This window comes from Acinetobacter sp. NRRL B-65365, from assembly GCF_001605865.1.
Taxonomy (GTDB): domain Bacteria; phylum Pseudomonadota; class Gammaproteobacteria; order Pseudomonadales; family Moraxellaceae; genus Acinetobacter; species Acinetobacter vivianii.
Genome location: NZ_LRPD01000078.1, coordinates 113,649 through 165,560, shown reverse-complemented (window position 1 = coordinate 165,560; position 51,912 = coordinate 113,649). Strand labels below are relative to the sequence as shown.

General features: G+C 41.1%; 45 protein-coding genes and 1 tRNA gene (1 of these 46 cut by a window edge). 28 read left to right on the top strand and 18 right to left on the bottom strand.

Translation table 11 applies throughout. The features are described from left to right. Positions 1–19: 19 nt before the first annotated feature. A complete protein-coding gene (gene map, locus AWW72_RS18645; protein ID WP_004773623.1) occupies positions 20–844 on the bottom strand; it encodes a type I methionyl aminopeptidase in 825 nt (274 codons plus the stop codon). Between the two features lie 215 nt (positions 845–1,059). Between map and rpsB the strand changes: the two genes are divergently transcribed. Next, positions 1,060–1,812 (top strand): 30S ribosomal protein S2, encoded by a 753-nt coding sequence (gene rpsB / locus AWW72_RS18640; protein WP_004652723.1) that lies wholly within the window; start codon positions 1,060–1,062, stop codon positions 1,810–1,812. A 138-nt stretch (positions 1,813–1,950) separates the two neighbouring features. After that, a complete protein-coding gene (gene tsf / locus AWW72_RS18635; protein ID WP_004773622.1) occupies positions 1,951–2,826 on the top strand; it encodes a translation elongation factor Ts in 876 nt (291 codons plus the stop codon). A gap of 97 nt (positions 2,827–2,923) precedes the next feature. Here the strand turns inward: tsf and AWW72_RS18630 are convergent, their stop codons facing one another. From AWW72_RS18630 to AWW72_RS18615, 5 genes are all read right to left on the bottom strand, one after another. After that, on the bottom strand, positions 2,924–3,400 hold the full coding sequence (locus tag AWW72_RS18630) for a copper resistance protein NlpE (RefSeq protein ID WP_062848313.1): 477 nt from the start codon (positions 3,398–3,400) through the stop codon (positions 2,924–2,926). Positions 3,401–3,511: 111 nt separating this feature from the next. Then, complete coding sequence (gene ykgO / locus AWW72_RS19265) at positions 3,512–3,637, bottom strand: type B 50S ribosomal protein L36 (RefSeq protein WP_005231541.1); 126 nt, start codon at positions 3,635–3,637, stop codon at positions 3,512–3,514. Between the two features lie 152 nt (positions 3,638–3,789). Further along, positions 3,790–3,865: transfer RNA gene (locus AWW72_RS18625), tRNA-Gly, on the bottom strand. Between the two features lie 62 nt (positions 3,866–3,927). Beyond that, positions 3,928–5,349, bottom strand: coding sequence for a cysteine--tRNA ligase (gene cysS, locus AWW72_RS18620; protein ID WP_062848312.1), 1,422 nt, complete (start codon positions 5,347–5,349; stop codon positions 3,928–3,930). Between the two features lie 109 nt (positions 5,350–5,458). After that, on the bottom strand, positions 5,459–6,865 hold the full coding sequence (locus AWW72_RS18615) for a purine-cytosine permease family protein (protein WP_062848311.1): 1,407 nt from the start codon (positions 6,863–6,865) through the stop codon (positions 5,459–5,461). A gap of 375 nt (positions 6,866–7,240) precedes the next feature. Between AWW72_RS18615 and AWW72_RS18605 the strand changes: the two genes are divergently transcribed. The 11 genes from AWW72_RS18605 (at position 7,241) to AWW72_RS18555 (ending at position 18,400) form a co-directional block, all read left to right on the top strand. Continuing rightward, positions 7,241–8,218, top strand: a complete 978-nt coding sequence (locus AWW72_RS18605) for a KpsF/GutQ family sugar-phosphate isomerase (RefSeq protein WP_004773618.1) — start codon at positions 7,241–7,243, stop codon at positions 8,216–8,218. Positions 8,219–8,221: 3 nt separating this feature from the next. Continuing rightward, the gene (locus AWW72_RS18600; RefSeq protein WP_004773617.1) at positions 8,222–8,761 is read left to right on the top strand and encodes a KdsC family phosphatase; all 540 of its coding nucleotides are present in this window, start codon (positions 8,222–8,224) and stop codon (positions 8,759–8,761) included. Positions 8,762–8,800: 39 nt separating this feature from the next. Continuing rightward, a complete protein-coding gene (lptC, locus tag AWW72_RS18595) occupies positions 8,801–9,349 on the top strand; it encodes an LPS export ABC transporter periplasmic protein LptC (protein WP_004773616.1) in 549 nt (182 codons plus the stop codon). After that, positions 9,333–9,881: a lipopolysaccharide transport periplasmic protein LptA gene (gene lptA / locus AWW72_RS18590; protein WP_005258742.1), complete on the top strand. Its 549-nt coding sequence runs from the start codon at positions 9,333–9,335 to the stop codon at positions 9,879–9,881. Before lptC ends, lptA begins: the two co-directional genes overlap by 17 nt. Further along, positions 9,881–10,627: an LPS export ABC transporter ATP-binding protein gene (gene lptB, locus AWW72_RS18585; protein ID WP_004773613.1), complete on the top strand. Its 747-nt coding sequence runs from the start codon at positions 9,881–9,883 to the stop codon at positions 10,625–10,627. Before lptA ends, lptB begins: the two co-directional genes overlap by 1 nt. Positions 10,628–10,974: 347 nt before the next feature. Then, positions 10,975–12,465, top strand: a complete 1,491-nt coding sequence (locus AWW72_RS18580; RefSeq protein WP_081410403.1) for a TolC family protein — start codon at positions 10,975–10,977, stop codon at positions 12,463–12,465. After that, the gene (locus tag AWW72_RS18575; protein ID WP_032810841.1) at positions 12,465–14,588 is read left to right on the top strand and encodes a type I secretion system permease/ATPase; all 2,124 of its coding nucleotides are present in this window, start codon (positions 12,465–12,467) and stop codon (positions 14,586–14,588) included. Before AWW72_RS18580 ends, AWW72_RS18575 begins: the two co-directional genes overlap by 1 nt. Positions 14,589–14,612: 24 nt before the next feature. Further along, positions 14,613–15,803, top strand: a complete 1,191-nt coding sequence (locus tag AWW72_RS18570) for an HlyD family type I secretion periplasmic adaptor subunit (protein WP_004773607.1) — start codon at positions 14,613–14,615, stop codon at positions 15,801–15,803. A 94-nt stretch (positions 15,804–15,897) separates the two neighbouring features. Continuing rightward, a complete protein-coding gene (locus AWW72_RS18565; protein ID WP_047428975.1) occupies positions 15,898–16,485 on the top strand; it encodes an IMPACT family protein in 588 nt (195 codons plus the stop codon). Positions 16,486–16,559: 74 nt separating this feature from the next. Next, positions 16,560–17,174, top strand: a complete 615-nt coding sequence (locus AWW72_RS18560) for an acyltransferase (protein WP_062848308.1) — start codon at positions 16,560–16,562, stop codon at positions 17,172–17,174. A gap of 383 nt (positions 17,175–17,557) precedes the next feature. Continuing rightward, positions 17,558–18,400, top strand: coding sequence for a universal stress protein (locus AWW72_RS18555; protein WP_004773602.1), 843 nt, complete (start codon positions 17,558–17,560; stop codon positions 18,398–18,400). 119 nt (positions 18,401–18,519) lie between these two features. On the opposite strand, the gene AWW72_RS18550 is transcribed toward AWW72_RS18555, so the two are convergent. The 12 genes from AWW72_RS18550 to AWW72_RS18500 all read right to left on the bottom strand — a co-directional run bounded on the left by AWW72_RS18550 (position 18,520) and on the right by AWW72_RS18500 (position 32,512). Next, positions 18,520–19,188, bottom strand: coding sequence for an O-methyltransferase (locus tag AWW72_RS18550; RefSeq protein WP_004773601.1), 669 nt, complete (start codon positions 19,186–19,188; stop codon positions 18,520–18,522). A gap of 137 nt (positions 19,189–19,325) precedes the next feature. Next, a complete protein-coding gene (locus AWW72_RS18545; RefSeq protein WP_032874297.1) occupies positions 19,326–20,039 on the bottom strand; it encodes a D-Ala-D-Ala carboxypeptidase family metallohydrolase in 714 nt (237 codons plus the stop codon). 126 nt (positions 20,040–20,165) lie between these two features. Then, positions 20,166–20,495, bottom strand: coding sequence for a ferredoxin FdxA (fdxA, locus tag AWW72_RS18540; protein ID WP_004652744.1), 330 nt, complete (start codon positions 20,493–20,495; stop codon positions 20,166–20,168). Positions 20,496–20,663: 168 nt separating this feature from the next. Then, positions 20,664–20,831 (bottom strand): hypothetical protein, encoded by a 168-nt coding sequence (locus tag AWW72_RS19535; RefSeq protein WP_171254749.1) that lies wholly within the window; start codon positions 20,829–20,831, stop codon positions 20,664–20,666. Between the two features lie 138 nt (positions 20,832–20,969). Continuing rightward, a complete protein-coding gene (gene mutS / locus AWW72_RS18535; RefSeq protein WP_062848307.1) occupies positions 20,970–23,627 on the bottom strand; it encodes a DNA mismatch repair protein MutS in 2,658 nt (885 codons plus the stop codon). A gap of 372 nt (positions 23,628–23,999) precedes the next feature. Beyond that, positions 24,000–24,869: a metal-dependent hydrolase gene (locus tag AWW72_RS18530; RefSeq protein ID WP_062848306.1), complete on the bottom strand. Its 870-nt coding sequence runs from the start codon at positions 24,867–24,869 to the stop codon at positions 24,000–24,002. Between the two features lie 551 nt (positions 24,870–25,420). Next, positions 25,421–26,554 carry a tricarballylate utilization 4Fe-4S protein TcuB gene (gene tcuB, locus AWW72_RS18525; RefSeq protein WP_062848305.1) on the bottom strand — a complete coding sequence of 378 codons (1,134 nt, stop codon included), beginning with the start codon at positions 26,552–26,554 and terminating at the stop codon, positions 25,421–25,423. After that, positions 26,544–27,950 (bottom strand): FAD-dependent tricarballylate dehydrogenase TcuA, encoded by a 1,407-nt coding sequence (gene tcuA / locus AWW72_RS18520; RefSeq protein ID WP_062848304.1) that lies wholly within the window; start codon positions 27,948–27,950, stop codon positions 26,544–26,546. Before tcuA ends, tcuB begins: the two co-directional genes overlap by 11 nt. A gap of 103 nt (positions 27,951–28,053) precedes the next feature. Further along, positions 28,054–28,983 (bottom strand): LysR family transcriptional regulator, encoded by a 930-nt coding sequence (locus AWW72_RS18515; RefSeq protein ID WP_062848303.1) that lies wholly within the window; start codon positions 28,981–28,983, stop codon positions 28,054–28,056. A 132-nt stretch (positions 28,984–29,115) separates the two neighbouring features. Beyond that, positions 29,116–29,910 carry a substrate-binding domain-containing protein gene (locus AWW72_RS18510; protein ID WP_062848302.1) on the bottom strand — a complete coding sequence of 265 codons (795 nt, stop codon included), beginning with the start codon at positions 29,908–29,910 and terminating at the stop codon, positions 29,116–29,118. Positions 29,911–29,995: 85 nt separating this feature from the next. After that, a complete protein-coding gene (locus AWW72_RS18505) occupies positions 29,996–31,306 on the bottom strand; it encodes an MFS transporter (RefSeq protein ID WP_062848301.1) in 1,311 nt (436 codons plus the stop codon). Between the two features lie 276 nt (positions 31,307–31,582). Beyond that, positions 31,583–32,512: a LysR family transcriptional regulator gene (locus AWW72_RS18500; RefSeq protein WP_062848300.1), complete on the bottom strand. Its 930-nt coding sequence runs from the start codon at positions 32,510–32,512 to the stop codon at positions 31,583–31,585. Between the two features lie 304 nt (positions 32,513–32,816). Here AWW72_RS18500 and kdpA point away from each other — a divergent pair, with 304 nt between their 5' ends. The 15 genes from kdpA to AWW72_RS18430 form a co-directional block, all read left to right on the top strand. Beyond that, positions 32,817–34,514 (top strand): potassium-transporting ATPase subunit KdpA, encoded by a 1,698-nt coding sequence (kdpA, locus tag AWW72_RS18495; protein WP_062848299.1) that lies wholly within the window; start codon positions 32,817–32,819, stop codon positions 34,512–34,514. A gap of 16 nt (positions 34,515–34,530) precedes the next feature. After that, positions 34,531–36,543, top strand: coding sequence for a potassium-transporting ATPase subunit KdpB (gene kdpB / locus AWW72_RS18490; protein WP_062848298.1), 2,013 nt, complete (start codon positions 34,531–34,533; stop codon positions 36,541–36,543). A gap of 9 nt (positions 36,544–36,552) precedes the next feature. Continuing rightward, on the top strand, positions 36,553–37,164 hold the full coding sequence (gene kdpC, locus AWW72_RS18485; RefSeq protein WP_062848297.1) for a potassium-transporting ATPase subunit KdpC: 612 nt from the start codon (positions 36,553–36,555) through the stop codon (positions 37,162–37,164). Between the two features lie 12 nt (positions 37,165–37,176). Continuing rightward, entirely contained in the window at positions 37,177–39,825 is a 2,649-nt protein-coding gene (locus AWW72_RS18480; RefSeq protein WP_062848296.1) for an ATP-binding protein, read from the top strand. A gap of 11 nt (positions 39,826–39,836) precedes the next feature. After that, complete coding sequence (locus tag AWW72_RS18475) at positions 39,837–40,535, top strand: response regulator (RefSeq protein ID WP_062848295.1); 699 nt, start codon at positions 39,837–39,839, stop codon at positions 40,533–40,535. A gap of 173 nt (positions 40,536–40,708) precedes the next feature. Continuing rightward, positions 40,709–40,921 carry a hypothetical protein gene (locus AWW72_RS18470; RefSeq protein ID WP_032810794.1) on the top strand — a complete coding sequence of 71 codons (213 nt, stop codon included), beginning with the start codon at positions 40,709–40,711 and terminating at the stop codon, positions 40,919–40,921. Between the two features lie 91 nt (positions 40,922–41,012). Beyond that, entirely contained in the window at positions 41,013–42,890 is a 1,878-nt protein-coding gene (locus AWW72_RS18465; protein WP_062848294.1) for a potassium transporter Kup, read from the top strand. Positions 42,891–43,094: 204 nt separating this feature from the next. Then, a complete protein-coding gene (locus AWW72_RS18460) occupies positions 43,095–43,280 on the top strand; it encodes a hypothetical protein (protein ID WP_004773573.1) in 186 nt (61 codons plus the stop codon). Positions 43,281–43,465: 185 nt separating this feature from the next. Next, positions 43,466–46,285 carry a type VI secretion system Vgr family protein gene (locus AWW72_RS18455; protein ID WP_062848293.1) on the top strand — a complete coding sequence of 940 codons (2,820 nt, stop codon included), beginning with the start codon at positions 43,466–43,468 and terminating at the stop codon, positions 46,283–46,285. 15 nt (positions 46,286–46,300) lie between these two features. Next, positions 46,301–47,893 (top strand): type VI secretion system effector DNase TafE, encoded by a 1,593-nt coding sequence (gene tafE, locus AWW72_RS18450; RefSeq protein WP_062848292.1) that lies wholly within the window; start codon positions 46,301–46,303, stop codon positions 47,891–47,893. Between the two features lie 14 nt (positions 47,894–47,907). Then, positions 47,908–48,759, top strand: coding sequence for a type VI secretion system immunity protein, TaeI family (locus AWW72_RS18445; protein WP_062848291.1), 852 nt, complete (start codon positions 47,908–47,910; stop codon positions 48,757–48,759). Positions 48,760–48,784: 25 nt separating this feature from the next. After that, positions 48,785–49,918 carry a hypothetical protein gene (locus tag AWW72_RS18440; RefSeq protein WP_062848290.1) on the top strand — a complete coding sequence of 378 codons (1,134 nt, stop codon included), beginning with the start codon at positions 48,785–48,787 and terminating at the stop codon, positions 49,916–49,918. 25 nt (positions 49,919–49,943) lie between these two features. Next, a complete protein-coding gene (locus AWW72_RS19760; protein WP_249409188.1) occupies positions 49,944–50,174 on the top strand; it encodes a hypothetical protein in 231 nt (76 codons plus the stop codon). Positions 50,175–50,186: 12 nt separating this feature from the next. Continuing rightward, entirely contained in the window at positions 50,187–51,083 is an 897-nt protein-coding gene (locus AWW72_RS18435; RefSeq protein ID WP_249409189.1) for a hypothetical protein, read from the top strand. An 80-nt stretch (positions 51,084–51,163) separates the two neighbouring features. Further along, positions 51,164–51,912: the 5' portion of a PoNe immunity protein domain-containing protein gene (locus AWW72_RS18430; protein WP_062848289.1), read on the top strand. The gene runs 148 nt beyond the window's last position; 749 of the gene's 897 nt are visible here — the first part of the coding sequence; its start codon is at positions 51,164–51,166; its stop codon lies off the right edge, out of view.

Below are 51,912 nucleotides of genomic sequence, written 5' to 3'. Positions count from 1 at the left end.
AAAAATTAAACAAAATAAATTACATAAAACGAGATAAGTCTTCTTCAGGACGTGCAGTTAAAACTTCGATGCCTGTTTTTGTTACCAAAATCGTATGTTCATATTGAGCAGATAATTTGTGATCTTTAGTGACAACTGTCCATTTATCGCCTAAAAGCTTGGTTTGCCAAACACCTGCGTTGACCATTGGTTCAATTGTAAAAGTCATGCCTGCTTCCAGACGCATACCCGTGCCTTTTTGCCCATAATGCAAAACTTGTGGTTCATCATGGAATACATTACCGATACCATGACCGCAATATTCTCGTACGACACTGAAACGCTCAGATTCAACATATTGTTGAATTGCATAACCGACATCACCCAAGTATGAGCCATCTTTTACAGTTGCCATACCGCGATACATCGCTTCTTGAGCGACTGAACACAAACGGTTTGCAAGAATAGAGGTTTCACCACCCACGATATACATCATGTTGGTATCACCGTGATAACCATCTTTAATGACTGTTACATCAATATTAAGAATATCGCCGTTCTTTAAGATTTTATTTTCAGAAGGAATACCGTGACAAACCACATGGTTGACCGAGGTACAAATAGAATGCTGGAAAGCAGGGCGACCTGGGGCTGCGCCGTAACCTACACAAGCAGGAATTGCCTGTTGAACATTTTCAATGTGATTGCGACAGATTGTATCGAGTTCTAGTGTGCTCACACCCGCTTTAATATGCGGTTTAATCATGTCTAGAACTTCAGCCGCCAATTTGCCAGCAACACGCATCTTTTCAATTTCTTCAGGTGTTTTGATTAATCGACGAGGGGCTGTATAAGTTGTATTCATGATCTCTAAAAACTTTTGGTAATTTGCAAGCGTCTATGGTATAAATAGCCGCCTATTTTATCAAATGCTTTTCGTGAATATATTTTACGAAATTATCTGATAATAATAGTCGTAAAAAAAATCCGCACATATATCGACACATTACTCTGGGTGCCTAGCAATAGGTGGAGAATGCGGATATATGGAGGCCTAACCCAAACTTTAAGGTAAAGAAAATGGCAGATTACAACGTAAGCATGCGCGACCTTCTTCAAGCAGGCGCACACTTTGGTCACCAAACTCGTTTCTGGAACCCAAAAATGCGTCAATACATTTTTGGCGCGCGTAACAAAATTCACATCATTAACCTTGAGCACACTGTTCCTGCGTTAAATGATGCTTTGAACTTCGTTAACAACCTAGCGAGCAAAAAGAACAAAGTATTATTCGTTGGTACAAAACGAGCTGCTTCTAACATCATCCGTGAACAAGCTCAACGCGCTGGTCAACCATATGTAGATCACCGTTGGTTAGGTGGTATGTTGACGAACTGGAAAACACTTCGCCAATCTATCAACCGTTTAAAAGATCTTCAAACTCAATCTCAAGACGGTACTTTTGCTAAGCTTACTAAACGTGAAGCTTTAGAGCGTACTCGTGAGATGGAAAAACTTGAACGTGCTTTAGGCGGCGTTAAAAACATGGGTGGTTTACCTGACGCATTATTTGTAATCGACGTTGATCACGAAGCGATTGCAATCAAAGAAGCGAAAAACTTAGGTATTCCTGTAATCGGTATCGTTGATACAAACTCTAACCCAGACAACGTTGATTACGTTATTCCGGGTAACGACGATGCGATCCGTGCAGTAACTTTGTATGCTTCTGCTATGGCTGATGCGATTCTTGCTGGTAAAGAATATGCTCAATCACAAGCAAATGCACAAGCAAAAGGCGACGACGCTGCTAAAGACGCTTCTGAGGCTTAATGCGTTTTGACGCAAGCTTGTCATTTTTGCGACATGTAATGGTGGCAGATTAAAGCGTCGAGATTGCAAACGGCCCAGAGATTCTTTGGGCCGTTTTTGTTGAACAGATTTATTTTCTACCGATTTTAGGAGATCAACATGACTGCAGTTACTGCGAGCATGGTAAAAGAATTACGTGACCGTACTGGTCTTGCAATGATGGAATGCAAAAAAGCATTAACAGAAGCAGACGGTGACATCGAACTTGCGATTGATAACCTTCGTAAATCAGGTCAAGCAAAAGCTGCTAAAAAAGCAGGTAACATTGCTGCTGATGGTGCGATCACTATCATCCAAAACGGTAACAAAGCAATCCTTGTTGAAGTTAACTGTCAAACTGACTTCGTTGCTAAAGACGAAAACTTCAAAAACTTCTCTGATAAAGTTGCTACTGCTGCACTTGCTGCAAATGAAACTGATGCTGCGAAAATTGCTGAACTTAAGCTTGAAGACGGTGCGACTGTAGAAGAAGCTCGTGTTGCGCTTGTTCAAAAAATCGGTGAAAACATTCAAGTTCGTCGCGCTCAAATCGTTGAAGGCGAAAACTTGGCTATTTACAAGCACGGTTTAAAAATCGGTGTTGTTGTATCTTACACAGGTGATGCTGATACTGGTAAAGGTATTGCAATGCACGTTGCTGCGTTCAACCCAGTTGCAGTAAATGCTGAAGCTGTTCCAGCTGACTTGATCGCTAAAGAGAAAGAAATTGCTGAAGCGAAAGCGTTAGAATCTGGTAAGCCAGCGAACATCGTTGAGAAAATGGTAACTGGTTCAGTTGAAAAATACTTGAACGAAGTTGCTCTTGATCGTCAAATGTATGTTATCGACAACGATAAGAAAGTTGCTGACGTATTGAAAGCGACTGGTACTGTTGTAGCTCAATTCGTTCGTTTCGAAGTGGGTGAAGGTATTGAGAAGAAAGCTGAAATGAGTTTCGCAGAAGAAGTTGCTGCTGCTCAAGCTGCTGCGAAGTAATTCGTATCTTCTAAAAAAACCCAGTCATTTTGACTGGGTTTTTTATTGCTTACTAAAAAGCCCACTTCGTAAATGGGCTTTTTTAATTATTTAAGGCTTAGTCAGCTTCTTTTTTAAGCTCGTATTTGCTTGCCAATTCACCTGTAATTTCTTTACCTTCTGTATCTAAAGCTTTTAGATAACCTTCAGCAACGAAATATTTACGGCCATCACCAGCTTTATCCAATGTAATCATTGATGTGTTTGTAGTATCAAAGGCGAAGCTACCTTTACTTTCGAATACTTTACCGTCGCCTTTACCTAAATATTTTTCTTTTAACTCAAAGGTCTTGTCTTGATTCAGTTCAAGTTCAGTTTCAATGCCTTCACAGTCAGCGCATGGAAGTACGCCTTTGTAAGTACCATTCCAGTCGAGAGAGTTTTCCGCTGTGTGCGCGCTATCAACAGCTTCATGCGTTGTTTCTGTTGTGGTCGCTGCTGGTGGAGTTTGCTCGTCAGTTTTTGGTGTTTCAGCCTTGTTACATGCCACAAGGAAAATAGACGCTAGAGAAATGGCAATAATTGATTTTTTCATCTTGGATATAACCTTATTCGAAAGTATTGATATCCAAGTTATTAGATTTTAAAAAGAAATGGAAGTAAGGGAATGTAAGGGTTGTTTAACCTTTGGTAAAGCAAGACAAGTTTAACCTTGTCTTGCCTTGAAGCGGGGATTTGATTTGCAGATGACAAATAGCTTGCCGCGACGTTTTACAATCTGACAATCAGCACTACGGCGTTTGGCACTTTTAAGGGATGAGCATACTTTCATTTTTGATTCTCTGTATTTAATGTAATGTTATAATATTACATTAAAGTGGGTGTGTAAAGTTTGTCATCCTTGATGTGTGGGAGGGGATTGTGAAAGATATAAGTATCAGAAATAAAAAAGCCCTTATCTTTCGATAAGGGCTTTTTTGAATTTGGAGCGGGAAACGAGACTCGAACTCGCGACCCCAACCTTGGCAAGGTTATGCTCTACCAACTGAGCTATTCCCGCAATAGGACGCATTATAGAGAGTTTCATTCAGCTGTCAACTCTCTAGTATGCTAAGTGTTGAATTAATCAGCACGTCGCCAGATTGTCCCTTGACGTGTATCTTCCAAAACTACACCCTGATCCAATAACGATTGGCGAATACCATCAGCTTTGGCAAAGTCTTTGGCTTTTTTTGCATCGACACGTTGCTGGATAAAATCTTCAATCTCAGCATCTGAAAGCGCTAGCGCTTCCTGACCAATATCTGATTTGAGGAAGTCATCAACATCATGCTGAACCAAGCCAAGAATGTCAGTTAAATGGCGTAGGGTAGAGTAAAGAAGCGTGGCTTGTTCAGCTTGTTCTTCTTTGACTGCACGGTTCAGTTCCTTATTGAGTTCAAACAGGACTGCCATTGCTTCAGCAGTATTAAAGTCGTCGCGCATCGCACTATTAAAACGCTCAACAAAGTGCTGTTCTAAAGTCTCAGTGGTTTTTTGACCATAAACTTGCTGATAGGCTTTAAAAGAGTGATAGAAACGGCTGAGTGCTGTTTTCGCTTCTTTTAAGGCAACATCAGAGAAGTTGACTGGACTACGGTAGTGCGATGACACGATGAAGTAGCGAATCACTTCTGGATGGAATTTTTCCATCACATCACGGATGGTGAAGAAGTTACCTAAAGATTTAGACATTTTCTCGCCATCAACGTTGATGAAGCCCACATGCATCCAGTAATTAACATATTGTTCGCCAGTCGATGCTTCACTTTGGGCGATTTCATTTTCATGGTGTGGGAACATCAGATCTGAACCACCACCATGAATATCGAAATGATTGCCCAAACAGCAAGTCGACATTGCAGAACATTCAATATGCCAGCCTGGACGGCCATTGCCCCAAGGTGAAGCCCAAGCCGGTTCATTTTCTTTGGCATGTTTCCAAAGCACAAAGTCAAATGGATGTTTCTTTTCAACTTCAACATCAACGCGCTCAGATGCACCCGCTTGCATGTCTTCCAGTTTACGACCAGATAGACGACCATATTTATCGAATTTACTGACTTCAAAATATACATCGCCATTGCTAGACGGATAAGCAGCACCTTTATCAACCAAGGTGTTGATCATGCTTTGCATCTGATCAATATATTCAGTTGCTTTTGGCGCTTCATCCGGTGCAGCACAGCCCAAGTTTGCTGCGTCTTCATTCATAGCATCAATAAAACGTGTGGTGAGTTGTTGAATGCTCTCACCATTTTCATTGGCACGTGCAATGATCTTGTCATCAATGTCGGTGATGTTACGGATATAGCGAACTTTCCAGCCCTGACTACGCAAGAAGCGAATGATGTAGTCAAATGCAACCATAACTCGAGCGTGCCCGATATGACAGTAATCATAAACAGTCATACCACACACATACATATCAATTTGACCTTCTTTGCGTGGGACAAATTCAACTTTTTTACGTTGCTCAGAATTATATAGAACAAAAGGTTGCATAAGGGTTTTCAAACACTCTACAAAAATCGTTATTCATCATAACGTATGCACCATATTTCATAAAGTTATCAGTAGTAAAAAAGATGGTTTTGGTTTGCAATATTTTTCCTTATTCAAAACGTAGTTTGCTGGTCGCTCGAACTTGAGCTTTTTTTGCAAAATAATAATAAATCACCGCTGTTGCTAAAAGTCCGACCAGCCAGGAAATATCAATACCACCTAATGCTGTGGCGATTGTACCTGTAAAAAACTTACTATGAATAAAAGGAAGTTGTAGTAAAACACCCATGACATAGCAGCCAATACCGATACTATTCCAGCGGCCATACTTTCCGTTCGGATCATATAATGCAGCCACATCGCACTCTTCTTTAGAAATGAAATAGTAATCGACTAAATTAATTGCACTCCACGGGATAAAAAAGGTGAGCAAGAACAGGATGAATGCTTTAAAGGTATTTAAGAATGTATGTTCACCCAAGATTGCGATCAAGGTCGAAATAGCCACCATACCCAGTACGATACTTAACCGCGTGAGTTTAGAAATTTGATATTTGGGTTTGAAGCTATTCCAAATGGTTGCAATACACATGAAGCAACCATAGGCATTGAGTGTCGATAAGGTGACTTTGCCAAAGGCGATGCTGAAATATAAAAAAGTAATCACCAGTGCAGCAGCATTCATACCCACCACATATTGCACCTCATTCCCGACAAAGCCACCTTGTGAAATTTGTGCAATGAATACACCCAAGGTCATGGAGATTTGCGAACTGAGCAGTGAACCTAAACCAACCGCCAGAAAAACACGGGTGGAGGAGGTGTTTGATGGTAAATATCTGGAATAATCCGCCACATAAGGGCCGAATGAAATTTGCCAAGAGGCTGAAAGCGAAATTGCCAATAAAAATGAAGGCCAGCTAAATTTTTGAACTGCGATTAATGCTGAGAAATTTGAATGAGTTAAAATCTGACTTAAAATAATCACAAATGCAATGATGCCAATCACGCTGGCAACTTTTCCAACCCAGTGGATTAAGCGGTAACCAATGGTCGCAAAGATCACAATAAAAGAGGCATAAATTAAAATACCTGTTGTACTACTGACATTGATCAATTGTGCGATAGCTTTACCTGCCAGTACCTCACCAGTGGCTGTAAATCCGATATACATCAGACAAACCAACACGATTGGAATACAAGCACCATATACCCCAAATTGAACGCGGCTTGAAATCATTTGTGGAAGACCAAGCTTTGGACCCTGTGCTGCGTGTAAAGCCATCACAACGGCTCCGAAACACTGTCCAATCAGTAAACCAATAATGGACCAAAACACATCTCCGCCAAGCACAACGGCCAAAGCACCAGTAACGATTGCAGTTATTTGTAAGTTGGCACCAAACCACAGGGTAAATTGACCAAATACACTGCCATGTCGTTCATGTTCTGGAATGAAGTCAATACTTCGGTTTTCAACAAACTGGTGTTTTTCTTTCTCATCCAATGAGCTCATCTTTTACTCCTGATCCATGAAGCATTGATTGTTATAGAAAATACATGATCTGGTTTTAGTATGCTTATGTACAATCTAGTGCATATATGTATATACAAGTTGTTTTAAATCTGGGCAAATTTATTTGTGTTAAGAAAGGTAAGTTTTCTGTCCCTGATGAAGCTGTAAATCCTATACGGAAGAGAATGACGAAAATTTTGTATTTCACACAAATTCGTGATCAACGATTACACGCCGAAAAGCTCTCCATTTTTCATGAAAACTTATACATTTAGAAACGTGCATAATTCACAGTTATGTTAGAATCGCCCTCATTCTTTTGATTAAAATCATCTGCCAATAGGTAGATAGAGTATTATTTTGAGTCAAGCTCATATGTCACAAGCCATAAATTTCCAGAAAAGCGCAATAGAAACTCTGCGTATTGAACAGCAAGCGATTGAAGTACTTGCAACACAAATTAATGAACATTTTGATCGTGCCTGTGAAATATTGCTGCAATGCCAAGGGCGTGTTGTGATTACCGGTATGGGGAAATCGGGTCATATCGGTCGTAAAATGGCGGCAACCTTCGCATCGACAGGTACACCTTCATTTTTTATGCATCCAGGTGAAGCGGGTCATGGGGATCTGGGCATGCTGGTGCGTGGCGATGTACTTATTGCGATTTCAAACTCGGGCAAGAGTGATGAAATCATGATGTTGATGCCACTGATCAAGCATTTAGGCGTGCCATTAATCACGATTAGCCGTGATGATAAAGGTCCAATGCCACAAAATGCAGATGTTGCATTAACACTGGGCGCAGCTGACGAAGCATGTCCTTTAGGCTTGGCACCAACATCAAGTACAACGGCGACACTGGTTCTCGGTGATGCTTTAGCCGTTGCGCTACTGGAAGCACGTGGCTTTACAGCAGATGACTTTGCGCGTTCACACCCAGCAGGTGCATTGGGTAAACGGTTACTGTTGCATGTGAAGCATCTCATGCATACAGGTTCAGAATTACCGAAAGTACGTCCAGATACACCAATGAATAAGGTGTTATATGAAATTTCTGATAAGCGTCTTGGTTTAACCACGATTGTTGATGACAATGATACGTTATTGGGTATTTTCACCGATGGTGACTTACGTCGAATGATTGACCAGCAACAAGGTTTTGATGTCAATCTGGCAGTTTCTGAAGTAATGACCAAAAATCCGTTAACGATTTCTCAAGAAGCCCGTGCGGTGGAAGCATTAGAAAAAATGCATGAGAGAAAAATTAATCAGTTTGTTGTGGTGGATGACGCGAAAAAAGTGATTGGTGTGATCAGTATGCATGACCTTATTCAGGCGGGAGTAAATTAAGCCATGGCATCTTATGCTTTACAAGAACAAGCACGTCATTTACAGGCACTCGTGCTTGATGTGGATGGAATCTTAAGCGATGGCTTTGTTACATTAACCAATTCTGGTGATGAAATTAAATCATTTGATATCCGTGATGGTCTGGGCATGAAACTAGTCCAGCAAGCAGGTATGAAAGTGATTATTATCACGGGCCGAAAAAGTCATATCGTTGAAAAACGGATGTCTGATCTCGGTGTCGATCTGGTGTATCAAGGGCGTGAAGATAAGGGAACAGCTTTGCGTGAAGCTTGCGCCCAACTCGGTTTATTGCCTGAAGACTGTATCTACATGGGTGATGACTGGCCAGATTTATCTGCATTTGCAATTGCAGGGATGAAAGTGACTGTTCCGAATGGTCATGAAGAAGTCCGCCGCCGTGCCAATCTGGTGACTCAGGCGATGGGCGGTCGCGGAGCTGTTCGAGAAGTCTGTGATATGTTGTTGATGGCAAAAGGTGTTTACCAAGAACTGCTTGAAAAATATCTTGCTGTACCACATTAATATAGTGTTGATTTGCTCAAAGGTTAGGTAACCCAGTTTATGGATACCAAAGTTTTATATGTTGTTGCTGTTGCAGTCGCTGCGGTGAGCGGTGGCTATTATTATTACAGTGGCAAGGCAAAAAAGCTGGATGTTGATTCAGCCAAGAATATGACTTATTCCGCACAGGGTGTTCACTTAACACAAACTGATGAGAAGGGTAATTTATATATTCGTGCTGAAGTGAAGCAGTTGCAGCAAAATATGCAACTTAAAACCTCTCAGCTGGATCAACTGAATGCAGTGATGTACAAACAGGGCAAAGCTGACGCAACCTTTTACGCAAAACAGGCAAATGGCTATGATGACAACACTAAAGTTGTCTTGCTTGGTAATGTTGTTGCGACGAAATTGTCCGATCAGGGTAAAATGGAGTTTCATACCGATGAGCTCACAGGTTACCCAAAAACAAGAGAACTCGAAACACAACATCAGGTCACGGTTCAATCGCCAACTGCTGAGTTTGTGAGTCAAGGTCTAAAGGCTAATATGAATAATGGTCAATATGAATTTTACAAAATTCGAGGAAAGTATGCGCCAAGCTCTTAATTCTAAATCTCGTCTAACTTTCCTTAAACAAGCCGGCTGTGTCGCTGTGGTTGCGTTATCTGCAAGCACGAGCTTTGCCTTGCCGTCAGACCGCAATCAACAGCTTTCTCTGGTTGCTGATCGTGCAACCTATAATGATAAATCGGGTGTAACGACCTATACCGGTAATGTCGTGATTGAGCAGGGCACCATGAAATTGCAAGCAGACTCACTGGTTGCAAACTTAAATAGCCGTAAAGAAATCCAGACCATTACAGCAAAGGGGCGACCTGCGAAGTTCCAGCAACAAATGGATGCCAATAAAGGTCTGGCACGTGGCGAAGCCCAAAATATCGTATATAACGCAGATACTGGGATTATCACGCTAACAGGTAATGCTTACCTGTATCAGGATGGTTCAAGCATTCGTGGTAATAGCCTGAAATATAGTATGAATAAAGGTGATGTCGAGGCTCAAGGTTCTTCGAGCAATCGTGTACAAATCATTATTCCACCATCAAGCTCTAAAAGCTTTCCAGGGGCGCGTGATTAATGGAACAGGCAGTGCAACAACCACAGACTTTATGTATTAAGCATTTAGCTAAAAACTATAGTAAACGTTGGGTGGTAAAAGACGTTTCTTTTACTATGCAAAGTGGACAAATCGTTGGTCTGCTTGGCCCGAATGGTGCAGGGAAAACCACTAGCTTCTATATGGTTGTTGGTCTTGTTCGTATGGATAAAGGCGAGATTCATTTAGATGATCTCGATATGTCTGATCTTGCGATGCATGAACGGGCGCGTAAAGGCATTGGCTATTTACCCCAAGAAGCTTCGATTTTTAGAAAGTTAACGATTTCTGAAAATATTATGGCGATTTTAGAAACGCGTAAAGACTTGAACAAACAGCAGCGCCAGCAACGTTTGAATGAGTTATTAAGTGATTTTAAAATTACCCATATTAAAGATTCATTGGGTATGAGTGTTTCTGGTGGTGAACGCCGCCGTGCTGAGATTGCGCGTGCTTTGGCTGCTGATCCAAAGTTTATGCTGCTGGATGAGCCTTTTGCCGGGGTTGACCCGATTTCGGTAGGTGATATTAAAGATATTATCCAAACCCTCAAAGATCGTGGTATTGGTGTACTCATTACCGATCATAACGTGCGTGAAACTTTAGCGATTTGTGAAAAAGCTTATATCGTCAGTGAAGGATCCGTGATTGCTGAGGGTACTCCACAAGAAATTCTGGATAATGAACAGGTGCGTAAAGTGTATTTAGGTGACGATTTCGTCGTTTAACACCGAATGGATTCTGTATGTGAAGAAAGAACCGAAAGGTTCTTTTTTTATGGCAGTTTTTTAATTGGAAATCTTGAATACCAAGGCTTCTGCTCGGAAATATTGGGGATTTTGCTGTAATTTGCTGATAAATATTTATTTTATTTTTTTAATTAGTTTGGCATATTTTATAAAAATGAGAACTGTTTTACAAAAATAAACACTTATAAATGTGTGAAAACGTGTTTAGAACATAGTGTTTTATGTAAAAAAATGATTAAAATGAAAATGCTGAAATGATAACAATACGAAAAAATATGAACTTAAAGAAAGATATAAAAGTGAATAATGGATCATGGAAAAGAAGTATGGATTTTAAGTGGTTACTTTATGTAGCAACGCTATCTGTGCCAATGACACATGCAACAACACCAAGTGAACAATATCACACTTTAAAGAATAATCTGTCTCGGCTGTTTGTTCCGCAAAGTAGTGATGAATTTAAAGTTGCCCAGATGCAAAAACTGAGTAACTTCTCGGTCGATTCATCATTAGGCAGTGATTTGCCTGTTGTTGGATCAGGGCGTCCGCAAGAGACGGCAGTCGCAAATGCATTTTGGCAGAATCAACGTAAAGTATTGAAAGATGCAGTACAGGTTGCGGTACAACGTAATCCTGATATTTCTCAAGGAATCGCAGCATTGGCTTCACAAAATGCCAATATCGATGTTGCAAAATCGGGCTATTATCCACAGATTGGTGGTGGTGTCAGCACGGGAGACTTAGGTAAGAAAAGTACTCGCGGTCAGCAATTACTGACTTTAAGTGCAACCCAGATGCTTTATGATTTCGGCAAGGTTAAATCTGGTGTTAATGTAGAAAAGGCCAAGGTTGTGGTTGGGCAAGCCAATGTGCTGGTGAAAATTGATGATATTTCACTAGATGTTGCGCAAACAATTATCAATATTCAGCGTTATCAAACCCTTATTCAGATTGCAAATCAGCAGATCGCAGGGATCAGACGGATTCAGGAAATGGCGAATCTGCGAGCAAATGCCGGAATCAGTAGTCAGGCTGACCCGATCCAAGCGCAATCGTATTTACAATCAGCACAGTCAGCGATGATTGCCCAGCAATCTTTACTCAGTCAGTATCAGCAACATCTTTATACATTACTTGGTTTTGATACCCGTAATGTGAAATGGGCGATTCCTGAAGATTTTGTAAAACAATCAGATATATACGCAACACCACAATTCAACACCATTCCGCAAATGATCGCTGCACAGGCGGGTATTGAAGTTGCGCGTAATCAAAAATTACAGACACAAGTGAGTAATTATCCGACACTATCTGTAAAAGGAGAACTGAGTCAGGCTTTACACGGACGCAACCCGGGTAATGATAAAGAGGGTGGCTTTGATAGTGCGATCATGCTCGAAGCCAGCAGCCAGTTCTACCAAGGGGGAGCAACTTCCTCAAGAACCAAGGCCGCCAGTTATGCTGAAGAGGCAGCAAGAGCACAGGTCAATGCGGTTTATCTAAAAGTGCTGGATCAGATCCGAACCAGCCGTGAACAAATTGAAAATAAACAACGCCAGATGCAGGTTTTAGCGGGACAACAAGCAACAACAATACGTACAAGAGAGCTTTATCAAGAACAATATAAGTTGGGAACACGAACTTTAGTCGATTTGTTAAATGCAGAACAAGCGATTCATAGTGCGAACTCAGAGGCTGAAACAGCACGTTATGATATTTACAGTAGCATTGCGCAATATATTGCTGCGACAGGACGTTCTCGTCAGGCCTATGACCTCAATAATTTAAATATACAAGGGTTTGAGGTACAACCATGATTACTACAAAAATAAATTATCAGCCCTGGTTACAAGCAATATTAACCATCGCCAAGCATTACCGAATTGAACCATCTGAAGAACGGATTCGCTTACAACTGGACTGGAATCAAAACCAGAATCTGGATGAAGTTCTGGTGCTGATTAGCCGCCAGATTGGCCTGAATTTACGCAAAGTTGCTTTCACTAATGAAGTGATCAACCCTTGGCGTTTACCTGTATTGGTCGAATTGGCTGATGGACAGGTAGGTGTTATCGATAAGGCTGATGGTACTGGCCATGTCAGTATTCAGTTGAGTGGTGATCAGGGACTTTCGCAAAAATTTGCGGTGGGTGCGCTAAGACACATCATTAAAAATGTCTATGTACTGCGTCCTGAACAGTCGGTGCCAGATGCGCGTGTTGATGAATATATCAAACCTTATCAACCAAGCTGGTTCTGGTCGATCGCTCTGCAAGACTGGAAGCGTTATATCGACATTATGCTGGCATCGATGATTGCCAACATTCTGGCATTGGCGACCATTATTTTCTCGATGCAGGTGTATGATCGGGTCGTACCTTCACAATCAATTCCGACACTTTGGGTATTGGCAGCCGGTGTATTAATCGCTGCGATTTTCGAATTTGTACTGCGTCTTTCGCGTATTTACATTTCAGATATTATTGGAAAACGTGCTGATTTAAGAGTGTCAGATCGTGTATTTGGTCATGCACTACGTATCAAAAATAGTGAACGTTCTAAATCTACGGGTACTTTTATTTCTCAAATTCGGGAGCTGGAAGGCGTACGTGAGCTGGTCACTTCGACCACAATGGGCGCGATTGCAGATTTACCTTTTTTCTTCTTATTCCTGATTATCTTTGCGCTGATTGGCGGAAATTTATTTTGGGTCATGCTGCTGGTCGTGCCTTTAATGATTTTGCCTGCGATCTTGGCACAAAAGAAACTGGCTCAACTGGCACAAGAAGGGATGCGCGAATCTTCTATCCGTAATGCGATTCTGGTCGAAGCCGTGCAAGGTATTGAAGATATTAAGCTATTACGTGCGGAGTCGCGTTTCCAGAACCAGTGGAACCACATGAATGAAGTGTCTGCCGATATTAGTATGCAACAACGTAAAATTGTTGGTGTGCTCACGGCATGGACGCAAAAGATTCAGGGCCTGACCTATGCCGCGGTAATTCTGGTGGGCTGTTTTGCGGTGATGAAAGGTGATATGACCACGGGTGCATTGGTGGCATGTTCGATTTTGTCTTCTCGTATGCTGGCACCGATTTCGCAAATCACAGGGATTCTCGGACGTTTACAACAAGCCAAAGTGGCTAAAAAAGGTCTGGATGAGTTAATGAAAAAGCCTGTTGATCAGGCAGATCAAGCCCATCTGGTTCATAAAGAAGTACTACACGGCGACTACGAGCTTAAAAAAGTTGTATTCCAATATTCCGAAGATGATCCTCGTCCAAGTTTGTCTATCCCGCATTTGAAGATCCGTGCTGGTGAACGTATTGCCATTCTCGGGCGTAATGGTGCAGGCAAATCAACACTACTTCAGATTTTATCTGCCATGCAATTTCCGAATGCAGGTTCGGTTCATTTAGATGATCTGGATATCAGCCTGATTGATCCGTCCGATGTACGTCGTGACATGGGCTTACTCAATCAGAATGCACATCTATTCTATGGCACGATCCGTGAAAACCTGACTTTGGGCGCACCACTCGCACGCGATGAAGACATTTTAAAAGCACTGAAAGTGACGGGTGCATTGAGCTTTGTGCATGAGAAGAAAGAAGGGCTTGATCATCTGGTTTTAGAAGGGGGCGTCGGTTTTTCTGGAGGGCAACGACAAGCTTTATTGTTAGCACGTCTCTTGATTCGTCAACCCAACATTCTGTTGCTTGATGAGCCAACGGCAGCCATTGATGATGTCGCCGAGAAGCAGCTTATTGACCATTTAAGAAACTGGCTTGGTTATCGAACTTTAGTGGTGGCGACCCACCGTCGTGCTGTACTGGAATTGGTTGACCGGATTATTGTTATGAATGAAGGCAAGATCGTGATGGATGGGCCAGTAGAACAAGTCTTACAACAATCAGCAATAAAACAAAAAATAGTTTAATACTTAGAGAATAGAGGCAAATTTATGAGTGAAGAACAAAAAACGAGTAGCCGTCCGATGAATGTAACTTATAAGGAACCTAAGTTACCTCGTTCGACACTCGTTGTTTGGATGATTGGGATTGGTTTACTTGTACTCTTGATCTGGGCATGGTTGTTTAATTTAGAAGAAGTTTCTACGGGGACAGGTAAAGTTATTCCATCTTCAAAAGAGCAGATCATTCAGTCACTTGAGGGTGGTATTTTAACCAAGCTTGATGTGAATGAAGGTGATGTGGTGGAAAAGGGGCAGATTCTTGCTCAACTTGATCCGACACGTTTAGCTTCGAATGTGGGGGAGTCGCAGTCTTTACTGATTTCGGCACAGGCAACCGCAGCGCGTTTACGTGCGGAAGTGAATGGCACGCCGCTGACTTTTCCTGAGGAAGTTAAGAAAAGTCCTAAGCTGGTTCAAGAGGAAACCGCACTTTATTATTCGCGCCGTGAGAATCTGGAGCAATCCATCGCAGGTTATGAACAGGCTGCCAAGCTAGTACGACAAGAGCTTGCCATGACTGAGCCATTAGTGGCAAAAGGTGCAGCGAGTGAAGTTGAAGTGTTGCGCTTAAAACGTGAAGCCAATGACTTGAATAATAAGATCAATGACACGCGTAACGAATATTATGTCAAAGCGCGAGAAGAGCTTTCCAAAGCCAATACTGATATCCAGACACAACAACAAGTAGTGAATGGACGTGCTGATAGCTTACAACGTGCGGTATTTAAAGCGCCAGTACGTGGTGTGGTCAAAGAAATTGATGTCACGACTTTAGGCGGGGTGATTCCGCAAAATGGTAAATTGATGACCATTGTCCCACTGGAAGATAAACTGTTGATTGAAGCTCGTATTTCTCCGCGAGATATTGCTTTTATTCGTCCGGGACAAGAAGCCTTGGTGAAGATTACGGCCTATGATTATTCGATTTACGGCGGTCTGGATGGGAAAGTAACTGTAATTTCTCCAGATACCATTCGTGATGAAGTGAAGCAGGATCAGTTCTATTATCGTGTTTATATCCGTACCGATTCAGATCGCCTCTATAACAAGGCGGGTAAGGCATTTAGTATTACCCCAGGGATGGTGGCGACAGTGGATATTCGTACAGGTCAAAAAACCATTATGGATTACCTGCTTAAACCGTTTAATAAAGCCAAAGAAGCATTACGCGAACGCTAAGTTGTGCTGATTGAGAAAACCTCGCTTCAGGCGAGGTTTTTTATTTGTCAGTTAAGCGGCTATAATCTGTTTTTCAGTTTTTATCTTGTTTTTTATGCCATTTACCATTGCCAGTACGGTAACTTTTGAAGAAGACATTAAAAAAAGTCGTTTCCAAGCGATTGCGGCTGTTGTTGAAAATGAACAGCAGGTTAAAGATTTTCTGGAGCAATACAAAGATACTTCAACCACGCATCAATGCTGGGCATGGAAAATTGGGCATCATGTCCGTTTTAATGATGATGGTGAACCTTCAGGCACGGCAGGTCGCCCCATTCTTGCAACCATTGAAGGTAATGAACTGACCAACGTTATTGTACTGGTCAATCGTTGGTATGGTGGTATTAAATTGGGTACGGGTGGTTTGGTGCGTGCCTATGGCGGTTGCGCAGGTCAGTGCTTATTGTTAGCAGAAAAAATTGAACTGATTGAAAAGAAAGAAATCCAGTTTGCATGCTTGTTCAATGAATGGGCCATTATGCAGTATGAGTTGATGCAGCAACAGATTGAATATCAGGAAAGTTATACCGATACTGGAGTTACAGTTCAGGCCCGACTGCAAGTGCATCAGATTGAGCCTTTAAGACTTAAGCTGCAAGATGTGAGTAGAGGACGTGAGAAATTACATGTATGTGATGACTGAAATGTATCTGTCTTCTCTTGCGAGGCGATGCCTCTCAGGGCGTGAAGTGCTGAAGTTTATTGAGGAGCAAGAGGATGAATGATCCTTTACTGAAATATCGCGAGCAGCATAAGCAGCGCCTTAATTATATGCCTTGGTTATATTGGACACTCAAGCCAAAACATCGTGAATGGGCAGAAGCATGGCAAGCTGAATATCAGGCTTATTTAATGGACATGGAAACGGTGGAAATCGGCAAGAACTGTTTCATTTCTCCATTGACACATATTTTTGCAGAACGCGGTCGTAAGATTTCGATTGGAGATAATACCTTTATCGCAGCGGATTGCACCTTGCATGGCCCGTTAGAAATCGGCAATGAGGTCGCGATTAACCATCACTGTATTCTGGATGGAGGGCGTACAGGCATTAAACTACATGATCAGGTCAGAATCGCGGCTTATAGTCATTTATATGCCTTCGATCATGGTATGGAAATGGATCGTGCTATCTATCAGCAACCTGTTAGCTCTAAAGGAATCGAGGTAGGGCGCGATGTCTGGCTCGGCGCGCATGTGGGAATTAAGGATGGTATTAAAATCGGAGATCATGCAGTTGTGGGCATGAACAGTATGGTAACCAAAGATGTAGACGATTATGCAATCGTGGCAGGGAATCCAGCAAAAATAATTCGTTATCGTAATGAGTAAAAGTGTAGGGTCTATTGAAATTTCACCCATGCATTGCGTTATTGGCTAAAACGACTCAAACAAGGCATGAAATGCAGGCAATGGCGACCCCCTTGTCAAATTTCATAACGAAGTTTGAGGAGATTTTAGCCGTAACCCTGTGGGACAGGGACATTTTTTGCTGCCACTGCGTTACATTCAGCTCATTTAGAATGACTAAATTTCGCCAAATGTGCCTTGTGGCATCTAAAAAATGTCCACTGTCGCAAGCATCGTGAAATATCAACAGACCCTCTTAAAAAGCTTATGAGATTCGATACATAAATTTAACCTTCCTCGCTTTTATCTGTGATAAGTTAAAAATAAGTAGAAGACCTAAGGTATTACCTAAAGAGAGGCGAAAAATGAACCGTGTAATTGCATGTATTGATTCTTCACCCTGCATTGATGCTGTGGCTGAGGCGGCTGTGTGGGTGGCCAAACAGACACAAAGAGAATTGGTACTATTGCAAATTCTGGACTATTACCCAGCGAGTTATCATTTAGGTGAAATCAGCGGTGTGATTGGCTTTGAAAGTAATGCCATGCTGTTGAAAGAGCTGGCTGAGCTAGAACAAAAGCAAAGTGAGCTTGCACTGGATTATAGTAATAATTTGCTTAAACATATCTCTGAGCTTATCGAAAAACAGTATGGCTTAACCAGCACCAAGATTCAGGAAAAAGGTGATTTTCTTGAGCAAAGTTTTAACCTTCTCGATGAAAACGATATTGTGATTATTGGTCGGGTGGGTGAGCGTGCTGCCGAGAAAAACAAACCGATTGGTAGCAATGTTGAAAACTTCATTCGTGGTGCAAACTGTACTGTTATTACGGTAGGCGAGCATTTCCAGCCACCGAAACGTTTTATCTTTGCCTATGAATATTCACCAACCTGCCAGAAAATGCTGCAACGTATTGCAAAAAGTGATCTGTTGAAACTCTTGCAATGCCACTTGCTCTACGTCGGTGATCATCCTGAAATGCTGGCAGAACCAGAGAAGTACTTAACTGATGCTGGATTGGAAGTAGTATCCGTGTACCGTTATGGTGATGTTGCGCAAAATATTCTTGAATATCAAAGGGAACATGATATTCAGCTGATTGTATTAGGGGCATTTAGCCACAGTAAAATTCATCAGTTCTTCTTGGGAAGTATTACCACGACAATCTTCCGGAATGCCAATGTGCCGTTACTTGTCGCTAAGTGATTCATTTCTTTCCATATAGTTATCCGCAATTCCTGTGGATAACTGTATGGAAAAGCATTGGAGATAAATATAATTTGTTGATATTACACAACTAAATTAAATAGGTTGTTTTTTAATCTCTATTTTACGATGGCAATTGCAAAGCCATCATGACCTTTTGAGCCTACAGTTTGTAATGCTGTGCAAGATAACAGTTGAGGATGGTCTTTTAACGCCGTGAATGCTTCACGAATCCCTTCAATACTTGGCTTCTTGTTATTTTCATCCAGAATATCTCCTGCACGAATCACATTATCCAGCACGATAATGGTACCTGAATGAGCAAGTTTTAAACTTAACTCAAAATACTCAGGATAACTTTGCTTATCCGCATCAATGAAAATGAAATCAAATGGCTCACTGCCTTCTGCAATCAGCTGATTCATGATATCTGCACCACGCCCTTTTTTTAGTTCAATGGTGGTTGGCATATTGGCAAAATCAATATTTTCCTGCGCAATGATGACATGAGTATCACGTCCTTCAACGGTGAGTAGATAACCATCTTCTGGCAGCGCTTTGGCTAGCCAAATGGTGCTGTAGGCGCCAAAAGTTCCTAGTTCCAATACACGTTTGCATTGGTTCATCTGGATCAGCATCTGCAAAAACATGCCTTGATTAGGCGCAACAGCCAAATGATTAGAAAACCCTTGAGTATCGGTATTATCTAATGCATGTTGAAGTCTTGGGTCTGTGGGAATTAAATGTGAATTGATATAGTCATCAATGTCGGTCCACATCTGTTGCATAATCAAGTTTACCTATGAATCTGTTAGCTGCATTTTAAACGTTTATGATCAGAGTGCAATTTGATTGCTCAATTAATCCTGTGCAATGAAACAAAAAAGAGATCAATTTGATCTCTTTTCAAGTTGCCGAGGGATTTTTAGAAATTACACATCGAGCTATTACGGGTCAGGTCAGGGCCCCAAGTACGATAACCTTGCGTATCAATATGAATCTGTCCAGAACTATATAAACCAACGCCTATATCCAGACTTTGTCCATGCTGTGCCCAGAACTGGCATAACTTGAATTTGGTCTGTTCGATAAAGGCATAATCTTGTGGCTGTGGGTATTCAGGGCCAATACGGAAATCAATGGCTGAGTTAAATAGATGTTTTGAAGAGCCTGCACCACCAGCACATTGGTTCAAAGGCAGATCTCGATAAACCGAGGTGACTTCAAAATCCGTTAAAACTTTTGCTGCGACCAGATATTTAAAGACACGTAAGGTTGGCAGGGCATTTCCCCATAACTCACGATTAGGCACCATATATTCTGAACGGCCACATTTTTGCCAGTCTCGTGCAGTACGTAGCAACTCAAAACTTGGAACAATATGGGCAACATTATTACGGGCAAGATACTGCTCGTATTCGCGAACGCGTGCATAATTATCGCCTTGACCGAGCCATCGGCGATAGGAAGCAGGTTCGACTTTATTTGGAACAGGGCGGGTTAAAGTGACTTGTTCTTGAGGAATGTAAATTCTTTTACCTTGGTTTTGATTTACTTTTGTGGTTGAACTCGTACAACCTACCATCATCACAGGGATGGCAAATAATGATAATAGACCCTGTAATTTATTTCGAATCATAAAAAGCGCAGTTCATAATCGATAGGCGTATTATTTTAATGCAAAATGGCGTATGAATAATGAGGTAATTGCAAAGAAATGTGTGATTAAAGTATAAAAAAGACCAGTAAAACTGGCCTTTTTCAATTATTTTTCTAAATATTGCAGCTTGTCTGGCTTGCCATTCCACTCTTCACGGTCAGCAGGTTGCTCACCAATTTGAGTGATGTTATTGCCAGCCCATTTTTCAGACAATTCAGCATTGAGTTCGATAAAGACTTCTTGGCCTTCTGGTAACTCATCTTCCGAGAAAATTGCATTTGCTGGACACTCTGGTTCACATAGTGCGCAGTCAATACATTCATCTGGATTGATCACAAGGAAATTTGGACCTTCGTAGAAGCAGTCTACTGGACAAACTTCAACACAATCTTGATATTTACATTTAATACAATTTTCGGTGACAACAAAGGTCATGGCGGCAGCTACCTAAAAAATATGGTTTTCATTTTGCATAGCGTATTTTAGGCAAAAAATACCGATAGAAACAATTCCTTTTATTGATATTTATTATTCGTATCAATGAAATGGACTTATTTATATGACTTTTGTTGATAATAAGTCTCAACTACAGCAGCAATTTGCTTATTTGTACTTTTTCTTGAGACCACCACCATCTTGCTTATTCACCGTTGCCCAAGCAATACGTTCAGCATCTTCCTGAGAGCGACCCTGTTCCAGTTCACTTTCTTCAATATGCTTGGCTTGTCGTTTCTGTTTTGCTGTATATGCAGATTTATCGCCACGTGACATGGTATTTCCTCCACAGAATAATTTTCTAGGTTTAGGAATAACATGAACCTTAAAAAAGGTGGGTGAGCAATTGTTAGATTACGCAAGTGCTATGTAAATAAGCTCTACCTCAAAGGATAGAGCTTATTGATCGGAGGATTAATTCTCAAGTGTCTGACTGGTCTTAAATAAAGCTTTGAGTTGATAAAGCTGTTCAAGCGCCTGACGTGGTGTCAGGTCATCAACATCAATGTTTTGTAACAACTCTAATGCAGGTGATTTTGCTTCAACCTCAATTACCTTTTCAATAACTTGAGTTTCAATTTCATGCTCAACGGCACTGAATAAGTCATTCTGCACACTATTTGGTAAATGTTGATGCTGCTGCTTTTCCAGAATTTTTAGTCGCTTTTGGGCTTCCTTGATTACACTTGCAGGAATACCTGCCAGTTTCGCAACCTGTAAACCGTGACTTTGGCTTGCGGGGCCATGTTGAACTTTGTGTAGCAAAATCAAATTGCCATTCAGTTCTTGTGCGGTGACATGGTAGTTATCAATGCCTGCTTCGCTACCCAGTTCAGTCAGCTCAAAATAGTGGGTCGCAAACAGACACAAACATTTTACGCGTTTGGTTAAATCAACCACACAGGCCCAAGCCAGAGAAAGACCATCGTAAGTACTGGTTCCACGACCGACTTCATCCATCAGTACTAAGGACTGGCTGGTTGCGTGATGAAGGATTTGTGAGGTTTCAGTCATTTCAACCATAAAGGTTGATTTACCTGTCGATAAATCATCCGCAGAACCAATACGGGTAAAGATACGGTCAATCGAACCCAGCTTTGCAGCTTTGGCAGGGACAAAGCTACCACAATAGGCGAGTAAACTAATAAGCGCCGTCTGACGCATAAAGGTTGATTTACCTCCCATGTTTGGGCCAGTAATAATTGCCATACGATGCTGTGGATCAAGGAAGGTATCATTCGGCGTAAATGGTGCTTTATTTAACGCTTCGACCACAGGATGACGGCCAGCCTGAATCTTGATACAGGTTTCAGCAGTAAATTCTGGTCTTGCCCAACTATTTAATCGCGCTTGATGGGCAAAGTTTGCCAATACATCGATATGCGCAATCGCCGCACTCATCATTTGTAAATGCGCAATATTCTGACGTAATTCATCTAATAACGATTCAAATAAAAGTTTTTCACGGGCGAGGGCACGCGATTCACTCGAAAGCACTTTATCTTCAAAGCCTTTGAGTTCTGGCGTGATATATCGTTCAGCATTTTTCAGGGTTTGGCGACGAATATAATCGGCAGGCGCTTGTTCTGCCTGTGCACGAGTGAGTTCGATATAATAACCACTGACACGGTTATAACCGATTTTCAGGGTGTTAATTCCTGTACGCTCACGTTCTTTAATCTCTAAATCAATCAGGAACTGACCCGCATGATCACGAATTTTGCGTAATTCATCCAGTTCTTCGTCATAACCTTCTGCAATTACATTGCCATCACGTAGAAGCACAGGTGGGCTTTCAACAATCGCAGCCATTAAGTGCTGATGGAGGCTCTTAAAGTCGCCCAGCTCTTGGTCAAGCTGTGTAAGTAATTTAGATTGCTGGGTTTTTAATACAGGCGCTAAGGCATGACGTAAGAACGGAATCTGTGCACAGGCATGACGGAGTTGTACCAGATCACGGGGACGAGCACTGCCTAAAGCAACACGGCTGAGCACACGTTCAATATCACCAATTTCTTTTAATACCAAACGAACAGGTGCTTCATGGAAACCTTTTAATAACTGTTCAGTCGCATCAAGACGTGCATCGAGAATGGCTGTGTCACGGATCGGTTGCATCAGCGTTCGGCTCAGCAAACGTCCGCCCATCGCCGTTTGGCAATCATTGATGAGTTGAAACAGAGAAGTACCATGCTCAAATAGAGGTTCGATGATCTCTAAGTTGCGGCGCGTAATCGGATCAAGCGCAATAAAGTCAGTACTTTGCTCAATCTGAATTGAACGGATATGAGGTAATGCCGTTTTTTGGGTTTCTTTAGCGTAATGAATCAGCGCAGCAGCGGCAGCTCTAGCAAGCGGTAATGGATCTAAACCAAAGCCAGATAAGGTCGAAACTGAAAATTGGTCACATAACGTTTTTTGGGCATTATTTAAATTAAAGTCGACATTTGGGCGCTTGGTAATCGGACAGTCCAGATTCTTTTTGATTTGCTCAATAATATTTTTATCAATCAGATCTTCATCAATCAGGATTTCGCTTGGCATTAGACGTGCCAGTTCGATTGCCAGTTGCTCTGGCTTATAATCTTGTTGCTGGACTTTGAAAATACCTGCACTGAGATCAAGCAAGGCCAAACCGATTTGATTTTGCTGAATGCAAAGCGCAACCAGATTTGAAGATTGATAACTGCTAAGCAGTGCATCATCTGTTAATGTTCCAGGCGTCAAAATACGAACGACTTTACGCTCAACAGGCCCTTTTCCTGTAACTTCACCGACTTGCTCGCAGATCGCAACAGTACGTCCAGCTTTGACTAAACGTGCGAGATAACCTTCGGCTGCATGATAAGGCACGCCAGCCATTGGAATCGGTTGACCGCTGGCTTTACCACGATGGGTCAGTGTAATGCCGAGTAATTTGGCTGCTAAATGAGCATCTTCAAAAAAAAGCTCGTAAAAATCGCCCATACGATAGAACAGCAAAGCATGTTGATAGTCAGTTTTGACTTTAAGGTATTGCTGCATCATTGGTGTATGGTTGGATAAGTCAGCCATGATTTCAGCGCTGTTCATTCGTACTAAATCCTTGAAACTTAATATTTAGATAAATCTGATCTGGAGGATTAACGATGTTATCCATCCTCATAATTCTGTGCAAATCTGACTGAATTAGATAAAAAAGTATAGCTTTTTTATGTCACCTTGAGTCAGTGGTATATGCGGTGTAGTTAAATTTGCACGTGGTTCATCTTAACAAATCCATAGAAATTCACAAAAAGGATTGCTTGGAGAAATGAAGAAATAAGCAACAAAAGAAGTTGCTTTGTCAGCTTATACAACAGTTAATTACAGGTTTGATGATCTTTCGCTTTGACGTTATCGAAATGAGAGGATTGATAAAAATATCGATAAATGTAATTTCATGCGTTTTTTAATAAGAATCTATTATAAACCCGCTTCCCAAAATTTATTTGCTGCATAAATTGGGTCATTCGTTTCTTCAATGGCTTTCACCCATACATCATAATGATTAATAATTGGGTAGTGGCTAGGATGAAAGTCTTCTTTTAAACTATTTAAAATTAATGGCATTTTTGTGCTCATAATGCCTTTCGGACCAAAAAGCCAATCCTTTCCTTTATCCAACATCAGTTTTCTTTCATTGTTATTGAAACCATCGCAACGTAACATAATATTTGCTACTCCAAGTGCTGAATCAAAAATAAGAGAAAAAGTTTTGCGAAAGGCGATGACTCTCATCTCTTCATCAATATTGCCTACTTGTTTCATGACATTGAAAGCGACCTCTCTATGCTCCATTTCTTCTATAGAGTGCCAAATCCATAGCGCTTGCATACGTGGATCCGCCTCAGCAAAAACTTGTCTATCTTCAAATAAACATTGGGCGAGTAGGGCTGTAACATGTTCATATGCAACTGTAACTGCTAAATTGAATTCTAGAGATTTATTATAATTTAATGAGTTTTTAAGCACGCCCATCAGACGCTTAACTGGAATATTCTGTTTCTTGAGATTTTCATTCATTAAGTTATGAATAGTGCCGTGCTGAGCTTCTTGTTTGATAAAGACAGAGATATCATTGAGCAGCTTAGGATCTGTGACTTTATCTCTAAAAGCTTTAACGCTTTGTATGAAAAATTTCTCTCCGTCGGGAAAAGATAACCCTAAAGCATCAAAAAAACGAGTTTTAAAAGGATCTTCTCCAAACCAATATTTAGGTACTTGATCAAAGTGGAACTCTAAATTCGTTCTGGAGACTATTTCGTCTGTTTTATAAAGAGTGGCATTTTTCATAAACGTATATAAACTGAACAAGAAAAATCTTATCTAGATAAAATCAGAGTGTTGGTCGAGATAGCAACATAAGGCATATTTTGTTAATTATTTTGAGTTTGTATGAGCTGAAAAGTAATCAATAAATTTTTCTTAAGAAGCATTGAATATACGATATAGAAAACAATACTTACAGCTAACCGAAGAACTTATTTATTTTTATCTATATGATTAAATTAATTATTTGTATAAGTGGTTTTATAAGGGGAGTTTGCATGAAGGGTTATCCCGACGAGATTAATATGGATAGAACAATACTATATTTGCCGGTTCTGTAGGATTGCGTATTATCAGCTTCAAACAAGTTATTTATTCAGTTTAAATTAAGCTAATCGCTCTAATCTAAAACTACGGTATAACCGTAGCAAGCAAAGCAATACTTTAGCCACATTCTCCAGATGTGGCTTTTTTTATCCAAAAATTATCAATGATCCTTTTTAGATACCCTTAATTTTTTATGGAATATGGGGGCATATTCATAGTGTTATGCTAAAAATATTGGGAATGATCTTTTATCGGCCTTTCGAAATACGTTCTTCGATGGCAAATTTGAGTAAAGAAGCACTGCGGTAAAAACCATGTGCGAACTTACCAAATGGCATGGTAATAAAAAACGTCATGACCGTGGCTAAATGGAAAATCAGTAAAAGTGCCATGTAAGGGGTATTACGAAATACCATGAGAGCTAAGCCTGAAGCACTGACTAAAATTAAAAGGAAAATAAAACCTCGATCTACAGGTTTTTGCTCACGGTCACCATGTAATGGATGGCGTTTAAGGTTTAAATAAAGCAAACCAGATGGTCCAATCACTAAGCCAAACCCACCCAACGTACCCAAAATAACAGGCAAGCTAAAGATAGGGTAAGGCGCATGCAGATTAAGGAAATAGTGATATAAAGTCGCTACACCTGTGGCTGCAAAGCAGAGCATAAAGCCATAAAACGTTAGGTGATGAAAAACGCGGCGGATTTGTGTGTAACGGTCATCTTGTTCATTACAGCCTTTGCCATGTCCACCGTCTAAATATTTAAGCGTTAAAACATTTTGAGAGGCTTGAATAAGGTCTGGTTTTTCAACTTTGCCGTGAATAACTTTAGACGTCTGCCGCCAAAATTTACTAATCCCGATGCCGAGTAAAACAATGGCAACTGTAAAAGTCGCTCCAAACAATAGAACTAAAAAGTTATGCGGGAAAATCGCATAGAAATTACCTTGATAGCCTGCAAATAGGTCGGTGCCTTTGTACCAAACTACAGCTAACATGCATAAAAAGAAAATAACTGATAACGCCGAAACAAAAGGAATCCCAACAGACTTATAAAGTCGGCCTAAAGGCTGCGGGGTCGCAAACTCTTGGTATGTTTCCAAACGTACTTGCGCCATTGCTTTTGGAATGTTTACACCAAACTCGTGCGGCGGGGCATATTGGCAAGTATGTAAACATGCACCACAGTTATGGCAAAGGTTTGCGAGGTAATGAATATCGGCTTGATTAAACTCAAGACGCTTGGTCATCGCCGCAAATACAGCACAAAAAGACTCACAGTAGCGACAAGCATTACAAATCTGTAAGGCTCTTTGAACTTCTTGTTCATGGTCAGAGAGCTGAACAACTGGAATTAGGGCTTTAGTACTAGCATTCATGTTCAACTCCTTGTGAAAGTGCATAGTGGGCTGCATTTTTTCCGGCAATGCGTCCAAAGGTTGTGCCAATCGACATACCAACGCCTGCGGTATAACCCTGACCGAGTACGTTACCTGCCATCATTTCACCAGCGACAAACAGGTTGCGGCTGGCTTTATCGTTAAAACGCACAGCAGCATCATCTTCGACTTTTAAGCCTAAATAGGTAAAGGTAATGCCGGGTTTAAGCGCATAGGCATAGAACGGCGGGCGATCGAGAGGAACCGCCCAATGGGTTTTGTTGGGAACAATATTTTGAGTAGTGCAGTCATCTAAAACGGTATGGTTAAATGTGCCTTGTACGCAGGCTTGGTTAAATTCTTCTACGGTGTGACAGAAGGTTTTTACATCTAGTCCGATTTTTTCGGCCAGTTCTTGAATGCTATTTGCTTTTACACCCGCAAACACAGGTGGCATAAAGCGCCCAATCGCTTTTGAATCAATAATCGAATAGGCAATTTGCTGAGGTTGTTTGGCAACAAGGCGGCCCCAAATCGCATAACGTTTTGGCCAGAAGTCTTCGCCTTCATCGTAAAAACGTTCGGCTTTGTTATTGACCACAATACCCAATGAAACGCAGTCAATACGGGTACAAATACCGCCGTCATATAACGGTGCTCGTGCATCTACAGCGACGCAATGCGATTGTGATGGATCACCAATAATATCGGCGCCTTGATTTATCATAAATTTGAGTAAGTTGCCCTGATTAAAGCGGGTTCCGCGAATAATGAAATTATCGGCAGGCCATTCGCCGTTTTCATTTTGTCCCCATGCTTCTCTTAACCATTCCAGATTTGATTCAAAACCACCTGCGGCCAATACACAGCTTTTCGCTTTAAACACACGGCCATCTTCCGCAATTGCAGCTTCAAAATGTCCTTGGTTTAACTTTAGATCTTTAATTTTTGTGTTGTATAAAATATCAATGCCAAGCTCTTGGGCACTACGGTAATACGCATTAATGAGGGCTTTACCACCACCCATAAAAAAGGCATTGGTACGTGCAACATGCAAAGCTCCCGATAGTGGCGGCTGAAAATTCACCCCGTGTTTACGCATCCAGTCACGACAGGTCGCCGTGCTACGAATAACCAGACGAGCTAAGTGCTCATTAGTTTTGCCCGCAGTGACTTTAAGTAGGTCTTGCCAATATTCTTCTTCGGGGTAGGCATCAACCAATACATCTTGAGGAGCATCATGCATGCAACGGAGGTTACGAGTGTGTTGTGAGTTACCACCACGCCATTCTTTAGGTGCTGCTTCTATGACAAGCACAGACGCGCCACTTTCTTTTGCTGTGAGTGCGGCACACAGTGCGGCATTCCCACCCCCAATTACAATCACATCATGCATGGATTTCTCCCTTTCTCAGCTAAGGCTAATGTAGCTTTAAAAGGGAAGAGGAAGTGAGAGGCTAAACTTGAATGGGTGTTTAGTAAAAATAAACACTAAACGTTTAAGTATTTATGAGTTTCGCACCAGGCCAACGCTTTTCATTAATCAGATTGGTCACACAAGCACGAATCACCACTTTGGTGGCTAAAGTAGCAGGCGAGAGTTCCTCTTCAGACAGACTAATTAAATAGTTAATGCGTTCAATAGCAGGTTCTATAACGCGTAGCAAACACAGGTCTTGCCTTGAGTTTAATGAGGCACCCGCAGGTTGGATGGTCGCCATTTTGAGTTGGCTAATGCTTTCCATTAGCAAGTGCAGTCCATCAATTTCATAGGCCACTTTAAGCTGATGAATTTTCTGTTCGAGCAACAAGCGCAGTCCATGTCGCTGGCTTGGTAAAATTAGCGGAAGTTCTTTTAGCTGTGAATGGGTAATCGTTTGAGTGTCTATACAGCTTTCAAGATGGTACTGACTCAGCACTTCTTTAGGCGAGATCAAAAACATCTGTTCTTTGACTAAAGGCTGTATGGCCCACTGTGGGTCGACATCGTCACTAAAGATGATGGCAACATCGAGCTGCCTTGCATTAACTAAGGCCTTCAGGTCACCTGATAAGCCTTCAATTAAACGGACTTTAATGTCGGGATAACGGTTTCTCATGAGTTTTAAAAAGTGCGTGCCAATAACCGATGCGACACTTGGGGAAAAACCGACAGTGACATGACCACTTAAACGTGAAGAGTGTGCAGAGTCTACGGCATGGTCTAGGTGCCTAAGCGCAAGTTGAACTTGTTGAAAAAAAGCTAAACCCGCAGGGGTGGGAACTGTACCCAAAGCAGTACGTTGTAAAAGGCGAATAGAAAGCTCACTTTCTAATTTTGAGATTTGCTGACTTAATGCAGAAGTTCCAATATCGAGATTTTTTGCAGCTTTACCCAAGCTTCCTGACTCGATCACTGCAATAAAATACTTTAATTGTTTGAGTTCCACGGCAAGTACTACATTGACCTTTATTGGTTATTCTACACTGGTTTATCGCTATACATTTTGTTCTATTACGCTGAGTAAACGACCAACAGAGTAAAGGCAACAATCACCTTAAGACGTTGCCTTTTAGAGCTTTTATTGTTTAACCTGCTCAAGACCCTGTTCTTCAATAATTTGTGTGGCTTGAGGCGATTTCACAAATTGAATCAGTTCTTTTGCGACTTTTTCATGTTCAGAGTTTTTACCAATGCCCGCTGCAAATACAGTGACTTTTTGATAAGGCGCAGGAATTGGACCGACTAAATCAACTTGACCATATTGGCCAGTAAAAGGTTTGATTTCACTAATTTGCTGGAAACCAATATCAAACTGACCTTCAGCAATACGTTTTGCAACGCGGTCGCCTACCACTTTTTCTGCTTTACCAGAAATCACTTTGTACTCGACAGGTGGGAAGCTTGGGAAAACATCTTTTTCAAGATGCGTGCCGCTCGCACTTGCTGAATAGCCGATGTGCTTAGCATTTAATAAAACTTTTTCGAATTTTGCCGCAGAGCTAATATCTGGTTTTGGTGCACCTTTAGGCACAGCCATGCCGATGCTTGAATTGACTAAAGCACTTTGTGAATTTGGGTCTACGTAACCTTTTTCTGCAAGCTTGTTCAGTTCAGGAGCAGCCAACACCACCACATCAAAATGTTCACCATGATCGAGACGGTTTGGAATAGCAGTTGGCGACGCGCCCATAGATGAACCAGATGAAAGGTGAACTGTGTGACCAGTTTGTTTTTCAAATATTGGAATGAGTTTTTCCATAGATGAATAAAAACCGCCTGAGCTAATTACTTCGAGGGTATCTGCGTTGGCAAGCGTTGAGCCTAAGCCTGCACCAGCTAGGCAAATGGTCATGAAGATAGGGGACTTTTTCATAGTACCTCACTTGAATTGCAAGAACGTACAGTACGTAGACTGATGATCTGTCGTACTGTTCATTAAAACTAAAGGTGTAGTGGAGTTACGCGCTCACCTTAGCTGGTTCAACAATCGGGTCAGCATTCTTCTGTTTCGAACTGCGACATGAATACAGGCTTGAGACTAAGCTACATACCGCAGCGAGCATCAGCCAGAAAGCAGGGGTACTTGGATTGCCCGTATGTTCGACCAGGAATGTACAGGCCATTGGAGTCATACCACCGAAAATAGCGGCGGCAAGGCTAAATGCTAAAGAGAAACCAACTGTACGGACTCGTTTAGGCATCACTTCGGCAAGTGTTGCAACCATGGTGCCGTTGTACATACCAAAGAAGAATGAGAAGTAAGCAAGCGAGATAATCAGATTGGTAAAACTAATGTCACTGACTAACCAGCTTAAAACTGGATAAGTTGTAAAGATGGCAAGGGTTGTAATGCCGACTAACACTGGACGACGGCCGATTTTGTCTGAAAGCAAACCACCCATTGGTAACCAGAAGAAATTTGATAAACCCACAAATACGGTTGCTAACAGACTATCAGTGATAGACATTTCTAAAGTACGTTTTGCATACACAGTGGTGTAAACCGTAATGAAATAGAACGTGGTTGTGGTCATGGCACTCATCATCATGCCCGCAAGTACGATGCGCCAGTTGCTCGCAAGCGTGCTGAAAATTTCTTTAGTCGATGGATGAGTTTTTTGCGCTTTAAAGTCTTCAGTTTCCTCTAAAGTACGACGGAATAAGAAGATTAAAGGAATAATCAAACAGCCAATTAAGAAGGGAATACGCCAGCCCCATTCACCCACTTGAGCAGTCGTTAAGATAGTGTTTAGCCAATAACCCAGCAATGCCGCAAATACAACTGCAATTTGCTGGCTGCCAGATTGCCAGCTTGTGATAAATCCACGGTTTTTATCTGTTGCAATTTCAGCGAGATAAATCGATACACCGCCAGATTCAACACCTGCCGAGAAGCCTTGTAATAGACGACCAATCACCACCAGAATTGGCGCAATAATACCAATGGTTTCATAACCTGGTACAAAGGTAATCAGAATCGTTCCGATGGCCATCAGACTTAAGGTCACGATTAAGCCTTTACGGCGTCCCACTCTATCAACATAAGCACCTAAAAAAATAGCGCCGAGAGGACGCATAAGAAAGCCCGCAGCAAATACGGTAAATGTCATCATTAAAGAGACATATTCATTTTCAGAGTGGAAAAATTTTGCTGCGATATAAGTGGCATAGAAGCCAAAAAGAAAAAAGTCGTACTGTTCTAAAAAGTTGCCACTCGTTACATTTAATATTTTTTTAAAAGTAGCCCTGCGATTATTTGTAATATCCATTAGAGACCTCCTTGGCCTAGCAAAATGGAAACATTCACAATTTTCAATATTGGAAAAAACAGATCGGATCAATCAACCATTCATAGAAATGGATGGGAAATGAGATCTAGCGCTATCCGTTGCAGAAAATGTGATGCCTTGTTTCCAGTTAAAACTACACATCTAAACTTTGATAAATAGAAATCCACTTATCTTTCGGAAGAAAATGTAATCGCAAAAAGCAGAGGAGAGTGAGAGGGCAAAAGTAATGAGGTATTTAAAAAAATTAATGACCTTTTATAAAATAATTTCAGAACACGGCCAAATCTGATTTTGGATTAGTTCTTTCACGCATGCTTTAATCGCTGCTTTTGCAGCAAGTGCCGCTGGCGATAGTTCTTCTTCAGCTAGGCTGACTAAATAATTAATTCGTTCTACTTCGGGGTCAACCAGTTTGAGTAATTGAATCTGGTGTTTATATTCTTGTAGGCAGGCACTCCCAGGGCGAACACTTGCAAGATCAAGATGAATCAAGCTGTCCATGAGTAAGTGTAGGCCATCAATTTCATAGACGACATTGAGCTGTCCTATCTTGTGTTCGAGCAGTTTTCTTAAGCTATGGCGCTGACGTGGCAGTACTAATGGAAGATCTCCAATCTGTTGAGACTGAATAATTCCACTTTTAATACATTCAGAAAGACCATATTTTTCCAGCACTTCCTTGCGTGCCATTAAATACATTTGCTCACGTACTAATGGTTGTATTGACCATTGCTTATCAATTTCATTGGTGAAAATAATGGCAATATCAAGCTGACGCGAATTAATGGACTGAATTAGATTTCCTGACAATGTTTCCACAATTTCGAGACGAATGTCTGGATAACGTTCAGACATTAATTTCATTAAAGGAATGCCAATTAAAGCGGTGATTGTTGGTGGAAAACCAAGGCTGACATGACCAGAAAGCCGAGCAGAATGAGCAGCATCAATCGCAAAGTTAATTTGACGCAAGATGAGTTGAGAATGTTTTAAAAAGGCCAAGCCCGCAGGGGTCGGTGTCACACCAAAGGCATTACGCTGTAATAAACGAATACTTAATTCTTGTTCTAACTTACTGATTTGCTGGCTAATTGCCGACGGCCCGACATCAAGTTTTTGAGCAGCTTTACCAATACTGCCTGCTTCAACAACCATCGAAAAATACTTTATTTGTTTGATTTCCATGGAGATATATTCTTCTGTATGTAGATGTCAGATTATTCAGTAGCGCAATTTAATGAATATGATGGATGTTATCAATGTTATTGGAAAAAATTTATATTAAGACTTTACAGTGTTGGATGACAAGCAATCGAGTTACTTGTTTTAAGGTCATGGCAGAATAGATAAAAGCATTCTGCACTCTTTTAATTAAGCATGAATAAATTTTTATTTACGCAAAATTTACGTTTTCAGGTTTTTTCAATATAGAGAATTTACGTCCCTCATTTCCATACTGATGTTGACCAATTTTTAAATGGCATCTGCTATGTGGGAATTTATTTCTGTATTTGTCCTTTCCTTGTTGCTGGCTTATCCGCTCGGTGCTTATCTTGCCGATGTGATGCAAGCAAAACCAATGAAAAGCGACCGATTGTTTAACTGGATCGAGCAGCCAATTTATGCCGTACTTGGCGTACAACGCCGTGGTATGAACTGGCGCCAATATCTTGCTGCTTTTATCTTTAGCAATATTTTTCTGCTTGGTGCAAGTGTCACAATCTTGATGACACAGGCATGGCTGCCTCTGAATCCCGATCATATTCCGAATATGAACTGGGATTTAGCTTTGCATACCACGATCTCATTTTTGACCAATACCAACCAGCAACATTATTCAGGGCAGGCTCAACTGTCTTATCTATCACAAATGACCGTGATTGTCGGCTTGCAATATTTATCACCCATAATTGGTCTGGCCTTATTGGTCGCTATGTTAAGGGCTTTATTCCTGCAATCGGGTCGTGGAGAAGGAGCGAATCAAAAAGACTGGGATACGATCAATCTAGGTAATTACTGGATGGATCTCATTCGACCATTGTTTAGATTCTTTATTCCACTCGCTTTAGTTTTTTCTTTGCTGCTGACTTTTCAAGGTGTGCCAGCAACCTTTTCTGCTGGACCAATAGCGCAGGTCTTAGATCAAAGCGCTGAGGTACAAACACAACATATTCCACTTGGTCCAGTTGCACCCATGGTTGCCATTAAACAGCTGGGCAGTAACGGTGGCGGTTGGTATGGCCCAAATAGTAGTGTGCCTTTAGAAAACCCAACACCGTTGTCCAATGTGATTGAGATGATTGCGATCTTACTGATTCCGTTGTCAGTGGTGTTTATGGTTGGACGCTTTATCCAACGTAAAAAACTGATGTGGATGATTTTTGGCAGTATGTTGTTGATGTCATTGATTTCCTCCTCATTGGCTTTCTGGACTGAAAAATCATCTTTAATTGCTAATGCAGCCTTGATGGAGGGTAAGGAAGTGCGTTTTAGTGCGGATGCATCAGCACTTTGGGCAAGTCTCACCACACAAGTGAACAATGGTTCAGTCAACATGATGCATGACTCCGCCTCACCACTCACAGGTTTGGTTGAACTGTGCAATATGCTGATCAATGCCATCTGGGGCGGGATTGGCTGTGGTTTATTACAGTTCTTTATTTATCTATTTTTAGCAGTATTTATCGCGGGCTTAATGACGGGGCGGACCCCTGAATTATTTGGCCGAAAAGTAGAAGTCACTGAAATCAAGCTTTTAGCTCTTGTGATCTTATTACAACCCATGGTGATTCTTGGTTTGACTGCGATCGCAATCGCATTTCCTGCGCTGACAGGCAATTCCAATCCAGCATTTCATGGGATTAGCCAAGTGTTTTATGAGTATGTTTCCGCTTATGCCAACAATGGCTCTGGTTTTGAAGGTTTAGGCGATAACACCTTGTGGTGGAATCTGAGTGCCAGTGTCGCTTTATTGGCAGGCCGTTATAGCGTGTTAATCATCCCTGTTTTAATTGCGGTCAGCTTAGCAACCAAACCTCAAGCCGCGGAAAGCAAAGGTTCTTTACACATCGAATCACCTACATTTGCACTGACCTTAATTGGGATCGTGTTGATTCTCACCTTATTACAATTCATGCCAGTGTTGGTGATTGGACCAATTGCTGACTATCTGTCTATCAAAGTTTAAGTGTGGAGCAAGCTCAATGAAACATTCAAATGCGACACAACAGATGGATATTTTGAATAAAGAAATCCTTCAACAAACCTTTTATAAACTATTACCGCAATATGCATTTAAAAATCCAGTCATGGCGTGTGTATGGATGGGCACACTCTTAACCATTGCAGCGACCTTGATGGGAAGTACCAGTTTAGGTTTCGGTTTAGTGTTGAGCTTGATTTTATTGGTCACTGTATTATTCGCCAATTATGCTGAAGCAGTTGCAGAAGCTAAAGGACGTGGACAGGCAGCATCCTTACGCCAAGCGCGTGAAAATTTAACTGCTAATCGGATTACCGATCTGGATGCAGCGCCGATAATCATCTCTGCAAACCTACTCAAAAAAGATGATTTAGTCATTGTCAAAGCTGGTGAAATTGTCCCTGCGGATGGGGAGATTATTCAAGGTTTCGCGACCATTAATGAGTCTGCGGTGACTGGTGAGTCTGCACCTGTATTGCGTGAAGCCAATACGGATCGTTCAGGTGTTATTGGGGGAACCAAAGTTTTATCTGATGAAATTATGATTCGGGTCAGTAATGAAGCGGGACATAGCTTTCTAGACCGTATGATTGCATTGGTTGAGGGAGCCAACCGTCAAAAAACACCGAATGAGATTGCACTGAGTATTTTACTCAATATCATGACCATTACCTTTATTGTGGTGGTCGCGACCTTACCCTTTATCGGGGCAATGGTCGGGATCAAAATCAGTCTAGTCTTGTTGATTGCTTTACTGGTGTGTTTGATTCCAACCACGATTGGAGGATTACTACCAGCGATAGGGATTGCAGGCATGAACCGCGCTTTAAAAGCCAATGTTCTCGCCAAATCAGGTAAGGCCGTCGAAGTTGCTGGTGATATTGATGTGCTGCTATTAGATAAAACAGGCACGATCACCTATGGAGACCGCCAAGCCACTGCATTTTATCCTTTGGCTGGCGTAAGCCCAAGTGAGTTACGCCAAGCCGCAATGTTAACTTCTTTTGCCGACCCAACTCCTGAAGGGAAGTCGGTAATCAGTCTTGGGAAAGAATTGGGTGAAAGCATCAAAGAACCAACAGGTGCAGAATTTATCCAGTTTAGTGCCGCAACACGTTTATCTGGTGTGGATTTAGTCACAGGGCAAAGCATTCGCAAAGGTGCTGTGGATGCGATTCTTAAATTTACTAACCAAGACATCAAGGATAACGTTGAGCTTAAAACCCGAGTAGAACAGGTTGCATCGAAAGGTGCAACACCACTCGTTGTTGCTTCGAATCACAGTATTTTAGGGGTGATTGAACTCTCAGATGTGATTAAACAAGGGATTAAAGAACGCTTTGCACTATTACGCGAGATGGGCATTAAAACCATTATGGTCACAGGGGACAATCCATTGACTGCCGCTGCGATTGCAGCTGAAGCTGGGGTGGATGATTATATTGCTGAAGCACGACCTGAAGATAAACTGGCCTGTATTCGTAAAGAACAAGCAGCTGGTAAATTGGTGGCGATGGTCGGTGATGGAACCAATGATGCGCCTGCTTTGGCTCAAGCAGATATTGGTTTAGCCATGAATTCAGGCACCCAAGCAGCCAAAGAAGCAGGCAATATGGTGGATCTTGATTCAGATCCAACCAAACTGTTGGATGTCGTGGAAATTGGGAAGCAGCAATTAATCACCCGCGGTGCATTAACCACCTTTTCTTTGGCAAATGACGTGTCTAAATACTTTGTGATTTTGCCCGCTTTATTTTCCGTGGCGATTCCGCAACTGGGTGTACTGAATATTTTGCAATTGAGCAGTCCAAGCAGTGCTGTGATTTCAGCCTTGATCTTTAATGCGCTGATTATCCCGATGCTCATTCCATTGGCACTAAAAGGGGTGCAGTTTAAGCCTGCCAGTGCTTTGCAATTATTACGCCGTAATATGTTGATCTATGGTGTTGGTGGAGTGATTTTCCCTTTTATTGCGATCAAGTTGATTGACCTTGTTGTGTCGTTGTGGATTTAGGAGAAAGAAATGAATACCTTAGAAAATCTACCCTTATCAACCGAAATCCAGTCTGCACTACGTCCAAGTATTGGTTTGATCTTGGTTGGCTTTTTGATTGCAGGCGTGTTGTATAGTGCGGTAAGTCTTTCCATTGCTCAATTGGTCTTTCCAAAGCAGGCGAATGGTAGTTTGATTGAGCTGAATGGAAAGATTGTAGGTTCAAGTTTAGTTGGGCAGAATTTCGTGAGTGAGCAATATTTTCATGCTCGTCCGAGTGCGGTGAGTTACAGTGTAGATGGGATGGCGGGAAGTAATTTGGCGGTTTCTAATCCTGTTTTGCAAAAACAAATTAAAGAAAGAACAATGCAATTTGCCCAGAATAATCATATTTCAGAACAGCAGGTACCAAACGATATGGTTACGGCATCAAGTAGTGGGATTGACCCAGATATTTCACCTGACAGTGCCTTGTTGCAAGTGAAACGCGTGGCACAGCAACGCCATTTGTCAGAGTCACAGGTCAAAAAATTAGTACAGCAACAGATTCAGCCTGCACAGTTCGGTTTATATGGACAGGCGCGAGTCAATGTTCTACAACTGAATCTGGCCCTAGATCAATTGTCATCGACCACACGTTGATAGAGCGTAATTATGCAGATCGACCGTAATAACAAAGCTGATGCATGGCTGGCACATAGTCAACGTGAACAGTCTGGACGTCTGACCATTTTCTTGGGGGCTGCGCCTGGTGTAGGGAAAACCTATGCGATGCTGACCCGGGCACATGAGTTGATGCAGCAAGGGCAACAGGTTGTGGTTGGATTGGTTGAAACCCATGGTCGATCTGATACCGAACGTTTGATTCAGGGGCTAAATGTTATTCCTCGAAAGACGGTGGAATATCAGGGGCGAATGCTGGAAGAGATGGATCTCGACCAAATTCTCAAGCTGAAACCTGAAATAGTGCTGGTTGATGAGTTGGCACATCGAAATGTACCGAATAGCCGGCATGAATATCGCTGGCAGGATGTGAATGAATTATTAGATGCCGGTATCGATGTCTATAGCACCTTGAATATTCAGCATCTGGAAAGTCTCAATGATGTGGTGTATCAGATCACGGGGATTCGGGTCAGCGAAACCGTACCCGATGCGTTACTAAAACGTTTGAAAGATATCCGTCTGGTTGATTTGCCCGTGCCTGAGTTATTAGAACGAATGAAGCATGGCAAGATTTATTTGGCCGATGTTGCACCACATGCACTGCAAGGCTTTTTTAAACCTGCCCATTTGACTGCCTTACGTGACTTGGCGATTCAAACGGTGGCAGGACAAGTTGAGATTGATTATCGGGAAAAGTTTGTCACCCAAGGACAGATCATTCCGATTCAGAATCATGTCATGTTGGCGATTGATGGTTCTGCGTTTTCGGAGGACTTGGTACGACGCGCACATCGTATTGCAGAACGACGCAATGCAACCTGGAGCGTGATTTCGATTCAAAAGAGTCAGACTTCAAATACCCAATCCTTTGCGGTGACTAAGGCATTTAATCTGGCACGTAAACTGGGTGCGGATACCTATTTGCTCTATAGCAATCATATTGCAGCGACTATTTTACAGGCAGCTTATGATTATGGAGCATCCAATATTCTGCTTGGCAAAAGTCCTCAAAAATCATTATGGCAACGGTTGTTCTCAGATCATATTGCCGATCAGTTGTTAGAAAAGCAGCATCCTTTTGAAATTACGTTTGTTCAACCTTTAAAGGCTAAAGATCACGCAATTAGGCCACAGGAACAGAGTGAGCATTCGTTCTGGCCGAAGCAAGCACTGAATTTTCATCCGCGTGAAATGATTGAAAGCATTTTGATTGTGTTGCTGGGTTTAATCGCGGCAACGGTGAGTGATCATTTTATTGGTTATAGCGAATTGGCTTTAATCTTTGTGGTCACGGTACTTGTGGTTGCAATGCGGGCAAGGATGTTTATCACGATCATAAGTGTTCTGATTTGCTTCCTGCTCTATAACTACTTATTTATTGAACCGCGTTTTACCTTGCGAATTAGTGCCGAGCGTGGGGTGATAACGATGGTTATCTTTATTATTTCAGCTTTGCTGGTCGGGCGTTTAGCCAATCAGTTACGCGCTCAGGTATTGAGTTTACGTGCAGCAAATTCTATTTCCGTACAGCTTCAGGAGCTGGAGCGAAAATTATCAAGCTGTGTTGATCTTGAGCAAGTTTTGAATGTCGCCAAACAACATTTAGAAAGTTCTTTAAATGCGCTGGTCTGGCTTAGAATCGGAACACAAGAGTCGGGAGCGGACGCTCTATTCAATGAAAAAGATCAGATCGCGGCAAACTGGACACAGAAAAATGCCAAGCCTTGCGGGCGCTTTACCAATACTTTGACTCAATCCGAATGGTGGTTTAATCCGCTGAATCTGGTGGGGGGCTTTGGTGTGATTGCGATACGCTTTCAGCAAAATGCAGAAAACATCAGTTTTGAACAGCAACGTCTGGCTGAATTGATGATCGATGATATTGCCCAAACGGCTTCGCGGGTACAGTTAGCTTTGCAACTGGAAAACTCTCGTGTGGTTGCTGAAACTGAAAAGTTGCGTTCTGCATTACTGTCTTCGGTCTCACATGATTTACGTTCGCCTTTAGCCGCGATGATTGGTTCTGCGGATACGCTGAAATACTACGGCGAACAGATGCCTGAACAAGATCGCCATGAACTGTTAGATACCATTCATGTCGAAGGTGAACGCTTGGATCGTTATATTCAAAATTTACTGGATATGACCCGCTTGGGCCATCAAGGTTTAAGCTTAAGCCGAGACTGGATCGGAGTTGAAGAGCTGATTGGATCTGCCACACAACGTCTGAAACGCTATCAACCCCATGTGAATATTGATGTGTCCTTAACCGAGGATTTACCTCAGCTCTACGTGCATCCAGCTTTAATTGAACAGGCGATTTTTAATGTATTGGAAAATGCGGCCAAGTTTTCACCTGATGATGTACCCATCGAAGTAACAATTAAAAAAGAGGATAATTTCCTGCAAATTGATATCGTCGATCAAGGTGTCGGGATTCCCGAAGATGAACGCGAGCAAATCTTTGATATGTTCTATACCATGCAACGTGGAGATCGTGGTAAAACAGGAACGGGTCTAGGGCTTGCCATCGTAAAAGCCATCATTGGGGCGCATATGGGCAGTATAGAAGCTTTAGCTGGAACTCATGTTCAAGGCACTTTAATTAGAATACGCTTACCACTTCATCAGGATTAAAATCATTATTTATGCCGCAAACATTAAATCAGCATGCTTCTATTCTCATCATTGATGATGAACCTCAAATTCGGAAATTTCTGGATATCGCCTTACGTGCGCAAGGGTATTCGGTACATGTCGCTGAAAATGGGATGAAGGGGCTGGAGAGTCTGGCGACGCGTGGTGCCGATCTGCTGATTCTGGATTTGGGTTTACCCGATATGGAGGGGCAGAAGGTTTTAACCGAATTACGGCAATGGTCAGATATTCCTGTGATCGTATTATCTGCACGGCCCGATGAAAATCAGAAAATTAAATTGCTGGATGCAGGTGCAAATGATTATGTGACCAAGCCCTTTAGTATTCAGGAACTGTGTGCCCGTATCCGTGTGATGTTTCGCAATAAACCACAACATGCAGAACAAAATACGGTATTCAACGATGGTCAGCTTTGGGTGGATGTGGCAGAACATAGTATCACCTTGGCGGGTGAGGAAATTACCTTAACCAAGAAGGAATTTCAGTTATTAGCCTTGTTGATTCGTCATCAAGGCAAGATTGTGACCCAAAAACAAATCATGACTGAGTTATGGGGGATTACCCATGAAGAAGACACCCATTACCTGAGAATCTTGGTAAAAAAACTCAGAACAAAAATTGGGGATTCAGCGCTGAGTCCAAAATATATTTATACGATAGCAGGTGTTGGGCTGCGTTTTCTGGGCTGATTTTTTAACACATCATAAATGACTTTGATCCTGTGTGAATGGATGAGCAGGGCGGGCAAACTTTGTCTAATTAAAGTCGATGGACGAGAGGAAAAATTTACGCAAATTTTACGCCTGTCACTTTTTAAGATTATTAAAATGCGATTTTGGAGATCGTTATTATGGGTAGGTGAATGGGTTTCTTTAATACGGACAGTCAAAGCAATCATTTCCATAACATGGTTCTAAATCAAAAAAGCGTATTTACAGGTTACAGCACTGAAGTCCTGGTTGAAAAATATCCCGTAAAGCCTGCTGAAATACAAAAAATAATTGTTCAGATTTTAAAAGAAAGAGGATACACCTCGATAGAAATACAGCAGATGCTTAAGTTGCAAAGAGCTTAGCGTTGCAGAGTCTAGAGCAAAGAACTGAGCTAATTTAAATCACGCATTGTTAAAAATGTTGCCCGCCATAACATGATATAGAACATTCATTATGCAAAGTACTGTAAAAAAAGCTGCCTTGCCAGCGACTGCATTAGCAGCCTTAGGCGTGGTCTTTGGTGATATTGGAACCAGTCCTTTATATGCTTTAAAAGAGTCTTTTCATGCTGCGCATGGTTTAGCGATTCAGCCTGAAAATGTATTGGGCATTCTCTCGATTATTTTCTGGTGTTTAATGCTGATTATCAGTACTAAATATATTGCAATCGTGATGCGTGCTGACAACAATGGCGAAGGTGGCATCATGGCTTTACTCGCCTTGAATCTGCGTAAAGCTAAAATTACAGATCATAAAAAGATTTATCTGATTGCAATTGGTTTTATCGGTGCTTCTTTATTTTTCGGCGACGGTATTATCACGCCAGCGATATCCGTGCTTTCGGCAGTTGAAGGTTTATCTATTGCCACGAATGCGCTTGATCCTTTTATTATTCCCATCGCGCTGGTGATCGTGATTACATTATTTTTAATGCAAAAACATGGTACCGCTTTTGTGGGGAAATTCTTTGGCCCAATTACGCTAGTCTGGTTTCTCTCGCTGGGGTTGCTTGGTATTGCCAGTGTGATACAGACGCCGTTAGTGCTTGGGATGATTAGTCCGCATTGGGCGATACAATTTATTTTTACCCATCCTGTACAGTCTTTTTTTATTATGGGCGCCGTGGTCTTAACCGTGACTGGAGGCGAGGCACTCTATGCCGATATGGGACATTTTGGCCCTCAACCTATACGGTTGGGATGGTTTAGTGTGGTACTTCCATGTCTGGTTTTAAACTATGCAGGACAAGGTGCATTACTATTGCGTAATCCTGCTGCCATTGAAAATCCTTTTTATTTGCTGGTGCCGAGTTGGGCGTTATATCCCATGATTATTCTAGCGACAATGGCTGCGGTGATCGCTTCGCAGGCGGTTATCTCTGGTGTATTTTCTTTGGCGCGTCAGGCCATACAATTGGGGTATTTACCGCGCTTAAGTATTAAGCATACCTCTGATTTAGAGGCAGGCCAGATTTATGTGCCTTTTCTAAACTGGTTACTTTTAGTCGCAATCGTGGTGCTGATCTTGATTTTTCAAACCAGTTCCAACTTAGCCAGTGCTTATGGTCTGGCGGTCACCTTGACCATGTTGTGTGATACGATTTTGGTTGCGGTCTTTATTTACTATGCATGGAAATGGAGCTTGCCAAAAGTTCTACTTTTGATTATTCCTTTCTTCTTGCTGGAATCTGTTTTAGTCGCGGCGACATCTTTAAAAATGTTCTCGGGCGGTTGGGTACCTCTTCTTATTGGTGGTATTGCAATAACAATATTGATGACGTGGAAACGAGGGCGGGAGCTTACTTTTGCCAAGCTTGAGCACGATACATTGTCACTGGAATTATTCGTTAAAAGTATCGGGAATAGTGTACTGCGCGTACCTGGTGATGCTGTATTTTTGACGGGGACGCCAAACGTAGTTCCGCATTCGATGCTGCATAATCTTAAACACAATAAAGTCTTGCATGAGCGTAACATTCTCGTGACAGTCGTGGTGGAAGATATCCCTTTCGTCTCACATGAAGAACGTATCAGTGTTGAAACTCTGGATGAGCATTTTTATCGTATTAAGATTTTCTATGGGTTTAAAGATGAACCTAATGTGCCGCAAGCATTGGTTCAGGCTTATGAGCAATTAGAGTTTGAATATGATGTGATGCAAATCAGTTTCTTTATTTCACGTGATCGTATTGTACATAGCGTCGGGGATGGTATGTCACCTTGGCGTGAGCGCTTATTTATTTCGATGCAACGTAATACCAGTCCTGTTAGTGATTTTTATCAAATTCCAACCAATCGTGTCGTGGAGTTGGGAAGCCAGATTGAAATTTAATTGGTGATTTAAATAGTTGCTTCAACTGCATCATGCGTGGTGCAGTTTTATTCTTTTTTATAGATGAGAAAATCTCGATATAAAATATTGTGTTTTAGGCGCTAACGTATTTTCTAAGCTGTTATACGGAAAAATACTGATAACAAAACATTGGTTGAAAAACAGGCTGATTAATTTTATTTTTTTATTAAAAAGGAGTGAATTATGAAATATTTTTTATTGGTGGTGACGTTGCTAGGCAGTGTGGGTCTTACGGCTTGTGCTGTACATACGCGTGAGGGAAGTATCGTTGTTGATCCTGAAGGCCGACTCAATGATGGGCGCTACTATGACGGGCATGGAAATGGTCGTTTCTGTCCTCCTGGACAAGCCAAGAAAGGCAACTGTTAGTATATTTTAGCGAATTAATTAGCTCATCTAAGGATGGGCTTGTTATTTTTATATTGATTTTAATTTTTGATATTCCGCTATAAAAATTGAGTGACGTAAATTGTCATAAACAGACAGAACCGTATAGACAGATCAACACTATAATTTGTAAAATGCACTAAATTTAAGCGTAAGCCTATAAGAAGATGTTGAACAATATATTTCAAGCCTTAGACAGCTTAGGGCTTACTGCACAAAAACGCGCCTTACATATTTTATTTTCAAATTCAGATTTAAATACGCAAGTCTTCCTGCAGCGTATTGATGGGCAACACCAAATCAATGCTGGTGTGAAAGCCGAACTTATCTGCCTCTCAACCAATGCCACCATTCCCCTCAAACAATTCATTGGTAGTCAGGTTGCTGTTGATCAGGTCACAGATACAGGGCAATTGTTCCGTACTACAGGTATTATTACCCAAGCGTTACAGGGGCAATCAGATGGTAGTCTGACGGTCTATAAACTGACTTTAGAAGACCCGACTGCACTGTGGAAGCATCGCAGAAACAGCCGTGTTTTTATGGCAAAATCTGTGGTCGATGTGGTTCAGACCATTTTTAAAGAATGGCAGGAAAGAAGCCCATTATTCGCTTCCAGTCTGACTTTGGACTTAACTGGACTCAGCCAGCAATATGATGTCCGCCCATTTATCATGTCCCAAAATGAAAGCGACTATGATTTTCTAACGCGATTGATGCGTAGTGAAGGCATTAGCTGGCTAATTGATGAAGCGCAACTGACGGTACCGAATTCAAGTAGTGCCATTCAGCCGCAGCGATTGAGACTGATTGATGACAATGCTCAGTATCAGGCTTTAGATCGACGTAAAGTACAGTACCACCGTAGTAGTGCAACGGAACAATTCGATTCGATTACCAGTTTTATCGGCAATCGTTCCTTACAGCCGACTTCTGTGTATGTGAACCGATGGCAGCCTGATGCTTTAGATATGGATGAAGGCACGGGTTCAGTTCTCACCACCCAGCAGCATTCAGAACAGCATGATGCAACGAGCTTGGGGCTGGAAGATGCATGGCATTTTACCCCAGCATGGATGCAAGACCTGAACAAGGAAGATGGTGCAACGCCTTCAGGTAATCAACAGGTTGAACGTTTCAATCAAAATCTCAGCCATTACCATAATGCACAGGCCAAGCAATTCATTGCCCAATCGACTCTACGTGATGCACAAGTAGGTTACTGGTTTGAATTGAATGATCATCCCGAAATTGATCAGCATGATGGGGCAGACAAAGAATTCCTGATCACAGGCAAGCATTTCTATAATCAAAACAATCTGCCTAAAGATTTACATCAACAAATTGATCAGCTATTGGCACAGAGTCACTGGCAACCTAAACAGTTCAATACAGGTAACACAGAAGAACGTCAAGCCAATCAGCTCACACTACAACGCCGTCAGATCAAGATCGTTCCAGAATACAATCCACAGCAGCATCGTCCCGAAGCTCATCCGCAACGGGCAAAAGTGGTCGGGCCAAGTGGTGAAGAAATTCATGTCGATGAATGGGGACGCATTAAAGTTAGATTCCTGTTTACCCGCACAGATGATCATAGTCATGATGGTGGCGCAGGTGCCAATGACAATGATACTGATTCTGCATGGATCGATGTACTGACGCCGTGGGCAGGTGAAGGCTACGGCGCACGTTTCTTGCCACGTATTGGTGAGATCGTAGTGATCAACTTCTTTGATGGCAATATTGACCGTCCCTATGTGGTCGGACGGATTCATGAAGCACAACGTAGTCCGACCAAGTTTGACAATTCAGGTAAGCTGCCTGATACCAAAAAACTGGCAGGGATTAAATCTAAAGAATACCAAGGCGAAGGCTTTAACCAACTGCGTTTTGATGACACTACGGGTCAGATCAGCGCGCAACTACAAAGTAGCCATGCTGCTAGCCAACTGAATCTCGGTAAACTGAGCCATCCCAAAGACAAGGCTGAAAGTGAAGATCGTGGAGAAGGCTTTGAACTGCGTACTGACCAATGGGGGGCGGTGCGTGCAGGACAAGGCTTACTTGTTAGCACACAAAAGCAGGATCAGGCACAGGGTGAGCATCTGGATGCACAGCCAGCCAAGCAACAGCTTGAAGGCAACCAGAGCAATGCCAAAGCATTAAGTGAAGTTGCCAAGAATCAGCAAACGGATGAAATTGAATCATTAGAACAGTTAAAAGACTTTGCTGATCAGATTCAGGACAAGATCGCAAAATTTGAGAAAGCACTATTATTACTCAATTCACCTGCGGGAATTGGTCTGAGTACTAGTGAAGATATTCATCTTTCTGCGGATGGACAGATCAATCAGATTGCGGGCGATAGCATTAACCTAAGCACACAAAAAAATCTGGTTGCCCATGTCCAGAACAGGATTAGCCTGTTTGCAGCACAGAATGGGATCAAGCAAGTCGCTGCTAAAGGTAAATTTGAAGTGCATGCCCAATCGGATGGGATAGACTTGCTTGCCAAGCAAGGGATTCAAATCATTTCCACCGAAGACCGCATTGAAATTACCAGTCCTAAAGAAATTGTATTTACCGCGCAAGGTTCGCAACTCAAGCTGAATGGCTCTGGAATTTTTCCTGTGACAGGGGGCAAATTTGAGGTGAAGGCGGGGCAGCATTTGTTTATGGGTGGGGCGAAAGCAAATTCAGTATTACCTCATTTACCTGTGATGAATTTAAAACCTGATGATTTGGTTCTGGAGTATTTACATAGTGATGGTTCGCCTGTTAAAGGCGCTGACTTTGAAGTCTTACTTTCAGATGGATCTATACGAAAAGGAAAATTAGATGCATTGGGTAAAGCTGTGGTGAGTGGTGTTCCCGCAGGCAAAGCCAAAATACAGTATGGAGAAGACCAAAGTAAGGATGAATACCCATCTGCGGAAATTGATGATTGGTTTTTAGGTTCTGCTTCAGATAGTAGTAAAGAATAAAAATGAGAGAATAAGATGTCAAACCCTCAAAACCAACAGTTCTGGAATCAAATTGCGAAGCGCTCAACTGAAATTCAGCAAGATTTTTGGTATGGCGCTGAAAAGTTAGCGAAATATTTGAGCGATAACCCTGCTCAATATAGTCGCTATATGACTTATGACACGAGCAAGCCCGATCCGAGTTGGCCTTGGTGGAAAACAGCATTATTTTATATTGGACAGTCTCAATATAACCAAAGTGTGACAAGTTATAATAGTAGCCAAATTATTTTAGAAAAGAGTAGTTGGCTATGGGGGATGTTACAGGGGGATTTTAATAAAAGTCCGTCGATGTCTCAATTAATAGTTGGTGGCTTAATCAGTTTAATTCCTGTTGTTGATCAGGTTTGTGATGTTCGTGATTTAATTGCGAATAGTATTACCTTATCTGATGAAAAAAGTAGAAACACAGAGAACTATATGGCACTTGCACTTACTTCTATTGGAGTAATTCCAGAGGTAGGTTCTGCTATTAAGTCTGTTGTTCAGTTAAGGAAAGCAAAGGATTTCTCCAAAATAAAGTTATTTAAAACGATGGAGCACTATGAAGAAGTCCTTAGTAAATTTAAGGTGAATTGTCCTTGGGGCAAAGCACCAGAGGCATGGTTAAGATCTAAGCCTTGGAAGGCGATGGCAACTCGAGCTTACAATGCATTAAAAAATAATATTAATCGTATTTTGACCGTCATTAATGAGTGCTTAAAGAAATTTAATGGTGCTTTGAGAAATGCCTTGGTTCGATTCCAAGCAACTTTGAATCACATTCTTAAAACGATTAAGCAATATATTGATAAGCTTTGTGATGAAGTCGAAAGGGCAATGGCAAGTATCTTACCTCAACCACCACTAGCGATGGCAGGGGCTGGAAATGCTGGAAGGCATAATACTCCAACAGGGCGTTATGAAGCGAATGTTGGCTCGGGTAAGAAAACAGAAACAACTCATCGACAAAAGAAAGAAGCACCACCGCCTCCGAGGAAAATGAAACCTAAGCATGTAGTAGAACCATGTTTGGAGCCTAAAAAAGGGTTGAAAAATAGTTGGGGGAAAAAGACGGGTAAATCACAAACAGAATTAGATGCTGAGTTTGATCGTCAATTAAAGCGGCAAGAAGAGGGACTAAATCGTCTTACGGTAGATGAATATGAACAAAATCGTGATATTTATAAAAAGTATAAAAGGGCGGGTACAGGTCCAGAACAGCAGAAAATCCGTGAGGATATGCGTAGACAATTAAGGGCCTCTGAAATGGGTAAATTAGCAAAAGAACAACCTGGATTATCTCCTGCAAAAATGAGAACCTTAGCAGAAGATAATGCTAATAAGACTCTTGAGGGATTGGATGTATTACATAATCCAGATATGCAATTAGGCGGTTTTGATGTCAAATATGACCCGAAAAATCCACCAACACTGGACGATTTTGGATATGGAGGTGTAAACCGTTCAATTGGATCGCAAATGAATGCTCATAAGCGTCTAGCAAGCATGGATGCTGCTGCGGCACAAGCTAAAGCCAAAGGAATGGGTAAAGATGCTATGGATGTTGAATTAAAGCGTTGTAAATAAGAGAGCTTAATAATATGTTACACCCTGATTATGAAAAAGATTTTAGAGAGATGTTTGGTGAGCCAATTGATAAAGTTGAGGTAACAGATGAGCTTATAAAAAAATATCGTGGCAAACTACCTGAAAGTATCTTGGAGCAGTGGCGAGTTATTGGTTTTGCTGGGTATTTAAATGGACTCTATTGGATTACAAATCCTGATGATTATGAAGAAGTCATTTATGATTGGTTGGAAGATACACCTTTAGTCGATGATGATGTTTATTATGTATTGGCACGCTCAGCTTTTGGTGAATTATTACTCTGGGGCGAAAATAATTTTTATAGATATTATATAAAGCCGATGGAAGGTATTTTACATGATACCGAGGAAAAAACGGAAACCGCAGAATTCTATGGGGACCTATTTTTTTTCTATTCAGATAAAGACTCATTAGATCATATTGATAAAAATGGGAAAAAGTTATTTGATCGTGCGGTGAAAAAACTTGGTGTTTTAAAGGCAGATGAAATGTATGCTTTTGAGCCTGCACTTGCTTTAGGTGGTGAAGAGTCTTTAAGCCATTTGGCAAAAGTTAATTTACCAGTCCACATGAAATTATTAAAGCAGGTAACGCCACTTCATCTAAGGGATTTTGGAGATCTTTCTACTGCACTCTATGGCGTTTCATACAATGTTGATGAATTAGTAAGTCAAGATTCTATAAAGCAGGAGTCGGTAAAAGCAGGGGATATTTGTCCAAAATCAGGATATTGGTTTACTGTTTCTCAGGAAAATTCTCGTCGATACTTTAAACAAGGAGATGTGTTGCCTGAAATTAAAAATCAGGATTGGGGCGAAGTATATTGGCAGTTTGATGGTGAGTAATGATCATATTGAATAGATAAAATACATGAAAAATCCTATTACCTTTACTTCTGGATGCGCTATCTCGGATGATATGGTATATGTATCGAGCTCATTGGATAAATTTGATGATAATCAGCAATTTAGTCGATTGTTTATGTATGATTATACTGAAGATAATGGGCAAGGATGGTATTATCATGATGTTAATTTTATTGTAGTGGATGTATGTTTCTATAATGTTGAAAATAATAAAAAGTTAGTTGCATTAAGTGATGAAGGTGAGATTGAGGAGTTTGATGGTGAAAATAGTAAATTTAAACATATAGATGGAGCTGGTTTAAATCATGAGTGGAGTAATGATCGTGGCTATCTCTCTAAAATAAAATTTCAAAATGGCAAGTTATTTGCTTGTGGATATGATGGTCAGGTTTATGTTAATGATTTTAAGTGGTCTGATTTCTCAAATGGGCTAAATATTAATGATAATCAAGCACTGAATTTTGATTCGCTTGATCATGAAGATGATATTTCTGTTATTGATATATGTGAAGTGGATGGTAATTATTTCTGTGTAGGTCGTATTGGAGATAATGGGCTAATTGCTAATTATGATGGTAATCAATGGAATATATTGAAAAAGGTTACTCCAGCTACACTATATTCAATTCTTTTGAAAAAAGATGGTAAATTAATTATATGTGGAACATATGGGAATTTAATAGAAATTAATGATAATACTGATTTTACTCGGAAAATAAACTTAAGTATAAAAGATGATTTCTATTCTTTAACTGAATTTAATGGAGTAGTTTATATAGGTTCAGCATGTGGTCTATATAAATTTCATGAAAATGAAATTACCAAAGTTAAAGTTCATGAGGAGATTGATAGTAATCTTGTATTTAAAGTGGATTGTACTGAAAATATTTTATGGATTTTTACGAATAAGCTTGTGGGCAGATATGATGGGGTTTCTTGGAGGATTTTTGATCATCCTGATAATAAAGAATACCAGAAAATATCTTTAACTGTTAGTGCTAATGAAAAATGTCCTAAGTCAGGATACTGGTATACGGTTGCGAAACTTAATTCAAGAGATTATTTTAGACAAGGTGATTCTTTCCCTCAATTAGTCACTGATTGGGGCGAAGTATATTGGCAATTCGATGGTGAGTAATAGTTATATTTATTAGATCAAATATATGAAAAATCCTATTACGTTTACTTCTGGATGTGCTATTAGCGCCCATAGATTCTGTTTATCAGCAAATATTGATGAATTGGATACATGGGATTGCTTTAGTAAAACAATAATTTATAAACATTTTGAACAGCAAAACTGGTCATGTTTGGATTTGGAAGGATGGAAAGTTATTTCAGTTGCTTACCAAAGTAGAGAGGGCGAACCTTCCATTATTTCGCTTGATCAATAGGGGGATGTAGGGATATTTCAACAAAATAATAATGAGCATCAAGAAATTAGATTTAAATTAGAGGAAAAAATTTATGGGCAATTTAATAAATTGCGTACAGTAAGACAGGAGCTTTATGCTTGTGGTGATGGTGGACAGGTATATTTAAATGCTGGGGACAGTTGGAGCAATATAGGATTTAATCTAGAAGAACAGCCTCTTGAAGTAAAACAAGGAGAGATTTTCTCTCTAGATAGTGATTTTTCATTTGAGCGAAATTTATACGATATCAATGGCTTTGCTCATGATCATCTTTATGTTTGTGGAACAAAAGGGGACGATGGCTTCATTGCTTTTTTCAATGGTAGTAATTGGATAGAAGTCAACCGAATCACACCATCTGCTTTGTATAGTATTACGTTATGCCCTGATGGGAAGAGTGTCTTAATTTCCGGCCAATACGGAACGCTTTTGAAAGGAAATATAGATGATGGATTTAAAAATTTAAAAAATATAAGTATAAATTCGACTTTTTATAATGCAGCTTTTTATCAAGAGGCTATATATATAGCGTTAGAGCAGGGACTATATATATATGCAGATTCTGAGTATTCCATCGTTCCTGAGTTAAGTGATATACAAGGAGTCATTTCTGTTGAGGAGAAGGATGGAGTTCTTTGGGTACTGAGCTATAAACAATTGATTAGATTTGATGGAAAAACATGGGATAAAATTAATCATCCAGACAATGATGAAATACAATATAGCCAATTAAAATGTAGAGTTGGAGAAGTTTGCCCTAGATCTGGAGATTGGTGGAGTCCAGCAAATAAGATGGAAAAACGCTATTTTGATCAAGGTGAAACAATGCCTGAAATTCCGAATAATCCTTGGGGTGAAACCATTTGGTATTTAGATATAGAGCAATGACTGGATCATTTAAGAAAAAGCCATCCTCATTGGGATGGTTTTTTACTTTTGCCGAATGATATGTTGCCGGAGTAAGAAAGTTGAATAACCAAATAAATGATTTAAATATTGATTGGGAACAGTGGTTTAATCAAAAAAGATTAGTTCATGAAAATTTTAGAGATAATTATTTAACAGAATTGGATTATCAGGAAAGTTTTGATGAATTTTTAAATGGTATTTATTCAGTAACTGACGGTTTTCAAAAATATAAGACAAATGCTAAATCCAGTAAAATGATGGCAGCGGGTAGAAGACGTATTATTGATGTATTGGATTTAATGTCATTACATTATTCTTCAGGTGGAGATATTGCATTTATTCAGGAACTTTACCCATATCTTTTAAACTGGACAGAAGAATATGCCGAAATTCATAGTCAATATCATCAAAGCCCTGAGGCAGATGGACGGTATGTTTGGCATATCAGTTTAGGAACAGAAGACTATTGGTATATTGCTTTGCGTCTGATTTGTTTTGGACTGTTGACTGGCTATGCCGATCAGATGGATCGGATTATGCCAATCATTGACTATGTAGAAGCAACACCTGAAGGACAGGAAAAAGATGGATTAATTGAACGTTTAGTTGCTCCTTTTGTTGCAGATCGTGGAACTCCACCAGATGAAGCAAGACGACATTTGCCTTATCGTAAGCTCATTAAAGTGTTTAATGCTTCACCTGAAAAGCGTCCAGCTTTAATGCTGCAATACCTAGAAGATTGGTATGAGGCGAGCCGCCGAGAGCCTTATTATGATCAACATCCTCAAACTGATTTAAGATCAGGAAG

Bases quoted from the DNA above. Each gene is read 5' to 3' on its own strand.
- map (WP_004773623.1), bottom strand. From the start codon at position 844: ATGAATACAACTTATACAGCCCCTCGTCGATTAATCAAAACACCTGAA.
- rpsB (WP_004652723.1), top strand. From the start codon at position 1,060: ATGGCAGATTACAACGTAAGCATGCGCGACCTTCTTCAAGCAGGCGCA.
- tsf (WP_004773622.1), top strand. From the start codon at position 1,951: ATGACTGCAGTTACTGCGAGCATGGTAAAAGAATTACGTGACCGTACT.
- AWW72_RS18630 (WP_062848313.1), bottom strand. From the start codon at position 3,400: ATGAAAAAATCAATTATTGCCATTTCTCTAGCGTCTATTTTCCTTGTG.
- ykgO (WP_005231541.1), bottom strand. From the start codon at position 3,637: ATGAAAGTATGCTCATCCCTTAAAAGTGCCAAACGCCGTAGTGCTGAT.
- cysS (WP_062848312.1), bottom strand. From the start codon at position 5,349: ATGCAACCTTTTGTTCTATATAATTCTGAGCAACGTAAAAAAGTTGAA.
- AWW72_RS18615 (WP_062848311.1), bottom strand. From the start codon at position 6,865: ATGAGCTCATTGGATGAGAAAGAAAAACACCAGTTTGTTGAAAACCGA.
- AWW72_RS18605 (WP_004773618.1), top strand. From the start codon at position 7,241: ATGTCACAAGCCATAAATTTCCAGAAAAGCGCAATAGAAACTCTGCGT.
- AWW72_RS18600 (WP_004773617.1), top strand. From the start codon at position 8,222: ATGGCATCTTATGCTTTACAAGAACAAGCACGTCATTTACAGGCACTC.
- lptC (WP_004773616.1), top strand. From the start codon at position 8,801: ATGGATACCAAAGTTTTATATGTTGTTGCTGTTGCAGTCGCTGCGGTG.
- lptA (WP_005258742.1), top strand. From the start codon at position 9,333: ATGCGCCAAGCTCTTAATTCTAAATCTCGTCTAACTTTCCTTAAACAA.
- lptB (WP_004773613.1), top strand. From the start codon at position 9,881: ATGGAACAGGCAGTGCAACAACCACAGACTTTATGTATTAAGCATTTA.
- AWW72_RS18580 (WP_081410403.1), top strand. From the start codon at position 10,975: ATGGATTTTAAGTGGTTACTTTATGTAGCAACGCTATCTGTGCCAATG.
- AWW72_RS18570 (WP_004773607.1), top strand. From the start codon at position 14,613: ATGAGTGAAGAACAAAAAACGAGTAGCCGTCCGATGAATGTAACTTAT.
- AWW72_RS18565 (WP_047428975.1), top strand. From the start codon at position 15,898: ATGCCATTTACCATTGCCAGTACGGTAACTTTTGAAGAAGACATTAAA.
- AWW72_RS18560 (WP_062848308.1), top strand. From the start codon at position 16,560: ATGAATGATCCTTTACTGAAATATCGCGAGCAGCATAAGCAGCGCCTT.
- AWW72_RS18555 (WP_004773602.1), top strand. From the start codon at position 17,558: ATGAACCGTGTAATTGCATGTATTGATTCTTCACCCTGCATTGATGCT.
- AWW72_RS18550 (WP_004773601.1), bottom strand. From the start codon at position 19,188: ATGCAACAGATGTGGACCGACATTGATGACTATATCAATTCACATTTA.
- AWW72_RS18545 (WP_032874297.1), bottom strand. From the start codon at position 20,039: ATGATTCGAAATAAATTACAGGGTCTATTATCATTATTTGCCATCCCT.
- fdxA (WP_004652744.1), bottom strand. From the start codon at position 20,495: ATGACCTTTGTTGTCACCGAAAATTGTATTAAATGTAAATATCAAGAT.
- AWW72_RS19535 (WP_171254749.1), bottom strand. From the start codon at position 20,831: ATGTCACGTGGCGATAAATCTGCATATACAGCAAAACAGAAACGACAA.
- mutS (WP_062848307.1), bottom strand. From the start codon at position 23,627: ATGAACAGCGCTGAAATCATGGCTGACTTATCCAACCATACACCAATG.
- AWW72_RS18530 (WP_062848306.1), bottom strand. From the start codon at position 24,869: ATGAAAAATGCCACTCTTTATAAAACAGACGAAATAGTCTCCAGAACG.
- tcuB (WP_062848305.1), bottom strand. From the start codon at position 26,554: ATGAATGCTAGTACTAAAGCCCTAATTCCAGTTGTTCAGCTCTCTGAC.
- tcuA (WP_062848304.1), bottom strand. From the start codon at position 27,950: ATGCATGATGTGATTGTAATTGGGGGTGGGAATGCCGCACTGTGTGCC.
- AWW72_RS18510 (WP_062848302.1), bottom strand. From the start codon at position 29,910: ATGAAAAAGTCCCCTATCTTCATGACCATTTGCCTAGCTGGTGCAGGC.
- AWW72_RS18505 (WP_062848301.1), bottom strand. From the start codon at position 31,306: ATGGATATTACAAATAATCGCAGGGCTACTTTTAAAAAAATATTAAAT.
- AWW72_RS18500 (WP_062848300.1), bottom strand. From the start codon at position 32,512: ATGGAAATCAAACAAATAAAGTATTTTTCGATGGTTGTTGAAGCAGGC.
- kdpA (WP_062848299.1), top strand. From the start codon at position 32,817: ATGTGGGAATTTATTTCTGTATTTGTCCTTTCCTTGTTGCTGGCTTAT.
- kdpB (WP_062848298.1), top strand. From the start codon at position 34,531: ATGAAACATTCAAATGCGACACAACAGATGGATATTTTGAATAAAGAA.
- kdpC (WP_062848297.1), top strand. From the start codon at position 36,553: ATGAATACCTTAGAAAATCTACCCTTATCAACCGAAATCCAGTCTGCA.
- AWW72_RS18480 (WP_062848296.1), top strand. From the start codon at position 37,177: ATGCAGATCGACCGTAATAACAAAGCTGATGCATGGCTGGCACATAGT.
- AWW72_RS18475 (WP_062848295.1), top strand. From the start codon at position 39,837: ATGCCGCAAACATTAAATCAGCATGCTTCTATTCTCATCATTGATGAT.
- AWW72_RS18470 (WP_032810794.1), top strand. From the start codon at position 40,709: ATGGGTTTCTTTAATACGGACAGTCAAAGCAATCATTTCCATAACATG.
- AWW72_RS18465 (WP_062848294.1), top strand. From the start codon at position 41,013: ATGCAAAGTACTGTAAAAAAAGCTGCCTTGCCAGCGACTGCATTAGCA.
- AWW72_RS18460 (WP_004773573.1), top strand. From the start codon at position 43,095: ATGAAATATTTTTTATTGGTGGTGACGTTGCTAGGCAGTGTGGGTCTT.
- AWW72_RS18455 (WP_062848293.1), top strand. From the start codon at position 43,466: ATGTTGAACAATATATTTCAAGCCTTAGACAGCTTAGGGCTTACTGCA.
- tafE (WP_062848292.1), top strand. From the start codon at position 46,301: ATGTCAAACCCTCAAAACCAACAGTTCTGGAATCAAATTGCGAAGCGC.
- AWW72_RS18445 (WP_062848291.1), top strand. From the start codon at position 47,908: ATGTTACACCCTGATTATGAAAAAGATTTTAGAGAGATGTTTGGTGAG.
- AWW72_RS18440 (WP_062848290.1), top strand. From the start codon at position 48,785: ATGAAAAATCCTATTACCTTTACTTCTGGATGCGCTATCTCGGATGAT.
- AWW72_RS19760 (WP_249409188.1), top strand. From the start codon at position 49,944: ATGAAAAATCCTATTACGTTTACTTCTGGATGTGCTATTAGCGCCCAT.